Here is a 56,450-nt window from a genome sequence, read left to right on the forward strand (position 1 = left end):
CGGCCCTCCCAAGAAGGCCGACCCGCAGGGACGACGCCGTCCACGCTTCTCTTTCTCATATGAACTTGTCAAAGAGCCGATCGGGCCAGGGGCCAGATCTCGTACCGTAGAGAACAGACAACAGAGCCAGGTTTGACCGGCCTCTGCTTGCTCGTCTGTCGGGTAGTGCCTCGGGGCCGAGCCGTTCGTCTCGGCGCCCCGTCGGTGAGCGGTCGTTTAAGGGTAGCCGGCTCGCCTGTCAACACGCTCGGAAACCGAAGCTGCGACAGGAGGCGGGCAGGGGACCTGCCGAGCCTCCGCGGCTGGCCTGCGCCTTAGGTGGGGACGCGTGCGCCACGTTCAAGGGCTCGGCTGCCCCAGCGATCGCGAATTCGCCTGGCGGCCGCACCACTTGCGGACCGGCCGAGACCTGCGGGCCGGCTTCCCCTACATAGACGGGCGACGCAGGAGACCGACGGCGGATGCGCATGACCCTTCCTCCCATCGCGGTGATCGGCGCCGGCTTCAGCGGCACCATGGCGGCGCTCCACCTGAGCCGGCTCCTGCCGGAGCGCCCGGTCCTGCTATGCGAGAAGTCCGGTGCCTTCGCGCGGGGCCTGGCCTACGCCACCGCCTGTCCCGATCACCTGCTCAACGTGCGCGCCACCAACATGAGCGCGTTTCCGGACCGGCCGGATCACTTTTCGCGATGGCTCGAGAGCTGCCCTGTCGACGGGGTGGCCTGGACCCGTTCCACGCCGGCCGGGCTGTTCGCGGCCCGCGGGCTCTACGGCCGCTACCTCACCGACCTGCTGCTGGCGGCCCTGTCGGCGCCGGGCCAGGCACCGCGCCTGATGTTGGAGAACGACGAGGTGGTCGATCTCGCGCCGGCGGATGAGGGCTTCTGCCTGACGCTCGCGGCCGGGCGGAGGCGTATGGTCGCCGGCGCGATCCTGGCCTGCGGCAACCTGCGGGCGCCGCCCGGGCCGCGCAGCCGCTACGCCGTCGACCCATGGGACGGCTCGCCCCTCGACGACCTGCGTCCCGACCTGCCGCTGCTCATCGTGGGGACCGGGCTCACCATGGTCGATGCCGTGGCGGCCTTGCGTCAGCGCGGGTTCGCCGGGCCGATCCTCGCGGTGTCGCGCCGCGGGTTGCTGCCGCAGGTTCACGCCGCCACGGTACCGTGGCCGGCTCCGGACGTACCTGCAGCGGCGCGAGGCTCCCTGACGCGCCTGCTGCGCGTCGTGCGTGACGAGGTGCGCCGGGCCGCGGCGGCAGGCGTCGATTGGCGCAGCGTGATCGACGCCCTGCGGGGTGCGAGCATCGACCTCTGGCGCGGCCTGCCGCTCGCCGAGCAACGCCGCTTCCTCCGTCACGTCCGCGCGTTCTGGGACGTGCACCGCCACCGCATGGCGCCGCCGGCCGCCGAGATCATCGGCCGTGAGCTGGCCGGCGGCGGCCTGACCCTGATGCGCGCCCGCGTGGTCGCGGTCGAGGATCAGGCCGGGCAGGCCCGGGTCACGCTGCGCGCCAGGGGCGCCGCGGAGCTGCAGACGGTCGAGGTGCAGCGGATCATCGACGCATCCGGGGTCGCGCGGGTGGCCGATACCGAGGACCTGCTGCTGCGCCGCCTGATGGGTCGCGGCCTGATCCGCCCGGACGTCCTCGGGCTCGGCCTCTCAGTGGCGGACGATCTCGCGGTGGTGGATCAGCGAGGCGACGCGAGTCGGCCGCTCTGGACGCTCGGCCCGCTGCTGCGCGGGACCTTGTGGGAATGCACCGCCGTGCCGGACATCCGGGGCCAGGCCGCCGACCTGGCCCGGCGGGTGGCGACACGGCTACAGGAGGCAGCGCCTGGTGCGGAGCGGGTTCTGGACGAAACCGCGTGAGTCACCGAGAATGGCCGTCCGTTCAACGGCTTGGCTCGACCACCGACCGCTCCGAATGTCATTCCATAACATACCTTATGCGAATCGTGTCTACAGGCGCCGGATTGAAAAAGGCCCACTCTGGCTGATTGGAAATGGCGCACTCTCCCGTTTCGCGGGCCTGCGGCCCGCATGACAACCGACCGCCGCTCTGACAAGGTTGGCACGGCGTCAGCCAGGCGGTTCGGCCGAGCTGTGCAGCCACGCGGTCCGACGGAGGCGGCTCCGTCCGCCGGAAGGCTCGCCCGGCCGCCTCGGTCCTTCCCGGCGACGCCGCGCTCTGCCGAGCCGAAAGCGGGAATCTCGTTCGTGAACCAGCAGACGACCAGGCTCGACCGGATCGACATGAGGATCCTCGTCGAGCTGCAGAAGAACGGGCGGATGACCAACGTGACGCTGGCGGACGCCGTCGGCCTGTCGGCGAGCCCGTGCCTGCTCAGGGTCAAGCGCATGGAGCAGGCCGGCTACATCACGGGCTACGGCGCCCACATCGCCCTGCCGAAGCTCGGCGAGACCGTGACGGTGTTCACCGAGATCACGCTGAGCGGCCACGCCCCGGAATATTTCCAGCGCTTCGAGCAGTCCCTGCGCAAGGTCGACGAGGCGATGGAGGCCCACCTCGTCAGCGGCGGCTACGACTACCTGGTGAAGTTCGTCACCCGCGGCCTGTCGCATTACCAGGACGTGATCGAGGCGCTGCTCGAGCGCAACGTCGGCATCGCCAAGTACTTCAGCTACATCGTGCTGCGCACGCCGATCGTGAAGACCGAACTTCCGCTCGCCACCCTGTTCGGCGACGCGCGCTGAGACGCGGCGGGGCGAGCGCCCCGACGGTCGCGGCCTAACCGAGGGCCTGGTTGGTGAGGGTGAAGACGCGGGCCGGCCCGGTCGCGGGCGGCGTGCCGCGGGTCATCGTCAGGCCCCGGTCGACATTGCCGAGGCCGCTTGCCTCCGCGAAGGCGACGAGCGGGCCGTCACGCTCCGGCGTGTCGAGGCGCAGGAAGGTGCCGGCATGGGTCCGCACGTGCGGGCTCGCCAGCGCCACCGCGGCCTCGGGCTCCGTCGCGATGAGCGGGCCGACGACGTGGCCGCGGCCGAAGGGCCGGCAGACCGAGAAACCGGCGATCCGGCCGCCCTCCTCCAGCACGAAGGTCCGGCCGACCCGGCGCAGGGCCGCGAGCAGGCGGGTCCGGTCGCCCCCGAACGCCGCGCGGTCGAGAGCCGCGATGGCGGGCCAGTCGGCCTCGGCCGCCGCGCGCACCCGCGGGTCGTCGATGGCGGCCGCCGCGTCCGCTGTGCCCTGGTACTGCGTGACCGTGCCGGTCGGGCGAAACCCTTCCGCCTCGTAGAGGCGCTGGCCGGCCGCGGTGGCGGTGAGCCGGATCGTGCGGTCGCCGGCGGCGGAAAAAATCTCGCGCATCATGCGCCGGCCGGTGCCCTTCGCCTGCATCCGGGGCGAGACGATCACCATGCCGATCGTGGCCAGGCCCTCGCCGAAGGGCCACCACATCGCCGAGCCCATCACCCGGCCGGCATCGTCGCAGGCGACGACGCCGTGGCCGAGTTCCAGCACCAGGCGCCAGTCGTCGGGCCGGTGCGGCCAGCGCACCTCGACCGAGAGGCCGTGCACCGCCTCGATATCGGCCTCGCTCATCGGGCGGATCGTCGTCAGGGCGATGGTCGTCGGACTGGTCATCGCGTCGGGTCTCCGTGCGGGGCCGTGATCACAGGCCGCCCAAGTTACAGCCCACCCATATGGAAGGACTTCAGTTCCAGGTACTCGTCGATGCCGTAGCCCGAGCCCTCGCGGCCGAGGCCCGACTGCTTGACGCCGCCGAAGGGTGCGGCCTCCAGCGACACCGTGCCGGTGTTGAGCCCGACCATGCCGAATTCGAGCGCCTCGCCGACCCGCCAGGCCCGGCGGATGTCGGAGGTGTAGAAGTACGAGGCGAGGCCGAACGGCGTCGCGTTGGCGATGGCGATCGCCTCCTCCTCGCGGGAGAAGCGCATCAGCGGCGCCAGCGGGCCGAAGGTCTCCTCGTTCGCCAGCCGCATGCCGGTCTCGGCCCCGGTCAGGACCAGGGGCGGCACGAAGCGGCCGCTGATCGCGTCGGGGTCGCCCGCCGCCAGCCGGGCGCCGCGGGCGAGGGCGTCCTCGAGATGCGCCGTCACCTTGGCAACCGCCGCATCGGTGATGAGCGGCCCGATCGTGACGCCCGGCGTGAAGCCGTTGCCGAGGGTGAGTTTTTCAGCGGCCTCGGCGAGGCGCGCGGCGAAGCGGTCGTGGATGCCGTCCTGCACCAGGATCCGGTTGGCGCAGACGCAGGTCTGGCCGGCATTCCTGAACTTCGAGGCCATCGCGCCCGCGACCGCGAGGTCGAGGTCCGCGTCGTCGAAGACGATGAACGGCGCGTTGCCGCCGAGCTCGAGGCTCAGCCGCTTGATGGTCGGGGCCGACTGCGCCATCAGCAGACGCCCGACCGCGGTCGAGCCGGTGAAGGAGAGCTTGCGCACCGTCTCGCTGCCGGTCATCTCGGCGCCGATCGGCTGAGGGTGGCCGGTGACGACGCTGAACACCCCCTTCGGCACCCCTGCCCGCTCGGCCAGCACCGCCAGCGCCAGGGCCGAGAACGGCGTGAGGTCCGCGGGCTTGACCACGATCGGGCAGCCGGCCGCGAAGGCCGGCGCCACCTTGCGGGTGATCATCGCGATCGGAAAGTTCCACGGCGTGATCGCCGCACAGACGCCGACCGGCTCCTTCAGCACCAGCACCCGGCGGTCGCCGGACGGTGCGGTGAAGACGTCGCCGGTGATACGGCGCGCCTCCTCCGCGAACCACTTCACGAAGCTCGCCCCGTAGGCGACCTCGCCGCGGGCCTCCGCCAGCGGCTTGCCCTGCTCGGCCGTCATGATCGCCGCCAGATCCTCGGCGTGGTCGAGGATCAGGGCGTTCCAGCGCTCGAGGATCGCGGCCCGCTCCGCCGGCTTCGTGCGGCGCCAGGCCGGAAAGGCGGATTCGGCCGAAGCGATCGCCGTGCGGGTCTCGGCGCCGCCGCAATCCGGCACCGTACCGATCGTCTCGCCCGTCGCCGGGTCGGTCACCGGCAGGCTGGCGCCGGACTCCGCGTCGCGCCAGGCGCCGGCGATGAAGGCCTGGAACCGCAGGAGCGCAGGGTCGCGCAGGGTGTCCTTGGTAACCATGGAGGCCTCCGGGGCTCTCAGAACGCGATCAGGACGCTCTTGTGGCGCAGATTCGCCTCGACCGCCTGGCGGCCGAGATCCTTCCCAATGCCCGAACGCTTGAAGCCGCCGGTCGGGACCACGAAGTCGGCGGTGCGGCCGTAGCGGTTGATCCAGACCGTGCCGGCCTGGATCCGGCGCATCGCCCGCATCGCCTTGCCGATATCACCGGTATGGACGCCCGCGGCGAGGCCGTAATCCGGATGGTCGGCGAGCGCGATGCCCTGTTCCTCGCCGCTGAAGGTCTGCACGGTCAGGACGGGCCCGAAGATCTCCTCGCGGGCGGCCGGCATGTCGGGCGTGACGTTCGTCAGGATGGTCGGCGCGTACCAGGCGCCCGCGTTGCGCCCGGGCATCGGCCCGCCGCCGCACAGGACCGTGGCGCCGGCCGCGATCGTGCGGCGCACGATGTCGTCGATGCGGTCGAGCTGGCGGCGCGACACGATCGGCGCGAAGCCGGTCCCGGCCTCCCAGGTCGGGCCAGGCCGCACGGCCGAGAAGCACGCCACGAGCGCGTCGAGCATCGCGTCGGCGACCGGCTCCTCGACGATCAGCCGCGAGCCGGCGACGCAGACCTGGCCGGCATTGTACAGGATCGAGCCGGCGACGTCGCCGGCGGTCTTGGCGAGGTCCGGCACGTCCGCGAAGACGAGCTGCGGGCTCTTGCCGCCGAGCTCCAGGGTCACCGGCTTGACGCCGCTCGCCGCGCTCGCGGCCATGATCGCGGCGCCGGTCAGGGTCGAGCCGGTGAACGAGATCTTGCCCACTCGCGGGTGGCGGCAGAGCGCGTCGCCGGTGGTGCGTCCGTCGCCCTGGATCACGGTCAGGAGGCCTGGCGGCAGCCCGGCCTCGACCGCGATCTCGGCGAGGCGCAAGGTCGAGAACGGCGTCAGCTCGGACGGCTTGACCACGACGGCGTTGCCGGCGGCGAGCGCCGCGCCGGCCTTCCACGACACCATCGAGAGCGGAAAATTCCACGGCGTGATCGCCGCGACGACGCCGTAGGGCTCGGACACGACGAGGCCGAGATGGTCCGAGCGGGTCGCCGCCACCTCGCCGCCGAGCTTGTCGGCGTATTCGGCGAAGAACCGGAAGGCTTCCGCCGTCGCCGGCACGTCGTAGGCCATCGCGTCGGTGATCGGGCGGGTCGAGGACAAGGCCTCCAGTTGCCCGAGCGCGCACCCGTCGGCCTCGATCAGGTCGGCGAAGCGGCGCAGCACCCTCGCCCGCTCCCGCGGCGCGCAGGCGCCCCAGCCGCTCTGCGCCTGCGCCGCCGCCGCGTCCGTCACGGCCCGGTCGACCGTGGCGGCGTCGGCCACCGGCAGTTCGGCGATGACCTGCCCGTCGGACGGGCGGATCACGGGCAAGCCGGGACCGCCGGTCTCGAGCCGGCCGGCGATGAAATGACCGTTCGGGATCCGGATCGAGGCCGGATCGAAGGAGAGCGTGTCGCAGCTCGGCATGGCTTTGTCGTCGCTTCTCGCAGGACGGGCAGGCGGGAGGGGCGGATGAGTCGCGTCAGGCCGGCCGGTGGATGGCGTAGACCTTGGCGACGTCCTCGCGGCTCTCCCAAGAGCAGGAGGCGCCGGCCTCGACCAGGAAGACGTCGCCCTTCACGAAGGTCGCCTCGCGGCCGGTCTCGTCCACCACAGTGACCGCACCGGCGAGCAGGTGCATCAGCTCGTGATGGCGGTAGCGCATCGGCCGGCGGTGATAGGGCGTCGAATCCCACACCCCGCACAGGAAGGTGCCATCCGCCGAGGTGAAGTCGGTGTGGTTGCGGCAGGACGGCGTCTCGCCGACGAGGAGGTCCGCCGTCGGCGGGTTCGAGCGGGCGAGTGCCGCGCCGCGGTCGATCCGCACCGGGCCCCGCCCGGTCTCGGCCTCCGCGGCGTACGCCATCACGATCACCCGCGCCCCGGCCGCGCTCGCCCAGGTAAAGCCCGCGCCCATCGGCAGGACGACGCTGTCGTCGGCCGCGAGACGCTCGACCCGGCCGTCGGCGCCGGTGATCGCGACGTCGCCCTCGAGGACGATCGCGAAGGCGTCCGCCCGGCAGGCCGCGACCGCGCCGGTCCCGGCCGGCAGCAGGAGCGCGACGAGGCGCAGGCGCGGATCGGCGAGCGGCAGCTGATGTGCGCCCGCGAGCCAGTCGTCGCCGGAGGCCGGGGCGGCCTCGGCCGCGAAGGCGCGCAGGTCGTGGAAGCTCCGCACGGCGGCGGGCATGGCGAGGGCGGCGCTCACAGGCCGAGCAGCCCCGGCAGGCCGCTTACGTCCTTGATCTCGTGGTAGCCGTAAGCGGGATTGGCCGGCTCGTGGCCGCGGTTGACCCAGACCTTGTTGGTGATGCGCAGGTCGTGCGCGGTCATCAGGTCGTAGCGGAAGCTCGACGAGCAGTGCAGGATGTCCTGCGGGCCGCAGCCGAGCTGGTCGAGCATGTACTCGAAGGCCTGCATCCGCGGCTTGTAGGCCTGGGCCTCCTGCGCCGTATAGGCGGCGTGGAACGGCGCGCCGAGCTTGGCGATCGCGTGCGGGATCAGGTCGGTCATCGAGTTCGACAGGACCACCAGGGGGAATTCCCTGGCGACCTTCGAGAGCCCCTCGACCACGTCCGGATGGGGGCCCCAGGTCGGCACCGCGGCATAGACCGCGTCCGCGTCGCTGTCGCGGTACGCAACCCCGTTGAGCCGGCAGGTGCGGATCAGCGCGTTGGCGACCACGTCCCGGTAGGGCTTCCACGGGCCCAGCACCTCGTCGAGGCGGTAGGCGGAGAAGTCGTCCACGAAGGCGTCCATGCGCTCTGCCGGGACCCGGTCGGCGTAGAGCCGGCGGGCGACGGGCGCCATCTCGAAATCAATCAGCGTGCCGTAGCAGTCGAAGGTGATGTACTTGGGCGACAGGCGGGCCATCGGGGGTCTCCCTGCGGGGTCAAGCCGTGCCGGAACCCTAAGGCGGGTCGACGGTCTCCGGACTCCGTTGTGCCGGCCCCGGCGGTGGCGTTCCTGCGCTTTCGGCCCGCCCGCACGGCAGGTCCTGCCGGACGGGCGGATCGCCCACCCGCCGGCCGCCCCCGGTAATGCGCCTCGCGGCAGCCTCTGCCGCCGTGGGCTCGCCCCTCGCGCCGATTCCGCTTGCCGGCGGCGCCGGATTCGGCGTCTCCCGCGCGCCGCGCGCGCCTATCGTTGGATCATCCGCGGGAAACGTCCCCATCGAGCCGAGGCCTCATGATCCCTCCTCTCATCGCCTACAAGTCGGATCCGGTCCGCGGCGCCGTCTGGCACGACATCTTCGCGCGCGAGGCGCCGGACCTGCGCCTCGTCGACTGGACGCCGGACGGCGAGGCCGCCGAGGCCCGCTTCCTCGTCGCCTGGACGCCGCCGCCGGACCTGCCCCGCGCGATGCCGCGGCTGGAGGCTCTGTTCTGCATCGGGGCCGGCATCGACCACCTGCCCGTCCGCGAGCTGCCGCCGGCCGTGCAGGTGGTTCGGATGGTCGACCCGAACCTCACCGCCTCGATGGTCGAGTACGTCGTGATGGCGGTGCTGGCGCTCCACCGCGACCTGCCGTTCTACCGCATCGAGCAGGCCGGAGGGCGCTGGACCCCGCGGCCGGTCAAGCCGGCCGCGGAGCGCCGGGTCGGCATCATGGGTCTCGGGGTGCTCGGCCAGGCGGCGGCGCGGGCGGTCGCCGGGTTCGGCTTCCCGGTCCGCGGGTGGAGCGCCTCGCCCAAGGCCCTCGACGGGGTCGAGACCTTCGCGGGCGACGACGCCCTGGGCGCGTTCCTGTCCGGCACCGACATCCTGGTCTGCCTGCTGCCGCTCACCGCGGCGACGCGGGGCCTCCTCGACGGCGACCTGTTCGCCCGCCTGAGCCCCGGCGCCGGGCTGGTGAATGCCGGCCGCGGCGGGCACGTCGTCGAGGCCGATCTCGTCGCCGCGCTCGAGGGCGGCCGGCTCTCGGGCGCCGTCCTCGACGTGCTGGCGACGGAACCGCCCCCGGCCGGCCACCCCCTCCTCGCCCATCCCCGGGTGATCGCGACCCCGCACGTGGCGAGCGCCACGCAGCCGGCCGGCGCCGCCCGGCAGGTGATCCAGGGCGTGCGCGCCCATCTGCGCGGCGAGCCGATCCCGCACGCCGTCGACCGCTCGCAGGGATACTGAGACGGTCGCCAGTCTCAGGTCGGATCGCGGGAAGGACCGGCGGCCCGCGCGGGCCCCCGGCCCCACCCTTGCGGGCACCTCGCGCCCTCCCGATCTCAGGGTGCGCCGATGGCCCCGTTCGCCGCCCCTCCCCGTTCCCGCTCGCCCGACGCCCTCGCCGGGTCGATCGAGCGCGTCACCTTCCACAACGCCGAGAGCGGGTTCTGCGTCCTGAAGGTCAAGGCGCGGGGCCGGCGCGATCTCGTGGCGGTGATCGGCCACGCGCCGGCGGTGGCGGCGGGCGAGTGGGTGACCGCCACCGGCGCCTGGGTCAGCGACCGCGAGCACGGGCTGCAGTTTCGCGCCGACACGATGGCGGCGACGCCGCCGACCGGCGTCGAGGGCATCGCGCGCTACCTCGCCTCTGGCCAGATGCGCGGCATCGGGCCGGAGATGGCCAAGCGCATCGTCAGGGCCTTCGGGGCCGACACCTTCGCGGTGATCGAGGCGGCGCCTGAGCGCCTGACCGAGGTCTCGGGGATCGGCCCGACCCGGGCCGCGCGGATCACCGCGGCCTGGGCCGAGCACAAGGTGGTGCGCGAGATCATGGTGTTCCTGCACGCCCACGGCGTCGGTACCGCCCGGGCGGTCCGGATCTTCAAGACCTACGGCACCGAGGCGGTCGCGGTGATGACCGAGGACCCCTACCGCCTCGCCCGGGATGTGAAGGGCATCGGCTTTCGCACGGCGGACGCCATCGCGGCCCGGCTCGGCCTGCCGCCGACCGCGCCCGAACGCCTGCGCGCGGGCCTCGCCTACGCGCTCCAGGCCGCCATGGATGACGGCCACTGCGCCCTGCCGGTACCGGACCTGATCGCCCGCGCAGCCGAGCTGCTCGCCGTCGATGCGGGCCTCCTGCGCACCGCCCTCGTCGACGAGATCGGCGGCAAGTCAGTGGTGATGGACACGATCGGCGAGATTCCTCACCTCTTCCTGCGCGGCCTGCACGCGGCCGAATCCGCCATCGCCGAGCGGGTGATCGCCCTCGACGACGCCCCCCTGCCCTGGGACGAGATCGACACGGGCGCGGCCTTGGCCAGGGTCGAGGCCGAGACCGGTCGGCCGCTCTCGCCCTCGCAGCGCGCCGCCGCCGCGACGCTGCTCCACGCCAAGGTCGCGGTGATGACCGGCGGCCCCGGCGTCGGCAAGACCAGCACCCTCGACGCGCTGCTGCGGGTGCTGGCGGATTCGCAGGCCGAGGTGCTGCTCGCCGCCCCGACCGGCCGGGCCGCCAAGCGGATGAGCGAGCAGACCGGCCGCGAGGCAAAAACCATCCACCGCCTGCTCGAGATCGACCCGCGCCACGGCGGCTTCCAGAGGGACGAGCACAGCCCCTTGGCTTGCGACCTCCTGGTGCTGGACGAGGCCTCGATGATCGACGTGCCGCTGATGAACGCCCTCACCCGGGCGATTCCGCGCCACGCCGCGCTCTGGCTTGTCGGCGACGTCGACCAGCTCCCCTCGGTCGGCCCCGGGAGGGTGCTGGCCGACGTGATCGATTCGGGCCGCGTCGCGGTGGCGCGCCTGACGGAGGTGTTTCGCCAGGCGGCCGAGAGCCGGATCGTCACGGGCGCCCACCGGATCAATGCCGGGCGGGTGCCGGAAGGCGCGGAGACGCCGGACGGCGACTTCTTCGTGGTGAGGATCGACGATCCCGAAATCGGGGCCGAGAAGCTCGTCGAGATCGTCACCCGCCGCATCCCGCGCCGCTTCGGCCTCGACCCGGTCAAGGACGTGCAGGTGCTCTGCCCGATGACCCGCGGGGCCTTGGGCAGCCGCCACCTCAACCAGGCGCTCCAGCGGGTCCTGAATCCGGACCCGCCGGTCTCGGTCGAGCGCTTCGGCTGGGTCTTCGCCCCCGGCGACCGGGTGATGGTGGGCCAGAACGACTACGACCGCGAGGTCTTCAACGGCGACCTCGGGGTGGTGCTGCGGGTCGATCCGGAAGAAGGATCGCTGGTCGCGGGCTTCGACGGGCGCGAGGTGACCTGGCCGTTCGAGGAGCTCGATGCCTTGAGCCCGGCCTACGCCATCACCATCCACAAGTCGCAAGGATCGGAATACCCCGCCGTGGTGATCCCGGTGGCCATGCAGCACTACACGATGCTCGCCCGCAACCTGCTCTACACGGGCGTGACCCGCGGCAAGCGGCTGGTGGTGCTGGTGGCCCAACCGAAGGCCGTGGCGATCGCGGTGAGGGGCGGGGCCAAGCCGCGCTTCACGAAGCTGGCGGAGTGGTTGCAGCGGCCGGTGAGAAAACAGGCAGGACGGCGGAGTCCCGGCGTGTCCATCTCCTCGCCCTCCCCTTTCCCGGAAGGCTGGAGCAAAGCGGAAGGAGATCCGGGAAAGGGGAGCACTTCATGAAAGTGGTGGGTCAATATCCCTTCTTCACCTCGGCCAGGGCCCGGGTCAGCCCCTCCGCCACGGTCTGCCGCTCCACCGGCGACGCATCGCGGGCGACGAGCACCCGCTGGCCGCGCGACACGAAGGCCAGCGACAACAGCCCGTACTCCTCGTCCTCGACCTTGTGCAGCCGCGTCCAGAGCGGGTTGAAGCGCCACTCGGCGCGCTCGCCGCGATGGCTGACGCGGGCGACCAGCACCTCGATCTGGCTGATCACCACCTCCTCGAAGGAGCGGCCGCGCCGGGCGTTGAGGGTGAGGGCGAACCACAGGGCCGCGACGTCGAGGCCGAAGAAGCCCGTGACCGGCCACATCCCCATCTGCAGGAAGGCGATGCCCGTCACCAGGGCGACGGCGCCGAAGAACCCCATGACCACCCGGAAGCCGAGGCGCGACAGCGAGCGATGCGGCCGGATGGTCGCGGAATAGACGGGACGCTCGATCGCGTCGGGGTCCCGCCCGTAGGGGTGCCGCGCGCCTGCGTCGTCCGGTTCCTTGCCGCTCGCCATGCCCGCAATATAAGGCGCGCATGACTCGCCGGAAGCAGGCCGCCCCCGACAAAATCACCGCACCTGCCGAGGTGGGGCTTGCGAAGGCAGGGCCCGCGAAGGCGGGGCTTGTGAAGCCCCTGACCGCCCGCGCGACCACGCCGGAGCCGGTCGACGCCGCGACCCTCGCCGAGATCTTCGCGCGGTTGAGCGCCGCCAACCCGGAGCCGCGCTCCGATCTCGACTACCTCAACCCCTACACGCTCCTCGTCGCGGTGGTGCTCTCCGCCCAGGCAACCGACAGGAGCGTCAACCTCGCCACCGCGCCGCTCTTCGCGCGCGCCGACAACCCGGCCGCGATGCTGGCCCTCGGCGAGGAGACGGTGCGCCACCACATCCGGACGATCGGGCTGTTCAACACCAAGGCCAAGAACGTCATCGCGCTCTCGCGCATCCTGATCGAGGAGCATGGCGGCGCGGTGCCGCGTATCCGGGAGCACCTGGAGGTGCTTCCCGGCGTCGGCAGGAAGACCGCGAGCGTGGTGCTCAACGTCGCCTTCGGCGAGCCGACCATCGCGGTCGACACCCACATCTTCCGGGTCTCGAACCGCGTGCCGCTGGCGCCCGGCAGCACCACCGACAAGGTCCAGGCGGGGCTGGAAGCGATCGTGCCCGAGCCCTACCGCCTCAACGCCCATCACTGGCTGATCCTGCACGGGCGCTACGTCTGCAAGGCGCGCAAGCCCGAATGCTGGCGCTGCCCGATCGCCGACCTGTGCCGGTACCCGGACAAGACGCCCGGGACAGGTTGAGGGCCGGCTTGCCCGCGTCTCCGAATCTGGTATCCTTGCGTCATGATGATGCCCCGCCCTCTCGCAAGGCTGCTCGCCGCGGTGATCGTGATGATCGCCGCAGGCGTCGGCGCGTCGGTGGTCGGGGCGTCGTCGGCCCAGGCCCATCAGGGCCATGCGCATCAGGGGCACGCCCACCACGCGACCTCCGTCGACGCGCCAGCCGCGACGGCACCGGTCCTCGCCGAGGCGCGCATCGCCGCGGAGGGTCCGCGCCGCATCCTGGCCGCTTCGGACGAGGCACCGGCTGCGCGTCCCTGCAACGGGCTGTGCTGCCTCATGAGCGCCTCCTGTTGCGTGCCCGGGCTGTTGCCGGACGGTCTGGCGGCGATTCCAGCCCTCACCGTCGCCCGGCGCCTGATGGCCGGCGAGGACGCGTTGCCCGCCGGCATCGTGCCGGATTCCCCCGCCCGACCCCCAAGACCCTTCGCCTGACGCCCGCGTCCCGCGCCGACGCGCCGCCCTGACGGGTGGGGTCGCCCGCGGGCGCGCAAAGCTGTACGCTCGCGAAGGTTCCCTCCCCGATGTCTCCGTTCCGGTTGACGGCCGCGCCGCGTGCGTGGGCCGTGGCGCTCGCCCTGTCGGCGCTGCCGTTCCTCTCGCCCCTCGCCCGCGCCCACGAGGGCCACGACGACGGCGCCCCGAAGGCGCCGATCTCGAAGACCATCGCGCCGCGGGGCGCGGCGGCCTCCGCGGCCTTCGAACTCGTGGCGATTCCGAAGGGCGAGGCGATCGTCTTCTATCTCGACCGCTTCGCCACCGGCGAGCCGATCACCGACGCCACTCTGGAGGTCGAGACGCCGGCCGGCCCCGCCACGGCCGAGGCCGCCGCGGACGGCAGCTACCGCCTTCCCGCGCCCTGGCTGGTCAAGCGGGACCCGAAGGACGACCATCTCGACCTCGTCGTCACGGTGACAGCCGGCGCCGACGTGGACGTGCTGCCTCTCACGGTCGCGCTGCCGGCGGCCGGCGCACCGGCCGCCGAGGCCGGGCACGCCGAGGAGGGCTGGCTCCACCGGCTCACCGAGCTCCTGACCGACCGGCTCGCCGCGCGCGACCCGGGCGCCGGCCTCGCCGCGGCCGGGGGCTTTTTGCTGGGCCTCGCCGCCATGGGGCTGATGCGGGCCGGGCGCCGGGTGCCCGTCCTCGCCGTGCTGGTGCTCGCCGCCACGCTCGTGCTCGGCGCCGCGGCCTTTGCCCACGAGGGCGATCATCCGGAGAGCCGCATGGCCTTCGCACCGCCGCCCGCCGACCTCGCCCAGCGCCTGCCCGACGGGGCGGTGTTCGTGCCCAAACCGACCCAGCGCCTGCTGTCCCTGCGCACCGTGATCGCGGCCGAGGACAGCTACCGCCGTACCGTCTCGCTCCCCGGCCGCATCATCCCGGACCCGAATGCCAGCGGCGTGGTGCAATCCTCCGTCGGCGGGCGCCTGGCGCCGCCGCCTTCCGGCACCTTCCCGCGCCTCGGCACGAAGGTGAGCCCGGGCGAGGTGCTGGCCCTCGTCACCCCGCCGGTGCAGCGGGTCGACCAGTCGGACATGCGCCAGCGCCAGGGCGAGCTGGACCAGCAGATCGCCATCGTGCAGCGCCGGGTCGACCGCTTCCTCAAGCTCGCGCCGAGCGGCGCGGTCTCGCAGGTGCAGCTCGAGGAGGCGCAGGACGAGCTGAAGGGCCTGAAGGATCGCCGCACCGCCCTCGACCGCATCCGCCAGGAGCCCGAGGTGCTGGTCGCTCCCGTGGGCGGCGTGATCGCCGAGGCCGCGGCGGTGGCCGGCCAGATGGCCGCTTCCGGCCAGATGGTCTTTCAGATCGTCGACCCCGGAAAGCTCTGGGTCGAGGCGCTGAGCTTCGACGCCCTGACGCCGGCGTCGGATGCCACCGCGCGGCTTGCCGACGGGCGCAGCCTGCCGCTGGCCTACCAGGGCGCGGGGCTCGCCGACCGCAACCAGGCGATCCCGGTCCAGTTCGGGATCCGGGGTGGGTCCGAGGGCCTGCGGGTCGGGCAGTTCGTCACCGTGCTCGCCGCGACCGATACCGAGCAGCGCGGCCTTGCTGTGCCGCGGGCGAGCGTGGTGCGCACCGCCAACGGCCAGGACGTCGTCTACGCCCACACGGCCGCCGAGCGCTACGAGGCCAGGCCCGTGCGGGTCGCGCCCCTCGACGGGACCCGGGTCCTGGTCGAGGCCGGGGTGAAGCCCGGCACCCGCGTGGTGGTCCAGGGCGCCGAGCTGCTGGACCAGGTCCGGTAGGGAGAGACCCCGATGTTCTCCGTCCTGGTCACGCAGTCGCTGCGCAATCGCCTCCTGGTGCTGGCGCTGGCCCTCGTGCTGGTGCTCTACGGCGCCGTCAGCCTCACCCGGCTCCCGGTCGACGTCTTTCCCGACCTCAACCGCCCGACCGTCACCATCATGACCGAGGCCGAGGGCTACGCGCCCCCGGAGGTCGAGCAGATGGTGACCTATCCGATCGAGACTCGGCTCAACGGCCTGCCGGGCGTGACCCGGGTGCGCTCGGTCTCGGGCGTCGGCCTGTCGGTGGTCTACGTCGAGTTCGCCTGGGGCACCGACATCTACCGCAACCGCCAGCAGGTCGCCGAGCGCCTGAGCCTGGTGCAGGACCAGCTCCCCCGCGGGGTGACGCCCCAGATGGGGCCGGTCTCCTCGATCATGGGCCAGGTGCTGCTGATCGCGGTCACGGGCGAGACCCTGTCGTCGATGGAGCTGCGCGAGACCGCCGACTTCGTGCTCCGCCCCCGCCTCCTCAACCTGCCGGGCGTCGCCCAGGTGATCCCGATCGGCGGCGAGGTGCGCCAGTTCCGGGTCGCCCCGAACCCGGCGGCAATGCGGGCGCTCGGCGTCACCAACGCCCAGCTCGAGGCGGCGCTCCAGCAATTCGGCACCAATGCCGGCGGCGGCTTCACCGACCAGTATTCCCGCGAGTACCTGATCCGGAACATCGCCCGCACGATGAGCCTGGAGGACTTGGCGGACCTGGTGGTGGGCGCCGCCAGCAGCGCCCCGGTACGCCTGCGGCAGGTGGCGGAGGTCTCCTTCGCCCCCAAGGCCAAGCGCGGCGAGGGCGGCTACCAGGGCCGGCCGGCGGTGCTCGTCTCGGTCGAGAAGCAACCGGACGTCGACACCGTGGCGCTGACCCGCACCATCGAGGCGGCGCTCAAGAACATCGCGCCCTCCCTCCCCGCCGGCATCGTGGCCGACCGGATCCTGTTCCGCCAGGCCGACTTCATCGAGACCTCGATCGGCAACGTCGAGCGGGTGCTCGTCGAGGCGATCGCCGTTGTGGCGCTCGTGCTGTTCGCGTTCCTCTTGAACGTCCGCACCACCCTGATCTCGCTGACGGCGATCCCGGTCTCGATCCTGACCACCGCGCTGGTCTTCCACCTGCTCGGGCTGTCGATCAACACCATGACGCTGGGCGGGCTCGCCATCGCCATCGGCGAGCTCGTCGACGACGCGGTGGTCGACGTCGAGAACATCTTTCGGCGGCTTCGCGAGAACCGGGCCGCCGGGAACCCGCGCTCGGTCTTCGACGTGGTGGTGGCGGCCTCGAACGAGGTGCGCTCCGGCATCGTCTACGCCACGGCGATCATCGTCCTGGTCTTCGTGCCGCTCTTCGCCCTGTCGGGCATCGAGGGGCGGCTCTTCGCGCCGCTGGGCCAGGCCTACATCGTGTCGATCCTGGCGAGCCTCGTCGTCTCGATCACCGTGACGCCGGTCCTCGCCTCCTGGCTCCTGCCCGGCCTGAAGAGCCTGGAGGAGCACGAGAGCCGCTTCATCCGCTGGCTCAAGCGCGGCAACGAGGCGGCCCTGCGGGCGGCGTTTCGCCACCAGCGCCTCCTCGCCGGCGCGGTCGCCGGCCTGGTCGTGGCGGCGGGGCTCGCCGCCTCGCAATTGCCGCGGGCCTTCCTGCCGCCCTTCAACGAGGGCTCGTTCACCGTGACCATCGCCTTCACCCCCGGCATCTCGCTCACCGAGAGCAGCCGGGTGGGCGCCGTCGCCGAGCGGCTGCTGATGGAGATTCCCGAGGTTGCGGCGGTCGGCCGCCGCACCGGCCGGGCCGAGCTCGACGAGCATGCGGAAGGCGTCCACTCCTCCGACCTGGAGGTGGCGTTGAAGGGCGGCGGGCGGCCGAAGGCGGAACTCGTGGCGGAGATCCGCCGGCGCCTCGCGGCGCTGCCGGTCTCGGTCAATGTCGGCCAGCCGATCTCGCACCGGCTCGACCACATGCTGTCCGGCGTCCGGGCCGAGATCGCCCTGAAGATCTTCGGCGAGGATCTCGATGCCCTGCGGCGGGTGGCGGCCTCGTTGCAGGAGCGGATGCGGACGATCCCCGGCCTCGCCGACCTGCAGGTCGAGAAGCAGACCCGGATCCCGCAGCTCGAGATCCGGGTCGATTACGGGCGGGCGGCGCTCTACGGGGTGCAGCCGGCGGCGCTCGTCGAGCAGATCAGCCGGCTCTCCAACGGGCGCCTGGTCTCGACGGTGGTCGACGGCACCCGCCGCTTCGACGTGGTGCTGCGCCTCCCCGAGGCGCAACGCACCACCACGGGTCTCGGCGACCTCCTGGTCGAGACGCCGTCCGGCTGGGTGCCGGCGCGCCAGCTCGCCGACATCCGCGAGACCGACGGGCCGAACCAGATCCTGCGCGAGGACGGCCGCCGGCGCCTCGTCGTGATGGCGAACACGACGGCAGAGGCCGACATGGGAGCGATCGTCGCGGGCATCCGCCGGGCTGTCGACGCCGAGACCCTGCCGCCCGGGGCGTTCACCAGCCTCGAGGGCACCTTCCAGGCGCAGGAAGAGGCGAGCCGCACCATCGGGGCCCTGTCGCTGGTCTCGCTCGGGCTGATCTTCGCGCTCCTCGCCAGCCGCTACCGCTCCGCCGTGCTGGCGCTGATCATCCTGGGCAGCGTGCCCCTCGCGCTGATCGGCTCGGTGGCGGCGCTCTGGCTCGCCGGGCAGCCGCTCTCGGTCGCCTCGATGATCGGCTTCATCACGCTCACCGGCATCGCGGCCCGCAACGGCATCCTGAAGGTCAGCCACTGCCTGAACCTGGCGCTGCACGAGGGCGTGCCGTTCGGGCCGGACCTCGTGGTTCGGGGCAGCCTCGAGCGGCTGACCCCGGTGCTGATGACGGCGCTTTCGGCCGGCGTCGCCCTGGTGCCGCTGCTGACCGATGGGGCGAGCCCCGGCAAGGAGATCCTGCACCCGGTCGCGGTGACGATCTTCGGCGGGCTCGTCAGCGCCACCCTCCTCGACGCGGTGCTGACGCCGGTGCTGTTCCTGCGCTTCGGCCGCCGCGCCCTGGAGCGCCTCCAGGCTTCGCGCGAGACCGCCAAGGCCGGCGGCGCGCCGGTCTCCGCGGAGGCGTTCTGATCTCCCCCCCTCAACCAAGGAGAACCTGATGCTGATCCAGAGATGTCTCACCGCTGGCGCCGTGCTGGCACTGCTGCCGGTCTGGGCGACCGGCGTCTATGCCCATGACGGCACCGGTCATCGCGGCGGGCGCGTCGCGGATGCCGGCCCCTACCACATCGAGCTGGTGACGAAGGACCGCACCGTCGAGGTGTACGTCTATGACGCCAAGGAGAAGGCGGTGGCGCCGGCCGGGTTCAAGGGCACGGCGATCCTCGTCGTCGGCGGCAAGCCCGCCCGCGTGACCCTGACGCCGGCCGAGGCGCGGCTCACCGGCGAGGCGGAGGTGCCGGTCGGGACGAGCCCGAAGGGCTTGGTGCAGATCACGGGGCCGGACGGCGCGGCGGCGAGCGGGAGGTTCAACTGATGGCTGGCGTCACTGCTCGGGCGTTCGCCGCCCTGCTCCTCCTTGCCGCGACGGGTGCCGCGGCGCACGACCATTCCCACCCCGTCACCGGCCCCGCCGCCGGCGACAGTCCCGCCACCAAGGCCTACCGCGCGGTCGACGCCCGGATGCACCGCGACATGGCGATCCGCTACACCGGCGACGCCGACATCGACTTCGTGCGCGGCATGATTCCCCACCACGAGGGGGCGATCGGCATGGCGAAGATCGTGCTGGAGCACGGGACGGATCCGGAGGTCCGGGCGCTCGCGGAGACGATCGTCCGGGCGCAGGAGGCGGAGATCGCCCAGATGCGGGCGATCCTGGTGCGGAAGGGCGCGAAGTAGCGCGGGCCTTCGGAAAAGACGCGCCTCTCCCCTCTCCGAAACGCGAGCGGGGAGTCCGGCGCCTGTCTTGTCCGACGCTTTCGCCGGACAGCGGGCACGTCGTCTGCGGCGAGCGGAACACCCTCCGGAGTTCACGCCCGCCGCGACTCCTCCCCCAGCCGGCGCAGATCCGCCACCACCGCCGGGGTGCCGGCGTAGAGCAGGCCGCCGGTGAGCATGTCGTCGGACCCGGTATACTCGGCAACGCCGCCGGCCTCGCGGACCAGCAGCAGGCCGGCATAGCAGTCCCAGGCATTGATCGACGGATCGTAATAGCCGGCGAGGCGGCCCGCGGCGACGTAGGCGAGCATCACGGCGCCGGAGCCGTTGCGGAACATCACGCCGCCCTCGCGGTAGAGGCCGTGCACGAAGGCGGCGGCTTGCGCCGCCGGCGTCTTCTGGGTGGCCCCGAAGGCGACGTTGGACGAGGTGAGCACCGTTGCGGGATCGAGGCGCAGGGGCTTGCCGTTCAGGGTCGCGCCGTGGCCGCGAAGGGCCGCGTAGGTCTCGCGCAGCACCGGCGCCTCGATCACGCCGGCCACGAGCCCGTCCGGCCCCCGCACGCCGATCGACACGCACCAGTTCGGCTGGCCGTTGAGGAACGGGCTGGTGCCGTCGATCGGATCGACCACCCAGGTATAGCCGGACCGGCTCGGGACCGGGTCGTGCTCCTCGCCGATCACCCCGTCCTCGGGAAAGGCCTCCGCGATGCGCGCGCGGATCAGGAGCTCCACCTCCCGGTCGGCCTGGGAGACGAGGTCCTGGGCCCCGGTCTTCTGCTCGATCACCAGCGCGTCGCGGGAGGAGAAGAAACGGAGCGCCGTCTCGCCGGCCGCGCGCGCGATCGCGAGGGCGGCGTCGTGGCGCGCGGCGGCGGCCCGGGCGGTGTCGGTGGTCATGCGGAAAAGTCCTCGTGATCGGGCAGAAAACCGGCTTCCTACACGGCCGGTCGTCTCAGTTGCGCGACGATGCGTCCGGAGTGCCGCCCGTGACCTCGGCCAGCGCCGCCGCGATCGCCGCGCGCGCCTCCGGCGAGGCCGGGCTCTGGGGCGGAACGGGATCGCCGACGGCGTAGCCCTGCATCGCGAGCGCCGCCTTGACGCAGGCGGCGAGGTTGTAGCGGGCGAAGACCTCGTTGAAGGTCCAGACCCGCTTCTGCAACGCCACCGCCTCGCGCCAGCTCTCCTGGCGGCAGAGGCGGTAGAGCGCCAGGCACTCCCGCGGGATGACGCAGGCCGGGCCGGCGAACCAGCCCTTGCCGCCCAGCATCATCACGCTCGCGGCGATGTGCGAGGAGGCGGCGAAGACGTCAAGGTCGTCACCGACGCGGTTGAGGATCGAGAGCAGGCGCCCGGTATTGGTCGAGGCGTCCTTGATGCCGACGATGTTCGGATGGCGGGCGAGCCGCGCGATGGATGCCACCGACAAATCGGCGCGCTGGAAGTTCGGGTTGGTGTAGAGGATGATCGGCAGGTCGGTGGCGTCGGCCACGCTCAGGAAGTAGCGCTCGACCTCCGGCTCGGTGAGCGGGAAGTAGGCGTCGAGGATCAGCACGATCCCGTCCGCCCCCGCCGCCCGGCAGGCCTTCGCCTGCGCGACCGCGCCGCGGATCGCCGTGGAGGCGACGCCGGGCAGCACCGGCACCCGGCCCGAGGCGGCCGCCACCACCGCCGCCACGGTCTCGCGCTTCTGCCCCTCGTCGAGATAGGCGAACTCGCCGGTGCTGCCGAGCGGCGTCAGGCCGTGGACGCCGCCGGCGATCAGGTCGTCGCAGAGCGAGGTCATCACCCCGGTCTCGACGCGGCCCTCCGCGTCGAGCGGCGTGACGAGGTACGGGATGATGCCGTGAAACCGCGCCATCCCCTCACCCCTCCGCGAAGGTGCGCACCAGGGCGTTGGCGATCGCCATCGGGGGCGGGGTCATCAGGCCGTCCGGATGGGTGCGGGCGAGCATCTGCCGGACCTCGTCGCGGGTGAACCAGCGGGCATCCTCGAGCTCGGTCCGGTCAAGCACCAGGGCGTCGCCGTCCGCCTCGCCCTCGCAGCCGATCATCAGCGAGGACGGGAACGGCCAGGGCTGCGAGAAGTGGTAGCGCACCGCGCCGACCCGCACGCCGGCCTCCTCGAAGGTCTCGCGCCGCACGGCGTCCTCGATGGTCTCGCCGGGCTCGAGGAAGCCGGCGAGGCACGAATAGACCCCCGGCAGGAACCGGGCCTGGCGGCCGAGCAGGCAGCGTTCGCCGTGCGTGATCAGCATGATCACCACCGGGTCGGTGCGCGGGAAATGCTCGGTGCCGCACGATCCGCAATCGCGCCGGTAGCCGCCGCAGGACAGGGTGGTGGCGTTGCCGCAATTGGCGCAGAAGCCGTGCCGGGCGTGCCAGCCCAGCAGCGACTTGGCGGTGGCGAGCACCCCCATCTCGGGCGCCGGCACCGCTCCCTCGACCGCGACGGCACGGGCGTCGATCACCCGGTAGGCCGGATCCTCGCGGTAGAACGCCGCCGCATCCGCCGGCAGGGCGCCGGCGAAGGCCGGCCGGCCGCCGACCCGGCCGAGAAAGAGCTCGGGCGACGGCGCTCCGGCCCGCTCGGCGTCCCGAGATGACAGCAGGCAGGTCGCGCCCGCCTCCGTCACCCGCAGCACCGGCACGTCGCCGCAGAACAGCAGCAGGCTGGCATCCGGCGTGTCGGCCAGGCGCGGGGTCGGGCCGCTGCGCTCGGCGGAGTGGCGCTCGAGCAGGCTATGCGCGTAGCCGAGGCGATCGAGGGAGACGGGCAAGGCTTGGGTCCTCATGCAGCATCGTGCGGAGCCCGGCGCGGCCCCTCGCGTCGATGCCAGCATGGGCAGGCAAAATGATGCAAAAGCAAGGCGCTCCACGGGGGAGCGCCCTGCTCTGCGCGCATCCGGCGCCGGTGCGTCAGGCCGCCCGGATGGAGGCGAGGAAGCGGGTGACCTCGGCCGCGAGGTGCTCGGACTGGCGCGACAGCTCGGAGGCGGAGGTCAGCACCTCCCCGGCGGCGGTGCCGGTCGCCTCGGCGGCGCTCGCCACGCCCGCGATGTTGCTCGTGACCTCGCCCGCGCCCGTCGCCGCCTGGGCCACGTTGCGCACGATCTCCTGGGTCGCCGCGCCCTGCTCCTCGACCGCCGCCGCGATGGTCGTCGCCACGGCGTTGATCTCGCGGATCCGCCCGGCGATGCCCGCGATCGCCGTCACCGTCTGGCCGGTGGCCCCCTGGATGCGCGCGATCTGCTGCCCGATCTCCTCGGTGGCGCGCGCCGTCTGGGAGGCCAGCTCCTTCACCTCGGCGGCGACGACCGAGAAGCCGCGGCCCGCCTCGCCGGCCCGCGCCGCCTCGATGGTGGCGTTCAGCGCCAGAAGGTTGGTCTGGCCGGCGATCGACGAGATCAGGCTGACGACGTCGCCGATCTTCGCGACCGCGGCGCTCAGCTCCTGCACCAGGGCGGCGCTCCGGTCGGCCTCCCCCACCGCGACCTGGGCCATGCCGGCGGAGGCGCTGACCTGCCGGCCGATCTCCTGGACCGAGGCGCCGAGCTCCTCGGCCGCGGCCGCGACCGTGCCGACGTTGGAGGCGGCCTCCTCCGCCGCGGCCGCCACGGTGCTCGACTGGCCCGCGGTCTGGGTCGCCGTGACCGTCATCGCGCCGGCGGTCGCCTGGAGCTCGGTCGCCGAGGCCGAGACCCGCCCGACCACGTCGCCGACCGCGCGCTCGAACCCGTCGGCGAGCTCCATCATGGCGCGGCGGCGCGCGATGGCGGCGGCCTCGTCGGCGACGCGCCTGACCTCGGCCTGCTCGGCGGCCTTCTGCGCCACCATCGCCTTGATGCCCTCGACCGCCTTGCCGATCTTCCCGATCTCGTCCCCGCGCTTCGCCTCCGGGATGTCCGCCGCGATCTCGCCCTGAGCCATCCGCTCGAGCACCGTCACCAGCCGGCCCATCGGGCGGGTCACCCCCGCCACCGCGATGGCGCCGAGAAGGCCGAAGGCGATCGCGAGGCCGGCGGCGGCGAGGCCCGTCACGGTGTCGGAGGCGGAGGCGGCAAGCTCGCCCGCCCGCACCTTCGCCGCCTCGAGGTCGTGCATGTTCGCCTCGACCCGCTTCTCGACGGCCTCGACGGCCTTCGCGCGGGCAGGACGGACCTCCGTCGCGGAGAGCCGGGCGGCCTGCTCGTTCTGGTTCTTCAGGCCGAGGGCGATCGAGCGTTCGGCAAGGACGAAGAAGGAGGTCAGCTGACCCTTGATGCCCTCGTACGTCGCCCGCTGCGCGTCGGTATCGGCCAGGGCGATCAGGCGGTCGACGGCCGCGAGGGCCCTCTGCTTGGCGCGCTTGTAGAGCTCGTGCTGCGCGGCCATGGCCGCTTCCTCGGTCTCGATGATGATGTTCTTCTCGAAGATGACCGCCTCGTCCACGGCGAGCGCCATCTGCTGGGCGACGATGGCCCGGGTGGCCGTCACGTCCACGATCTGCTGCGTGTTCGTCGCGAGCAGGGCGAGCCTGTCGCGCGCGAGGACCACGATGCCGGCCGCGACCAACGCGACGAGCACAGCCGGAACGGCCAGTTTGACGAGCAGCCGGAGATTGGTGAACCACGCCATGACGCTTGAATCGCAGGGGGTCGATGCTGGATGTCCGTTGCAGGCCCCACAGCAACGACTGTAATCAAACTGTCATGGATAGCCTTAACGAGAAAATAATCCGCTCAAATTAACAGTAATCCCTCGCTTGATTGATTGCGGGGCTTGTCGGCGCCAGAACTGCGCGGGGATGCGCGGCGCCGCCGCCGGAGCCCGTCGCGCCGGCGCGCCCGGTCGGTGCCGCGGCCGCAGGGACCGGCGGCCTCTCACGCCGCCGCGAACAGGGCGCGGGCGCGCTCGACGAGCTGCGCCGCCGCATGCGCCGGATAGGGCTCGCGGGTGCCATGCCCCCAGACCGGCCCGGGCCAGGCCGGGTCGGACCGGAACCGCCCGATCACGTGGACGTGCATCTGCGCCACCACGTTGCCGAGCGCCCCGACATTCACCTTGTCGGGCCTGGCGAGCCCCTGCATCACCCCGACCGCGAGGCGGGTCTCCTCCATCAGGAGGGCGGCGTCCTCCCGCGACAGGTCGGTGAGTTCCGAGACGCCGTCGCGGCGCGGCACCAGGACGAGCCAGGGGAAGCGCTTGTCGTTGAGCAGCAGCACGCTCGACAGGGCGAGGTCGCCCAGCGCGATCGTGTCGGCGGCAAGCCGCGGGTCGAGGGCGAAGTCGGTCATCTGTGTCCGTCAATGCGCCATCAGCACCGGCATGGTGGCGTGGGCGAGGATGTGGCTGGTGGCGCCGCCGAAGATCATCTGGCGCAGGCGGCTCTGGGTGTAGGCGCCCTTGACCAGGAGGTCGCAGCCGATCGCCTCCGCCTCGGTGAGGAAGATCTCGCCGGCGGTACGGCGGCCCGCCGCCAGGGTGCGCCCCTGCGCCGACAGGCCCTCGCGGTTGAGGGCGGCGGCCAGCTCCTCGGCGCTCGGTCCCGGCACCATGCCGGCATCGACGCCGAGCACCTCGATCCGGGTGGCGGCGCGCAGGAACGGGGCCGCGAAGGCGACCGCGCGGGCGGTCTCGGTCGAGCCGTTCCAGGCGATCACCACGGTCTCGCCGATGCTCGCCGGCGCGGTCGGCGGGGCGATCACCAGGGGGCGGCCGCTCTCGAACAGCACCGCCTCGAGGGTGGTCATCCGGGGCGCGTTCTCGCCGCTGCCGGGCCGGCCGACCACGGTGGCGGCGAACAGGCGCGCGTGCTGGGCGAGGAAGCCGTCGCCGGGGGCCGCGTCCGGCAGCCAGCGCCAGCGCGGTCCGTTCTTTCCGATATCGGCGCTGTCGCGGGCGATGCCGTGCCGCTCCATCGCGGCGGCGAAGAGCCCGCCGCAATCGCGTGCCTCGACGAGGTCGGTCTCCTCGTCGCGCACCCAGGTCATGCCCCCGACCATGTCGACGGGAACGTACTCGGCGAGGGCCGGCCGCAGGCCGAACCCCTCGATGCTGGCCCCGAAGCGGCGGGCGGTGAGGACGGCGGTGTCGAGGACGGAATCGAGCAGGGTGTGGCGGGCGACCGGAACGAGGAGCGTCTTCATGGCGGCGCACTCAACTCAGAGGCCTCGGGGACGAGCGCCGCAATAGCATCACGCCCGCGTCCAGCCTGTCCAGGGGGGCGCGCCTTCGACGCTCGTCGCTCCCAAGGATCACGGCCCCGCCTGCGCCCCCACCGCCGCTTCCGCAGGCGTGTCCTCCGCAGGCTTGGCCTCCGGGGGGTTGGCCTCGCTGCAGGCCGCCCCCGCCCCGTCCTGGCCGCCCGGCGCGCAGGTCTCCTCGAGCCACAGGGCCATCATGAGGGCGAGCCCGGCGGGCAGCGCCAGGGCCAGGAAGGCCCAGGTCCAGCCGAGATGGAGCGCGAGCAGCCCCCCGACCCAGCCCGAGAGGGCGCCGCCCACCCCCTGCACCGCCGCGACGGTGCCGAGCGCCGTCTGGGTGCGGCCCGAGCCCCAGGTCAGGTCCGCCACCACCACCGGCACCGCGACGCCGATGACGCCGGAGGCGACGCCGTCCAGCACCTCGGCGAGCACCAGCCAGTACGGGTCGGTCAGGAAGGCCGAGAGCAGGGCGCGGGCCGGCAGCACCGCGCAGGCGACGAGGAGGAGCTGGCGCCGCCCGCGCCGGTCGGCGAGGGATCCGGCGAAGAGCGCGACCGGGATCATCACCGCCTGTGCGACGATGACGTAGCGGGCGGTCCAGCCGGTGCCGTCCTGGCCCGCCGCCACCAGCTTCTGGCCGAGCAGGCTCAGCATCGAGCCGTTGGCGAGATTGAACAGGGCGAGCGCCGCCGAGAGGATCAGGAGGCGCCGGTCGGCCAGGACCTTGAGGATGGCGGACCGCTCCGGGTTGTCGTCCGGGTCGTCCTCCTTCCAGCCGACGGCGCGCCGGCCGTTCCAGGATTTCTTCGGCGTCGTGACCGCCGCCACGATGGCGCAGGCCGAGAGGCCGCCCAGCACCCAGAAGGCGATGCTCGGGCCGGTATAGGGCGTGCCGAAGCTGATCGCGAGGGCGGCCCCCAGGATGCCGACGTGGTTCCAGGCCTGGTTGCGGCCCTGCTGTTTCGGGAAGGCCTGCTTGCCGACCATGCCGAGGGTCAAGGCCGTCACCGCCGGCACCACGAGCGTGCCGCCCGCCGCGGCGATGAACTGGGCCGCCAGCACCGTCAGGAAGGCGCGGGCCGGCAGCAGCAGCAGGGTGCCGACCAGGATCGCCGCGCAGGCGGCCGCGATCAGCAGCCGCGGCCGGCCGAGGCGGTCGACGAGGGCGCCGAGCGGGCCGCTCAGCCCCAAGGTGGCGAAGCCCACGATGGTGGTGACGAGCCCGACCTCGCCGGGGCCCCAATGCGCGGCCTGCGCCAGCCAGGTGCCGAGGAAGGGGCCGAGCCCGCCCTGGATGTCGCCGACGAAGACGTTGATCAGGGCGAGATGGGTGGTGGGGTTCATCAACGCGGAGGCGCTCCGGCTTGCCCGGTGGGGTTCTGGCCCGTCCGAGTCTCTCAGGGCCCAGACGGACTAACGCACCTGAACCGGAAATGATCGCATTGGGCCGATCCACCGCCGCGCGAGCGCGCACCGGGATCTGGCCCCGCCTCAGGGGCTCGGCACGAAGCAGGCGGCGGCGAGGCGGGCCAGCACCGGGTCGGGGATGCCCATGGCGACGAGCTGGTCGTGGGTGTGGCGGACGTAGTCCGGGTTGGCGCCGGAGCGCCCGAGTCCCTGCCGCACCAGCCGCACCAGCTCGGCCTCCGGCAGCCGCCCGGCATATTGCGGATGCCGGCGGTCGACGAGGTAGGTGACCGCCCGGATGCGGCGCCCGTCGTCGAGGGTCACGCCCAGCACCCGCTCGACATAGACCGCCGTGACCTGCTCGCGCTCGCGCAGGTAGGCGAGCGTGCCGGCGGCCTCAGGCCCCGCGACCCGGAACGCCATGCCGCGGCAGGAACCGCCGCGGTCGAGGCCGAGCACCAGGCCCGGCCGCTCCGGCGTGCCCCGGTGGACATGCGAGAGCACGCAGAGCGAGCGGTGATAGCCGCGCAGGCGGCCGGGCCCGCTCTCGACGAAGGGGAAGCCCGGCCGCCACATCAGCGAGCCGTAGCCGAACACCCAGAGATCCGACGGCTCCGCCGCCCCCATCGCCATCAGCCCCGCCCCCTTCCGGCAAAAGTCCCGGCGCCGCGGCCTCGCGAGCGCGCCTCGCTTTTGCGGTCTCTCCCCCGATCGCTCGCCCGATCTCTTGCCCGGTCGTCTTGCCCGGTCGTCTTGCCGGCACGATCTCTTGCCGGGCGCGGCCGGTAGCAGCTACGGGGACGCGGTTCAATCCGGACGGCCAGGTCAGGCCGCCGCAGAGCCGGGATCATGCCGATGAACCAAGCGCCGACGAACGCGACGCCGGGGACGGCCGAGGGACCCAGCCGCAGGCCCGGCCTGCGCCTCGGCCTGTTCGCGCCGTTCGTGCTCCTCGTGCTGCTGGCCCTCGCCTGGACGGCGGGCTGGTTCTGGCTGCGCGGCCGCGCCGAGGCCGAGATCGACGGCTGGTTCGCCCGCGAGGCGCAGGCCGGGCGGCAATGGACCTGCACGGACCGCTCGCTCGCCGGCTATCCCTTCCGGTTCGAGCTGCGCTGCGCCACGCTGGGCTTCGCCCGCTCCGACGTCCGCTTCACGGTCGGCCCGGTGGTGGCGGTGGCCCAGGTCTACCAGCCGCGCCACGTGATCGTGGAGGCGACCGGACCGTTCCGGGTGCAGCAGGACGCGCTCGCCGCCGACGTGACCTGGAGCGGGCTCGAGGCGAGCCTGCATGTCACAGGCGACGGGTTCCAGCGCGCCTCCCTGGTCGTGGACGGGCTGAAGGGCACGGTCAGTGGCGCCGACCCCTCGCCGATCGATTTCGCGACCGGCCATCTCGAGCTGCACGCCCGGCCGACCCCCGGCCGCTTCGCCACCGACGGCGCGGTCGACCTGAGCGCCCGGGTGATGCGGGCGAGCCTGCCGCTCCTCGACCCGGTCCTCGGCGGAACGGAGCCCGCCGACCTCGCCCTCGACGCCACGGTGACCCGGGCGGCGGGCTTCCGCACCCGCCCCCTGGCGCAGGAGCTGGAGCGCTGGCGGACGGCCGGCGGCACGGTCGAGATCGCCAGCCTCGCGGCCGAGAAGGGCAGCCGGCGGCTGCGGGCGCAAGGGGTGCTCGCCCTCGACGAGCAGCACCGGCCGGCGGGCCAGCTCGACGTGCGCACCGCCGGGCTCGAGCAGGTGATCGCCCCGCTGATCAGCGAGCAGCTCGGGGCGCGGCTCGGCGGCGACGGCGCGGCGCTCGTCGGCAACATCGTCGGCCAGTTCCTCGGCGGGCGCCGCAAGGAGCCGGCACCGGGTCCGGACGCGCAGGACCGCCCGGGCGATCCGCCGCTCAAGGTGCTGCCGACGGTGCGGCTCACCGGCGGCCGGGTCGTGGTCGGCCCCTTCGCCGTGCCGAACGTCCGCCTCGCGCCCCTCTACTGAGGCGCCGTGCGGCCGGCATCCCGGCCGCTGCCGCATCCCTCGCGTCGCCTTCGTGTTTCCGGCAAACCCGGCTTGTGGAACGGCGCGGACCCGTGCTAATGCCCCGCCTGCGCTGGCGACGGCGCGCCGCGGAGAGGTGGCAGAGCGGTTGAATGCACCGCACTCGAAATGCGGCATGGGCGCAAGTCCATCGGGGGTTCGAATCCCTCCCTCTCCGCCAGTCCGTTTCCAAGTCTCTGCCTCAGCAGGGTTTTTATGGAGCACTGGCTAACCGAAATGGTAGGTTAGCCACTCAGCGTTCACGCTTTCGTCCCAAGGCGTCCCATAGCTCGTTTTGCTAAGCCACGTCGGCCTGCCGCGCGGGTGTAGCGTTCTACCTCCTTGAGGGTCTGATGGCCCGTGACAGCCATAATCTCGTGAGGGCTGCAGCCCGCGTCGGCTAGTCTCGTGGCGGCTGCCTTTCGGAGTCCATGTGGTGAGCAGCCGGCGGGTAGCCCTACCTCACGAACGCACTCGTGGAACCAGTTGGTGAAACCAGGAGCGGTGAAAGGCTTGCCTTGCGCGGTGACCAGGAAGGCTAGGTGCTGCGTAGGCGTCGCATCTAAAACGCGCTGCAGTTCTGGGTGAATGGGGATTCCGACTTCCACGCCCGTCTTCTGCTGTCGAAGCGTCAGGACACCATCACTGATGTGCTGAGGACCCATCCGGACCACGTCTGAACGCCGCTGAGCCGTGTAGAGAAGTAGAGCGAAGGCAAGTCGAGCACGCGTGCCAATTCGAAAATGCATCTCGAACCGAGCGATGTCAGTTTCGGACCAGGTGTAGAAGCCATCAGTCTTGACCGGGATCTTCTTCACACCCTGAGTTGGATCATCTTGTCGCAGGCCCTCTTCCATCGCAAGCTGCATAAGTGCGCGTATGCGGTCGAGCAGGTTGTTCGCTGCGGAAGGCGTTTCTTGCATCGATCTGACGATGTGCCGGACGTGCTCGCGTTTGAGGGTTGCGGCGCTCTTGTCGCCATGTGCTTCGCGAAAGCGTTCGAGGATGCCGCGGTACGTATTCTGAGTTGAGGCAGCCAACGTCCTAAACGCCGGCGTAGTGTAGTAGAGCGCAATCAGCCCTGAGATGCTGCCAGGCGCCGACCGTGCGGTTCCAGTAGGCCTGTTGGCTGTTGTTGGCTTGCCCTCGAGAGCAGCCCGATAGGCTTCCATGTAGGCGTGCGAGCCTGGCAGACCCGGCAGTGGCGTCCGGGGCTGTTTACCCCGCCGGAAGTAGTGGCGTTGCGTACCGTGCCTATCAATGTAGGAGTGGATATATCGGAGCTTGATTCGGCTCATTGGAAAACTCCATTCCACTCGTTTTCGGCTTCGCGGTTAGAGCAGAGCCGGTCGAATGCTGCGTCGAGCTGACGAATGCACCAAAGGACACAGCCGTTGATGCGAGTCGGTTCCGGCATAATGCCCTGCTTAACCCAGCTCAGGAAAGTCGACTCGCTGACATCGAAGTAGGCAGCGGCTCGCTCAGCTCGCATGGCGCGCCGGTTTGACACATGTCCTACGCTCGAGCTTTTTTGCCGCGTCATAGAGACCGTACCACTTGCTTGACGTGGCCAACGTGTCCGCGGATGACAGTCTGTCGCTTGACCGAAAACAAGATGCACGACGTATTAGTGCACCATTTCACTACAACGCCTTGACACGCTGTTGAGAAAGATTCGTTTATAAGCGAATCTTGGGCCTGAACTGCGCCTGGCTTGGGATTTGAGTCATACGACATGACGATTTCCAGAAATGTTGACCATGAAAATGGCCGTTCAGAGACGAGCTAATTGTAAAAGCCCATCAAGCGCGTAATCAGTCACCACAATTGTGCCTAGTGACGCGCAGTTTCTTCTGCATAGATGGAAATTTCTCATCAATAATATGCAAAACAGTGTCGTTGGGCGCTACGTGAAGGGCTATCTATCATACTCGATAGCCTTGCTCGAGAATGATAGCGTCTCTGTCACTCAAATTCTTACCGCTGCATCCTTTGTGGTGCGGGCACGTAGAGGGAATCTTCCGTCAGATCTTTAACTCATATGGCGATTCAACGCGTCCCTTGATTCTCACACAATGGATCAGCGAGCCATACGCAGCAAGGAAGGGCTCAGAAGCACGTCCACCATGCCGTGCTGATGGACGGTAAGGTGGACCTAAAATCTACAGCAATCTCAGGGATTTGACAGCTCGCGTCCAGGTGGTCCAGATAGTCCAGACTTTTAGAGAAATTTAGATACCGACTCACAGAAGGCATCTCCTGCGATATCTACTCTCGCGCAGAGGAAGTGCACTAAGAACCTGGACCATCTGGACCTGCGGCCAAGAGCCTGAAGAAGTTAGGACTTTCTGGCCTCGCATTTCGAGTAGGTCCGGACGGGATCTGGACCCGACCGCGCCCAACCATGAAGGAGAGGCGCCCGCAGTACGTGCGGAGTGCCTCTGTACCCAACCTCGTCTATCTTTTGCCTTTGCGTCCTCACGCCGCGTCGCTGGCAGGAGCCTGGTCGTTTGCCGGCGAGGGTAGTGTGATCCCCTCAACAGGCTTGTCGTCGGACGTAGAAGGCTTCCGGGTTGCGAACAGACCGCGCGCCTCGAGGCACTCCGCCCAACAGAGAACTGGTTCAGGCTTCTCGGTGTCCTGCTCGAAGCTGATACCGTACCGTGCCTTGAACGCGCTCCTCAGCTCAGAGAGGGGTGGAAGCACGTAATGCCGCGCGCGCTCGCCGCCGTGCTTGGCGCCTGGGCGCGTTGGTGCGGGAAGCTGCGGTATCATCCGCCTGAGGAACTGCCCGAACACATTCGGCGTCACCTGGCCCCCCCGGTACTGAGGAACGAAATCGTTGAAGCTGTCGCGGAGAGTCGCCGCCGGCACCTCGAGCGGCTGGTTATCCTGCCATTCCAGGTCCTCTCGATCAGGGACGTGCCCGTCCATAAGCATGCTGTAGAACCAGCGCTCGTCGGGCCGGAGCCCCTCCTTGATTTGATCCACCAGCCCAGCCGTCCGCGGTGGCTTGCGCAGGACCGCCTCGTCGAAGTCGTACGAAAGCAGATCGTGAACCATGGCAGCTGCACCGCCGTCGCGCATCTGCTTGTCGAGCGCACCGAAGTAACTTGTGTCCTGAGCCTTACCAGACCCAACATCGAACACCATGAAGCGCCGCTCACCGTGCCCAGCCGGAACAACCCAGTCGTTGTTCGAGATGACGAGCAGACGCGAATAATTTTTCACCTCCTCAGCGTCGATACCCTTTCGCTCGAGCATTATGTCGTCGCTGGTGATGAAATCCTTAAGCATGCCTTCGACCGAGTGGTCTCCCGCCCAGTACGCTTCTTCCATAACGACGAGGATGGCCTCTCCAAAGTGCGAGTTGAACTGGCCTGTGAGATGGCGTGGGTTGGAGATCTTTCTTGCGTGCTTGTCGCCGATGATGCGGCGTAGCCAATCAGCGACGATTGACTTGCCGCAGCCCTTGACGCCGCGCAAAACGACCGCTGAGCCGAGCTTGCGGCCTGGCTGTTGTAGCAGTTGAGCGATCCAGCTCAGCAGTGCCCGGTATAGGATCAGGCTCCCATGGCAGATGTTATCGAACAAATGGGCCTGCATTAGCGACCAGTCACCAGGCATCGGGTTTATGCCTAGACCAGAATAGGTATTGAACACGGAAGCATCGTGACGAAGACTAGGGTCGAACGTCTTTTTCTCGTACTGTCGACGCCGATCTGACTCAATCCAGACATCAAATCCAGCCTTCACTTTCGTGTTCTTGTTGCCCTTCCGATCCGCTACCTCAACGGCATACTTGTAAGGAGCGAGCGCATTCCGCGCATCCTGCTGCCGTACGAAGCGCGTGTGGTCGTTCTCCTGTATCAGGAAGCGCATGGCATCGCCCACCCAAACGACGGCGGTGATTCGGTTGAGTGCGTCGATCAGCTCCTGATAATCGTCAAATATGAAGTTGCGCTCTTCATTGCCGGCAGATTCACTGTTGCAAATGTACTCGCGCGCCTGCTCGATTCTCCTGTCCAGGTACTCGTCTGAGAGATACCGCGCGTAGTTTTCACGCTCCCTTTTTACTGGGGCTCGCTCAACCGTAGACCGGAGCGTCGCCTTGAGCACGCCGGCCGGTGCTTCTGTGCCCTGAAAGCGGAAGTAAGCACAGGCCGCCTCGTTGATTGTCGAGTCGAAACCTCGCTGACCCTCACCGTCGCCAATTAGTGCGAGCTTCTCGGCGATTTCAGGGATGGTCGCAGCAGCGTCCACCATTTCCAGAACCGATACATTCTTATGAGACTTTTTTTCCTTGCTCCGACTTGGCGCCTCTACCGCAGCAGTGCGCGCCTTCGTGGCCGAAAAAGCGAGGTCCTGCAACCACTGCGGAGCACGAGCGATTTCGATCTCCGCCACTGATCGACCGCTCGCGAACATGTAGAGGTTACCTGACACTCCACGGCTTGGTGGTGCTACGACATATCCACCGTCCGCTCGCGTATCGAGCCCCTCACCTAGAGCACTTGCTGTATTCCTAAGATCGCATCCCTCGGGCCATCTGAAGTAATAGTGCTCACCACTGGAGTGCGTGATAACGTGAGCTGTGTCTGGCAGAGCACCGTACTTTGCGATCAGGTCATCAAGGCTTTTCTTACCCTTTGGACCATCGACATCCAAGACCCAGATTCCGCTGCGTGGGCCCGTAGCAATGCCGATGTTTGCACGCGGCCAGCCCCCGTGCTTCTTCGTGAACCATCGATGGATCTGTTCGGGACTGCTGGTCGCACCGTCCTTCCACTGCACCAGCGGCTCTTTACCTGGACTGGGACAGAGCCGCGGCTCCCTGCCGTCGCGGACAGCGCATTGGCGGTAATAACGGTTCCTTGATGACTCCCACGAGCCATCCTCGCCCTGGACTACAAAATCGACAGGGAAGATCTGGAATCCCAGCTCCGCGTACTTGAGGGCGAAGTCCAGGTTGCCCTTAGCTGTAGCAGCACTTTCCTTGAAAAAGAGATTGTTGGCGGTTGTCATTGTTGAGGCTTTCAGACCGACGGCAGCCATTTCAATTGAATTAGCTGGCTTTCCGTCAGGATTTTGTCTGAAGCGCGATAGGCCGCGCAAGTCTACAACAATTCGATCAGAACTGATCAAATGATGCGACAGAAGCAAAGACTTATAAGCGAGCGCGTCTCGGCTCTCGAAAGCGAGCAACCGTTATCACGCAACACTATGCATGCCACTCTTCGAATAGAGATGGCAAATTACTAATGCTTTGCAGGAAAACGAGACGGCATCTGCCGCGCCTCGTGGTGCAAGCTTCTACGTGCGAAATGAGTGTTGGTCAAGCGGTTTGTTCCCGAATGTTCCTGCCTCGGCGGGCTCGGCAACGCATGGCAACGAGCCTCCTGCAGCGCGTCCCTTGGCACCTATGCCTTCAGGTTCGTAGCGAACTAAATATCTTGGGGCGAGCGACCAACATTTTGGCCACCAGGCCACTCTGGGACCCCCCTCGGACTGAGGCGCCCCTTCGGCTTGGTCTAGGAGCATGACAAGACGCTGGTCGACCACTGGAATGCAGCCGGCTGCCCGCGGGATACCATCTGGCACCTCGGCATTTTCTGCCAGCGCTTCCCAAGGACCGGTCCCGCGCGATCTTCGCGCGCCTCAACCGGCACCAGCGCTACTTCGTCCGTGGCAACCGCGACAGGGCCTTTGCGCCCCTGCCGTGGGATGGCATCTCCGAAGTCCCGAGCCCATCGCCCTACTGACGGATGGATAGACCATCGAAGCCTGGTGTTCGCATAGCCCTTCCGCGAGTGGCCCCGCCAGCACCGGCGCGACACCCACCTCTACTGCCACTCGCAGGGCAGCCTGTCCGGCGCCGGGCCAGCACCGACATCGGGAGCGAATGCTCCAAATACCGCTTGGTCATCCTCGACAAGATCCACGTCCGCTTGGTCGAGAACGCCCGTCGATCCGGTGACGCCTTGCGACCACGACGGCACGCCGCCTGTGGGTGTGCGCATCGCCGCGGCGGTGATAGGCAGCGGTTCGCTTGACACTTCGCCGGCGATGACCCCTATTCGCGGGAGCAATCGCCGTGGGACAACGGACAGCCATGCCGCTCGCCCCGCTACCCAAATACGGGAGACCACCCGTCACGGAGGTGGTCTGCGGCGTCTACTTCCAGTCCCTCGACGACTTGCAGGTTGCTCATGTCGGCTCCCTGTGGGAGCGCCTGAGACGCGATTTCCCGCGCACGGAGACGCTGCCGCCCCTACCGCCGACGCTCATCGCGAACGGGCCAGCTGACTTCCAGATACAGTTCCAGTTCGGTCCGATCGAGGCAAGCCCGTTCCCGCGCGTCTGGTTCGTGTCCGCCGACGACGCGACCCTGTTGCAGCTCCAGCGTGACCGGCTCATCATCAACTGGCGGCGTCGCGCCGAGGACAGCCCCTATCCCAGCTACGACGTCATCGTTGCCAAGCTGCGTGACGTCCTTGGACTCCTAATCGGCTTCCTCGAAGAGCAGTCCCTCGGGGCGCCGGACCTCGTCGGTGTGGAATTGGCCTACGTGAACTCCCTCCATTTCGGCCGTGACCTCACTGGTCCGGGCGATGTTGCGTCGGTCGTCCCGTTCCTCACGTGGCGTCCCCCGGTCGGGTCCCCCGACCCCCTGGCGCTGTCCGGGCTAAGCTGGAACGCGCAGCTCGACCTCGCGGACGGCGAGGGGAACCTCCATATCGGGCTCAGAACGACCCAGCGCCCCAGCGACGGCCAGGGGCTGGTCCGCCTGGACCTTCTCGCGCGCAAATTCTCGCCGGCACTGGAAACTGATGCTATATGGAATTGGTTCGACCTTGCGCACGCGTCCATCGTGACGACCTTCTCGGACATCACGAGCCGGGACGTGCAGGACAGGGTCTGGGAGAGGCACACATGAACTTCGCCCGAGCGAGCTTCGCGGACGCGATGCCCGTCATGGTTACGGGCACACCGTTCGAGTCCTATTCAGACCTCGATTCGACCGCCGCGGGCGCATCCGAGCGGATGCGCCGCGCGCACCTCCTCGACGCCATCCGACAGTTGCCGGCCTACGCGGACGCCATGGGATACCCGAAAGTGACGCCGGCGAAGGTACGCCTCGCGCAGGACTTCGTCCTGCGGCTTCCGCACAACCGTGCGCTGCCTAAGGTCGCGGTCGACGACGAGGGCGATATACTGATGCGGTGGTCGGGCCCGGCCGGCAAGTGCGCGTTGACCTTCGAGGGGTCCGTGTTGCACATGACTGTCAACCCCGGCGCCACTTCGCAGCACGTCGAGCCTACCATATACAATGGCGGATACATCCCCCCAGGGCTCCTCGTCCATATCCCCACGCGCGGCTGACGACACGCCGCCGGCTGACGTGCCGACGATCCGCACCATCGACGATGCCGACACCGTTTCGCGGCACGTTTATGCACCGCGGATGCTCGGGGCAGCCGACGAGTTCGTCTGGCATGAGATCTTCCAGTTCCCTAGCGACCGCGGAATGGCCGAGAGTGTCGCCCTCCGCATGGTGGTGCCCAGTGATGCGGACGTGCATCGGCTGGGGTGCGAGAAGCAGGACAAGGACCGAGAGCGCGAACGCGCGAAGGGTCGGCCCGGCCCAACCTACCGCGGCTGTACCGATGCGCTCGCTGGCGGGATCCGCGGCCAGTCCTCGACCAGAGGGCACCGCTTCTCCGTCACCCACGAGCCGGCCGAGGGCGACTGGCACGGCCATGTCACCGTCCTCCTCGCCGCGGGCTGCGGCAAGCTCAGCAAGTCGGACAAGGACGACGTCCGCGAGCTGATGGCGGGGGTGTTCGGCCCGCTGAAGCCGCATGCATGTCCGTAAACGGCCACGCTTTGTTCATCGCCACGCCGTAGGCTAATCTCAGCTCGCAGGCTGACGTCCCCGGACCTGTCCCCGCGCCGGCGCAATGAGAGGCCATGACCCGACGCGATCTGCTACTGTCCATCCTGGCCGCGGCCAACGGGCAACCGTACGAGCCGGTGCAGATCCAGAAGGCGACTTTCCTCGTGCTCACGAACCTGCCCTGGCTGGTCGACGAGGGGCCGGCCTTCGCATTCGAGCCCTACGATTACGGCCCCTTCGACAGGGCCGTCTACGCCGAGGCCGAGCAGCTCGCGCGCGACGGCCTCGCCGTCGTCCGCCCCTCCCCGTCCGGCCGCTGGAAGACATACGCCGCCAGTGATGCCGGCGTAGCCCGCGGCCGAGAGGCCATGGCCGGCCTCGCCCCGGAGTTCGCACATTATGTCGACGACATCGCCCGCTGGGTCCGCGCGCAGGACTTCGGCACCCTCGTCCGCTCGATCTACGAGGCCTATCCGGGGATGAGGGCCAACAGCGTGTTCGTGGACCACCGCCGTTGACCGTCATCGTGGGAGCCCTGTGTTCCGACGGCATCGTCATCGGAGCCGATAGTATGTCGACCTCGGGCAACGGCCGGAGCCCACTCATCCAGGTCCGCTCCGACGACAAGATTCGGGTCATCGGCGGCAAAGTCATCGTGGTGGGCACCGGCAGCATCGGCCTTGCGCAGCGGTTCGAGGCGATCGTCGAGCAATCCTGGCGGGAAGAGGTGTTCGAGCGCGGCTGCCAGGAATGCGGCACGTCCATCGCGGCCCTCGCACGGCACGAGTTTACCACAAGCGGGGTCCACTTCTCGCCCGGCGCTGGTCTGGATTTCGGCGCGATGGTTGCCGCGCCCATCCGCGACGCCCCCGAGCTAATCGAGTTCAACACCTTCGACCTGCAGCCTGAGCGGAAGACGCGCCGTCGCCACTGGGTGGCCATGGGGGCTGGGCAGACCCTCGCCGACCCGTTCCTCGCCTTCGTCAGCCGCGTGCTATGGGACGGCCGGGAGCCCACTGTCGCGGCGGCGACCGTCGGCCTATGCTGGGCGATCGAGCACGCGATTCACTACGCCCCGGGCGGGGTCGGCCCTCCCGTTCGCCTCGCAGTCCTGCGTCGCGAGGCAGGCGAGTGGCGGGCCACACTGTTGGAGGACGACGCGCTGCAGGAGCCGAGGCAGCACATCGCGGAGATCGAGAAGCGCATCGGATTTTACGCCTCCGACGGCCTCGCAGCTGCGCCGCCCCCGCCCCCGCCCCCGCCCCCAAAGCCTGCCGTTTCCGAGTCCGACTAGGACTTCGCAAGCAGCCCCTCGTCCGTTAGGCCTCCGGGGCCTCATTGTTCCCGCTCCGGAGATAGCGAACATGAGCAAGACCTATATCATCTGTGGGTGACCGGTTGGGTCCGAAGAGCATGTCTTTCCCATCGCATTCGACGGCCGACGCACGAACCGATATATCTATCGCGGACCCCACGATAACAGATCTTCCCGACTCGCCAGAAACACCGCCAAGCAGCGAGGCGCCTCCCGGGCTTCTCGTGGTCGATTTCGCGTTGCACGGCGATGTGCAAGAGAACGATCAACACTCCGGCACACACGGGATACTGGCAGTAATTTACTCTCATTCTTTTCTCAATTACCTTCATGGCGGAGACGGCGTAGTGATAGGAAAAGCACTCAAGGCGCTCAACTCTGAACACAACCTCATACACCGTATCCACTCACACGAGTTCGCTCGGCGCATAACGTGACGCTGTGGCGACTTCTCGATGAACAGGTAAGATGGCGAGCAGGACGGGGCTTGCAGTCCGCAGAGTTTTGTCGAATGAGATGTTGGGTCCAGACCCCGAAGGATTTACCCACGACACTGTCCCAGCAAGTGTCTCGGACGAGGCCCCCGGGTGTACTCCCTGCCATGGGTCCCCCTACCCTTTTTTTGGTTGAAAATCACGGATTGCCAGCGCGACCTATCGCACGCCCCACCGGGCGAGCGCAGCCTCAGCGTCAGCCGGATCCTCCTGAATGCGATAGATCGCGCCACGGCTCAAACCAGTATCCCTGGCGATGGCAGAGACGCCTACGCCCTGGACTAGCTGAGCGCGCACAATGTCGAGCTGAGCGCGGCTGTAGGAGGGTTTCCGGCCTCGGTACGCGTCATCCCGGGCTTTTGCGTGGGCGATGCCGGCTCGCTGCGCTTCCTTGGTCGCTTCGGTCTGCGCCTGTGCCGTGGCACTCATGAATGCGATGAGCGCATCACGCACAGCCTGTTGCATCGGGTCCTTGGTAGCACCGTCGAATACCAGCCCGTTGATGACCGTGCGGACGATCACACCGCGGCGCATCAGCTCCCGAATGGTGTCGGTCACGTCTTGGTAGTCGCGGCCGAGCCGATCGACCCACCGGACCACGAGCACGTCACCGCGCCGGAGCATGTCGAACAGGCGCCGGCCCTGCGGCCGATCGGCAATCCGGGTGCTGACGCCGCTCACGCCCTCGTCCGCCACGACCGCATCAATCGCGAAGCCCGCGGCCTCGGCCTGTGTGCGCTGGTGAGCGGCGGTCTGCTCCGTGGTGCTCACGCGGGCGTAGAGGATGACCTGGGACATGCGGCGAAAGCGTCTGTTGAAGTGACGTCCGCATAAAGGCTTGTCCGTTGGTTAAAATCAACCCTAGTGGACACAGTTTCGGACGGCCGCAGCGCTGTTCGCTACGGTATAGCCCTACGGACGATACAGCGAGGAGACACTCCCGACGCTACTTTGTCGGCAGTCCGCCTTGGGCGATCGCGATTTCTACCGCCTCCTGCGCGTGCGAACCAACAGGATGGTTATGCTGTTCCAGGAACGTCTTGGCGGCGGATAGCTGATCGAGGGCTCGGCTTGGCTGGCGATACTGCTCAGCCAGGAGATCACTGGTCAGTGCAAATGCAAGCTCCTCAGCCAAAGCCGCTACCAGCGGCAGGGCATCGGACAGCGGATTGGCAGCGCTCATGATGGCTCCTAGCTGCCCCCCAGCCCGATTTTATTTAGCACAATTTTTCCGAACATGAGAGGCAGGGGAACGACCCGGCAAACGCAGCACATCACACCAAATGTTCGAAGTCGAACAGGGAACGATTCCTAAACGGTACCTGAAGCCTCCATCGCCGCCTGCGTGGCGAAGCGAACTTCGTCCACGCTACCGATCATAGCGCCCGGGCGGTCAATCCTTTCATCAGGATCTGCCCTGTCGGCCGCCCGGTAGGAGAGCCACCTACCGGCTCCAGCGTGATTTCGAACAGCTGATCGGGCACCGCCCTCGGCAAGTCTTCGACCTTCAGGTCCAGGCGTTGCGCTCGCTGCGAGAGCCCCACCGAGACCGGCCCTCGAGCCCGGTCCCATAGCGTCCACACTTCGAGCACCCGGTCGCTCGGCACTGGTAGAGCGGCCAAAGGAATGAGGTTCGCTCGTCCATCGGCACCAATGTTGACGATCGCCGCGACCCGATTGTCGTCGGTGAGAAGCGCGGCCACCAGTGCGGGCGCGGGCTGCCGTGCTGCGAGCACTGCTAGGCCAGCAGCCAAGGCCAGACACGCGGCGCCCGCAGCGAGACCGGCGCCGCGCCAGAAGCCGAGGCTGTTCCAAACGGCGAGCAAGCGCTCGGTAAGCCCAGGGCTGGGACCAACGACATGTACCTCACTGCCAAGACGCTCCTCAATCCGGTGCCAGAGTGCGTCCCCGGCTGGCACGGCAGTCGCCGTCTCGTCGATCTCAGCCAGGCGCGCGCGCCAAGCCTCGACGCTCGCGGCAAAGTCCGTGTCCGTCTTCGCGAGGTGAGCAGCCTGGGTGGCCTCAGCCCCTTCGAGAAGGCCGAGCGCGTACTCGGCGGCCAGCGCGTCGCGCTCAGCTGGCGTCACGACATGCACTCCCGGAGGGCGAGGAGCGATCGGCGCAGCCACGACTTCACGGTCCCGAGCGGCAGACCAAGTCGGCCGGCAAGCTCGCCGTGGCTAAGGCCGTGCGCGTAGGCGAGCACGATAGCATTGCGGCGATGCGGTTCGAGCCCGTCGAGGCAGCGCCGCAACGCCCTGGCTTCGGAGAGGCGGGCCACCACCGCTTCCGGTCCCTCCTCCTCACTCGCGACGTCATAGTCGAGTTCGTCCGTAAGATCGGTGCGGGCTTCGCCGCGCAGGATGTTGAGGGCGCGGTAGCGCAGGACAGCGTAGAGGAAGGCGCGACCCGTACCCCGAGCGGGGTCGAATGACCCCGCATTCCGCCAAACTTGGACAAAGGCGTCCTGCACAGCCTCTTCGGCCAGCGCGCGACGGCGCAGGATGCGCAGGGCTACGCCGAGCATGCGCGGCGCTTCCGCTTCATAGAGTGCGCGCAAGGCGCCGCGGTCCCCGCCGGCCACATGGCGCAAGGTCTCCTCGACCGACAGCGCGGCCCGCGCCGTGTTCGATACGCCGTGCACCCGTGATCCATCCTGACCGTATCCATGCCCAGGGTACACGGCCCGACCGCCTCTGGATGCAGGATCGAATTTTTTTCGTGTTCCGTGCATCCACCGGCTCAGCCGTCGTGTACCCGCGCCGCCGGTTCTGATCCCGGCGGGAACGGGAGACACCCATGAAACGAGTCATCCTCGCGTCCGCGCTCTTCGCCTCGGTCGCCTTCGTGGGCGGCGCCCAGGCCCAGACCGTCGCGGCCCTCGTCGGCGACGACACGCTCGCCATGGTCGACGTGGCCGCCAAAAAAGTGACAAAGACGGTGAAGGTCACGGGCGCGCCGGGTCGGATCATCGGCATCGACGTGCGCCCTGCCGATGGCATGCTCTACGCGCTCGCCGCCGATGGCACGGTGCTAACCGTCGACACCGCGTCCGGCAAGGCGACGACCAAGTCGAAGCTCGAGACCATGCTGCCGACAGGCGTGGCGGCGACTGTCGACTTCAACCCGGTCGCCGACAGGCTGCGGGTGATCGGCTCGGACGGCACCAGCCTGCGCGCCAACGTCGACGACGGCAAGGTCGTGAAGGACGGATCGCTGAAGTTCGCGGAGAACGACACGATGAAGGGCAAGACGCCCAAGGTCGTGGCTGGCGCCTACACCAACTCGATGAAGGGTGCAAAGGAGACGACGCTGTTCGACATCGACGCTTCAGGCGCGCTCCTGCGCCAGGCACCACCGAACGACGGCATCCTCAACACGGTGGGCATGCTCGGCGTTACCGCGGAGGTTGCGGCCTTCGACATCACCACCGATGCCGCCGGCAAGAGCCAGGGCTGGCTGATGTCGGGCGACACGCTGCACGCCGTCGACCTTGCCACCGGCAAAGCGACCATGCTGACCAAGATCGCCGGTACCACCGGGACGGTGCGCGACATCGCAGCCCTACCCGGCATGTAGCTGCTGGCTGCATCACGACCGGAACGGAGGTTCGCTGCTGATATCGCAGCGAACCTGCAGGCAGTCGACCAGACGAGAACCGAAGTGCGTCTCTGAGGCCACACCTAGAATCAAAGGGTCACGCACGGCCTGTTTTTGGTCCAAAAGATTGGACCATTGCGATTAAGCTCAGCGTTATGCTCGAAGCCACGGTTCAGGCCGGCGGTGGGATCAGCCCGAACTCAGGTGGTACCGATGTTGAAGAAGCTTCTTCTGGCCAGTGCGACCATCGCCACCTCCGGCGCGGCCCTGGCTGCTGACCTCCCCCGTCGCGCCGCACCTCCGGTGTTTACCCCGGTAGCCCCGGTATTCACCTGGACCGGCGCCTACTTCGGCATCAACGCTGGCTACGTCTTCGACAGCGACACACGCTTCGATCGCACAACCGGCGACCTCGCCAACAATAATGCCGCGCTCGCCGTTGGCCTGCGCCCGACCGCAGCTCGCGTGCGCAATGACGGGTTCACCGGCGGCGGCCAGATCGGCTACAACTACCAGTTCACGCCGGGCTCAGGCTTCGTAATCGGTATCGAGGCGGACGCCGCCTACACCGACCTCGACCGTATCCGTACGCTGAGCAACACCACGAACTTCGGCCCACTCGTCACGCCTGGCGCAGTCGCCACCACACGGGTCAACACCTACCAAGGCGGCCTCGACTTCCTCGGCACCGTCCGCGGACGCGTCGGCTACGCCTTCGACCGCTTCATGGTCTATGGCACGGGCGGCTTCGCCTATGGCGGAGTCAACAACCGCGTGACCTTCTTCGCTCCGAACGGCACGATCCCGTTCTTCGATGGGCGGCAGAACGATATCCAGACCGGCTACGCCTACGGCGGCGGCGTTGAGTACGCGCTGCCTACCGACTCGTTCTTCAACTTTTTCCGCTCGAGCGCGGTGACGCTGAAGGTCGAGTACCTGCACTACAACCTTGGCGGCGAACGCTTCGCCATTCCCGGTGTCAACGGAGGGCCAGGTAATTACAGCGCTCGAGTTCGCAATGATGGCGATCTCGTTCGCGCAGGTCTGAACTACAAGTTTGGCACGTTCTAGTCGCCAAATATCTTCTGAAGGCAATTTTTATTTTTGCAATTTGATCCCGTCGTTCTCGCGGCGGGATCTTAATATATTGCTGGATCAGCTGCCAATCTACTATTGGCATGGAGTCATGTCAGTATATCGGACAATGCCCTAATGGGCCTGTAACGGAACAGGCGATCCAGCGGCCTCCTTGGGAGGATGGTAACCACACCCCGCCATCCTGCCCGGGAGCAGCGTCGCGTATCAGCTCCCCGTCGTGTGGACACGACATACCCCGCCAAGCCCCTAGGCTGGCGGAGGTTCTTCGTGTTCTTCACCCGGTACCGCCGGTTAGGCTAGGTCATTCTCTTCCGGGTCGAAGGGCTTGGCACTCTCGTTGTCAGGCGATTGCCCGCCAGGATCAGGGCATCATCACTGTGTCGATGACATGGATGACGCCGTTCGACTGCATCACGTTGCCGATCGTCACCCGGGCGGTGTTGCCCTTGTCGTCGGCCACGAACAGCCGCTTGCCCTTCTGCATCACCGTCAGGGTCCCGCCCGCGGCGGTCTTCAGCTCGGCCTGGCCGCCGCCCTGCTTGACCAGCCCCATCAGGTCCTTGGCCGTGTAGGTGCCGGGCACGACGTGGTAGGTCAGGATCTTGGTCAGCGTGGGCTTGTTCTGCGGCTGGACCAGGGACTCGACCGTGCCGGCCGGCAGTTTGGCGAAGGCGGCGTTGGTGGGGGCGAACACCGTGAACGGGCCGGGGCCGGCCAGGGTGTCGACGAGGCCAGCGGCCTTCACGGCAGCGACCAGGGTGGTGTGGTCCTTCGAGTTGACCGCGTTCTCGACGATCGACTTCGAGGCATACATCGGCGCGCCGCCCACCATCGGGTTCTTGGCCTGCGCGGCACCGCCGGCCGTCGCCAGCGCCAGGGCGAAGATCAGGATGCGGGCATGGTTCCGGATCGTCATGGGGTTGGTTCCGTCTCTCGTACCGGCCCCGCTCTTGTCGGGGTCGAGGGCCGGTACGGAGCGCTGAACGGGAAGGTTTCAACCGAGCGCGATTTTTTCGCGCCGCCGCGATCTATTTCGTCCCGCCTACTCGCGTACCAAGCGGCCGCTGTAGACCGCCGGCCCTGTCGGGGCGCCCGAGGGCGAGCCGCCCGGTGGCTCCAGGGTGACAGCCAGGCTCGCACCGTCGAGGAGCGCGCGGTCCCTGGCTGGCAGGGACAGCCGCGTACCGGCCTCATCGCGAACGAGGCCGAGCGAGCGCGGCGTACCGGAGGCCGGCACGACCCAAAGTTCGAGGCTGCGGTCGCGGGGCACCTCGGCGGCGAGCGCCCGGACCTCTACGGTGCCGGCCCCCGGATCGACCCGCACCACAAGGGCCGGCAGCTCGCCGCCCCGGTTCACCACGGCGAGATAGCGCGCCGCGTCGGGCCGCGGCGCCAGGCGCTCCACGGCGATGAACAGGGCGAGGCCCGCGGCCAGCGCCCCTGCCGCGAGAGCAGTGCGGCGCCAGCGCCGGAGCGCAGGGCGCAGATCGACGGGAGCCGCAGGCCGGGGCGAGTCGGCCGGCAGCCGGGCGGCGATGTGGTCCCAGGCGTCTGGCGGCGGCGCCACCTCGGGCACGGCCCCGGCCAGGGGGGCGAGGCGGGCCTCCCAAGCGCGCTCGGCGGCGGCGAGCGCCGGGGAACCGGCGCGCTCGCGCCGGTAAGCCTCGCGCTCGTCGGCGTTCAGGGTACCGAGCACGTATTCGGCGGCGCGCAGGTCGGTCTCGTCGGGCGTGCTCATGCGGCGGCATCCAGGCAGTCCCGCAGCGCCGCGAGCCCGCGATGCAGCCAGGTCTTCACGGTGTTGACCGGCCGGTCGTAGCGCAGGGCCAGTTCCTCGCGCGACAGGCCCTCGCAATAAGCCATGACCACGCAGTCGCGCTGCGCCGGCTCGAGGCGCCCGAGGCAGGAAAGCAGCGCGTCGCGGTTCAGGAACGCGGCCTCGCTGTCCCGCGGATCGGCAATGCGGGACAGCCAGTCCTCCTCGTCGTCCCCGGTCACCGGCATCGGCACTTCACCCTTCCGGCGCATCAGGTCGATGGCGCGGTGGCGCGCGATCGCCACGAGCCAAGCCATCGGCTGTCCCGCTTCCGGGGCGTAGCCCGCCGCGCTCTGCCAGATCCGCAGATAGGCATCCTGCAGCACGTCCTCGGCCATGGCCCGGTCGCGGACGATACGCAGGGTCAGGGCGAAAAGTTTCGGGGCCGTGCGCTCGTAGAGCACGCGCAGGGCTGCCTCATCGCGGCGAGCGACCTGTGCGATCAGGACCGCGAGGTTTGTCTCTGCGATCTCCGGCCGTCGCCCCAGACGCATCATCCCCAAGGTGCTCCACCACTTGCGCCGGTGTTGTGCGGCACGACCGTATTCCACTGGTGCCGGAGCACCACGGGAAGCGCAAGCCATAGCCTTGGGGCGTCTGCTGCCGGGTCGAGTGGTGATGTCCTCCACGGGGACTTCCGAGGGTGCCCCCTGGCCTCATCGGAATTACGTTGCTGGATACGGTCCCTGGAACAGGTCGCCCATCGCCTTGCGCCGAAACACGGTGCGCCAGCGGCGGCGCTGATGCTCATCGCGGTCGTGCAGTATGTGGCAGCGCTGGCAGAACGCCGCCAGGTTGGCGTCCTCATTGTTGGCGGTGTCGTGGTCGCGGTGGGCTGCCGCCAGCACCACCTTCGTGACGCGAACCCGGGCAAGCAGATCCTCGTCGCGCAGGCGCTGCCGGAGCCGGCGGCCCTGGCCGTCGCGCCAGCCCGAGATCTCGGCATCCCACCACCGGCCGTCGCCGAGGTGGAAGACCCGCTGCAGGTGCGGACGGGCGCATTCCTCGCACCGCCCCCGCGCCCGACGGAAGCGGATCGCGTCGGAGAGCTGGGGCCAGTCGATGGGATAGAAGAAGCGGTGCTCCGGCCGGATCGGCATTCCTGCTCCCCAGCTGGGCGGGTCTCACGTAGCGTGGGGAGCCTATCACGCTGTAAGGTTAAGCCTACCTTGTCGCACGACGCTCGACGTTTGGCTCCCAGTCGGGTCATCAAAGGGACGAGAGGCGCAAGGCCCATCAACAGAAGTCTGTTTTGGGCATGCGGATGAAGACCGGCACCGCCGGTTCGCTATGGGTGCACTTTTAACGAACTGGTCCTGATCGCGGCTTCCGACCCGCTGCCGACCCTCGGAACGTCCGCTTCATGGCAGATGGTGGATACAGACGTACGATCGGGCTAGACGGTAGGCTGCCAGCCCGCTTCGAGCTGTCTGGACGCGAGACCTCCTTGGCGTCACCTCATCGCGTCGACTCCGCGGTGGAGCGACCGGCGGTGAATTTCCCGGTTCGGCCTGAAACTTTTCTCGGCACGCCTCCGTACAGGTCGGCGTACGCCCGGTCCGGGCGCGGCGCGAGGTCTTGCCTCGGCGTCCGATCTGTTGCGTTCCAACGTCATCGGAGTTAGGTTTTTATTCGCAATATCAGGAACTTGGAGGTCGGTTGATCTCTTCACTCCCTGTGCGAAAGGGGATCCCATCCCCGTACAGGAGACGTTGAATGAAGATCACCACCCTTGCCTTCGCCGCCTCGGTCCTCGGCAGCCTCGCTTTCGGAGCCGGCGCCGCTTCCGCTGGCCCGATGGGCCCGAACGGTCTCCAGGCCGGCTCCCCGACCGTCACCCAGGTCCGGATGACCAGCAGCGAGCGCATGATGATGAAGAAGCGCATGATGCGGAAGAAGATGATGAAGCGCCGGATGATGAAGCAGCGCATGATGAACCGCATGTAGGCGGTCATCCGAACGCGGCGGCTCGGCCCTCGGGCCGGTCGCCGCGCCCCGAGGTCCCCAGGATACGCCGACATCGTGCCACGCACCTACCTGACGCGCTCTGCCCCCGATCTTGGCGAGGTCGAGCGCCGACGCTGGATGTTCCGCCATCCCGTCGTTATCCGGGTCACCCACTGGGTGAACGCGCTGTGCCTCCTCGTGCTGCTTATGAGCGGCCTGCAGATCTTCAACGCCCACCCAGCCCTGTACTGGGGCAAGGTCTCGACCTTTGACACGCCGTTGCTGGCGATGTCCGCAACCGAGGACGAGCCGCCGAAGGGCACGACGATGGTCCTAGGGCGGACCTTCGACACCACCGGCTATCTCGGCTCCTCAACCGGCGCCGACGGCGAGCCGGCCGACCGCGGCTTCCCGGCCTGGGCGACGCTGCCGAGCGACCAGGACCTCACCGGCGGTCGCAGCTGGCACTTCTTCTTCGCCTGGGCCTTCGTCCTGAACGGCGCCCTCTACCTGATCTACGGCCTGCTCAGCGGGCAATTGCGCTTCCGTGTCGTCCCGCAGCGTGACCAGATCCAGCGTTTCGGTGCGTCGATTTGGGAACATCTGACCCTGCGCTTTCCGCAAGGCGACGAGGCCAAGCGCTACAATGTCATCCAGAAGCTGACCTACGCCATCGTCCTGTTCGTGCTCCTGCCGGTGCAGGTGCTGGCGGGCTTGGCGATGTCACCGGCCATGGACGCCGCCTTCCCCTTCCTGCTGACGCTGTTCGACGGACGCCAGTCGGCCCGCACGGTCCACTTCGTCGTGGCGGCCCTGCTCGTCCTGTTCGTGGTCGTGCACGTCGCCCTGGTCCTGCTGTCGGGCTTCTGGAACAACATGCGCGGCATGCTCACCGGCTGGTTCGTGATCGAGCGCAAGGTCGAGCCAGCCGCCTCCATCGAAGGGGACCCCCGGTCATGAAGGGCTCGCCCAATCGTCGGTCCCTCCTGCTCGGAGCTTCCGCCACGGCCGCGGCGGCCATGCTCGTGGGCTGCGACCGCCTCGGCAACGCCGAGTGGTTCCGACGCACGCTGAAGACCGGCGAGGACGCCAACATGTTCGTCCAGCGCCTGCTCCTGGGCGAGGTGACGTTGGCACCGGAATACGCCGAGGCCGACATCTCGCCATGGTTCAAGCCGAACGGGACCGAGGACCCGCCGGACAAGGACTACAAGGCCCTGGCGAAGGGCAAGTTCGCCAAGTACCACTTGGAGGTCGGCGGCCACGTGGAGGAGCCCTTCAAGCTGTCTTTGGCCGACCTCCGCAAGCTCCCGGCCCGAACCCAGATCACGCGGCACGATTGCGTCGAGGGCTGGAGCGCCATCGGCAAATGGACCGGGGTGCCACTCGCCGAACTGCTCAATCGCGCCCGGCTCAAGCCGCAGGCGCGCTACGTGGTGTTTCACTGCGCCGACACTATGGACCAGGGTAACCCGCTCGAAGGCGGGGGAGACGATGAGGAGACCGACGAGGTCCCTGCCGGCAACGCTAACCCGAGCATGACCAAGCAGTCGGGCGGCGACGAGAACAGGAAGGATTACGGCGGTCAACAGGCGACGGTTGGCACCGCGGTAAGCGGCGGAACGCCGGTTCGGTTCTACGAGAGCATTGATCTGGTCGACGCGTTCCATCCTCAAACCATCCTCGCCTACAACATGAACGGAGAGGCCCTTCCTGTATCGAACGGCGCGCCATTACGCCTACGCGTTGAGCGAAGCCTCGGATACAAGCAGGCAAAGTACGTGATGCGCATCGAGGTGGTCGAGAGCTTCGCCCATATCGGCGAGGGCAAGGGCGGTTACTGGGAGGACCAGGGCTACGCTTGGTATGCCGGGATCTGACCTGCCTCTCGTCAGGGTTCCGCCGGCATCTGTGCGGGAAAGCCCTTGTTGATCGTGTCGATGACCGCGCCTCAAGGGGAGTCCAAGTTGCCGGAGTGTTGACGAACACTTGCTTCGAGGAGGCGCCGACGGCGATCCGGGCGATTAGCATGCGTTACAGGCTGAACGTCCGTTCTCGGGCCGCGAGTTAGGGTCCGTTCCCCACCCGTTGCAGACGGACCGTCTGGTTCGATTTGGGCATACCCCTGGTGAACCCGCCTCAGAGCGGCCTGGGGACACCTACCAGACCGGCCAAACTGAACCGGCAACAGGTGAACCATCCCAACTGGATCAGTAGCCACTCGCCGCATCGCGTTTTGTCCGCATGAGCATGCCCCTGCGGACATGGTGCAACGCACAATGCTAATCTCATCCCTTGACCGCCGGGGTCCATTCGCCTCCGGCCTCGACCCATGCGAGCGCCGCGCTCGCCTACGATCCCTGCGCGCAGTCTCCCGCCTCCACGTTGGCCCGTGAGGCGCAGCCCTCGACGCCGCGCTCAACGCGGCCGAGAACGATGAAGGGCAGCTCGCCAAGGCACTGACGGCCCTCAACTGGCTCGCCTCCCTCGACCCGCGGCGCGTGCTTGCGTCCTATGCCGCGTTCACCGCACCAGCGGCAGCGTGAGGGGGGCGCGGTCCGCGCCTCACGACTCCCCAAATCGCAGGTAACCGAAACCGGGTGGCAAAGCCGAACGTCGCCGTTACAAGCGGGATGCAGACGGGTGCGAAGGGCTCGCCGTGCGTGTGAGCTGCTGTGACGCAAATCGACCCCACTAGCCATTCCCTTGCCAATCTGGCCCGACTCGCGGCTCTCGATGCTTTGGCGGTGCTCGACACCCCGACCGAGCAGGGCTTCGATGATGTTGTGCGCCTCGCTTCTCGCCTCTGTGTGGCGCCCGTCGCTCTTGTCAGCCTCGTTGCCGCCGATCGACAGTGGTTCAAGGCCAATGTCGGCTTCCCGCGCTGCGAAACCGACCTTGAGCGCTCGGTCTGCAAGTTCGCACTCTCCGAGCCCGATCTGCTCGTCATTCCGGATCTCACCGCTGACCCGCGTACGGCACCAAACCCCCTTGTCACGGGGGAGCCGCATATTCGCTTCTACGCCGGAGCACCGTTGCGCCTGACGAACGGCGCGTTCGTCGGCTCGCTGTGTGTCATTGATACCGTTGCCCGGCCCGCGGGGCTGACCCCGGAACAGGGGGACGACCTGCGCGCCCTGGGCCGCCAGGTTGTCCTCCTGCTTGAGGCGCGACGATCGATGGTCCGCGACAGGGCCGAAGCTATCGAGAAGGGGGAAGCACAAGCCTCCGCGCTCGCGCGCGCCGCGGTGAGCGAGGCGCAGAACGTCTCCCTCCGCATCAGCGACCAACGCTCGCGCTCCGCCCAAGAAGCTGGGGGCGTCGGCACGTTCGAGCTGATCGTCGCTTCCGACATGATGCAGGTTTCGGCCGAGTTCTGTCGCCTCTACGGCGTGCCAGTCGCTCCCGTCTACTCGGCCGCGATCTTCGAGGCGCTGGTGCTGCCCGAGGACGCCAGCGTGCGCTCCAGCGACGCGAGCCGCGAGGATGGCAGCGCAACGCTCGATGTCGAGTACCGCATCCACCGTGCGGACGACGGCGAGCTGCGTTGGATCGCACGTCGGGCGAGCTTCACCCGCGACGAGCATGGGACCGTCGTCGGCATGTTCGGTACCGTCCGGGACGTCACCGAGCGCCGCAAGGTGCAGGACGCCCTACACGCCAGCGAGGCACTGGCTCGGCAGAACGTCCAGCGCGTCCAGCTGGCGCTGGCGGCCGGGGCGATCATTGGCACCTGGAATTGGGACATTCCCTCAGACCGCTTCACCATCGACGAAGCCTTTGCCCAGACCTTCGGGCTTGATCCAGCCCTCGGACGTGAAGGCATCCCGCTCGCTCAGATCGTCGCCACCGTGCATCCCGACGACAAGCTTGGGTTATCGGCCGCCATCACCACCGCTATTTTGCGGGGCGGTGCCTACGCTCATCAGTACCGGGTGCGCCGAACGGACGGGCGCTACTACTGGATCGAGGCCAACGGTCGGGTTGACAGGGCGGAGGATGGTACACCGCTGAGCTTCCCTGGCGTCCTGCTCGATATTGAGGAGCGACGCGCTGCCCAGGCCGCGCTGACCGCGAGCGAGAGCCGATTGAGGGCGCTCGTGACTGCGGGCGCACAGTCCGTCTACCGAATGAGCCCCGACTGGCAGGAAATGCGCCAGCTCGACGGACGTGGCTTCCTCGCCGACACGGTAGTGCCAAGCGTGCACTGGCTCGACCTCTACATCGATCCCGCCGACCGCCCGGAGGTGATGGCAGCGATCGAGGATGCGATCCGGCGCAAGGGCACGTTCGAGCTTGAGCATCGGGTGCGGCGGGCCGATGGAAGCTTTGGCTGGATGCTCTCACGCGCCGTTCCTCTCTTCGAGGAGCATGGCGAGATCGCGGAGTGGTTCGGGGCGGCGAGCGACGTGACCGCCCGTCGAACCGCCGAGGCGCGGCAGGCAGCATTGGTCGAGATGGGCGATCAGTTGCGCGACCTTGGCACGGTGCCTACCATCGTACACGCAGCGGCCGGGATCGTCGCGCGGGTACTCGGTGCAACACGTGCCGGTTATGGCTTGGTCGATGTCGCACGCGAGACGGTAGAGATCCCATCCGATTGGTGCGCACCGGGGGTTTCCTCAGTCGCGGGTCTGCACGACTTCCGCGACTACGGCTCATACATTGAGGACCTACGGCGCGGCGCAGCCGTCCTGATCGGTGATGTAGAGCGCGACCCGCGCACTCAGAAGAGCGCGGTGATGCTGCTCGCGATCGGTGTGCGGACGCTGATCAACGTGCCCGTGATGGAGCGCGGGCGCCTCGTCGGGATTGGCTTCATCCACTCCGATCGACCTCACGCCCTCTCAGCCGAGGAATTGGCCTTTGTGCGGGCCGTGGCGGATCGGATCCAGGTCGCTGTGGCGCGTGTGCAGGCGGAGGCGCAGCAAGTACTGCTGAACGGCGAGCTGTCGCACCGGCTCAAGAACACCCTGTCGATGGTGCAGGGTATCGCCAGCCAGACGCTACGCAGCGTGCCGGACCAGGCCCCCGTCCAGGCTTTCACGCAGCGGCTGGTAGCCCTATCGCAGGCGCACGATGTGCTCTTGCAGGACAGCTGGACAGCCGCGCCGATGCGCGCCGTCGTCGACCGTGTGCTGGCCGTGCAAGCGCCCCTGGAGCGCTTCCAGATCAATGGCCCCAACCTCTCGCTGGCCCCTCAGGCGACACTGTCGCTCTCGATGCTGCTGCACGAGCTGACCACGAACGCCGTAAAGTACGGCGCGCTCTCGACAGAAGCGGGGATGGTCAATGTTGCCTGGTGGGTCGAGGATGACGACGATCGAACGGCCGTGCTGACCTGGCAGGAGCATGGTGGTCCGCCAGCGCAAGCGCCAACGCGCCGTGGTTTCGGAACGCGGTTGATTCAGCTTGGGCTGGTGGGAACCCGTGACACTCGGCTGAGTTATAACCAGTTGGGCTTCGGTGCTGAATTTCGAGCGCCTAGCTCAGAAATGGTAGCGTCGTGATCCGGGCGGTGACGGGTTCTCACGAGGGGAGCCCATGACGACGCAGCGCGACGAGCGCCGACCGATCGTACTTCTGATTGAAGACGACCCGATCCTGATGATGACCCTGTCGGACCTGATCGAGGATGCCGACTGTGACGTTGTCGAGGCAACGACGACCGCCAAGGCGATCCGTATCCTTGAGGAGCGCACGGACATCCGCGTGGTGATGGCGGACCTGGATGTGCGCGGATCGGTGATGGGGCTGAAGCTAGCCGCCCTGATCCGAGATCGCTGGCCGCCAATTGAGCTTATCCTGACGGGTGCGGTGAAGCCGGATCTGTCGAGCATTCCGACCCGTGGTGTGTTCCACGACAAGCCATTCGACCATGCGGGCATCATCCAAAGCGTTCGCTCGCTCGCATCAGCCAACAGTTGATTAAAGTCCGTAATGGTTCGAAAGCGGCCCGAAGCGACGCCTAAAGACCGTTAGGGTATACCCATGCGGACATGCCACGGACGCATGACCGGTTAAGATGGATCTGTGACGTCCACCAACGACGCGGTCCGATTTGGGATGCCGCTCATGTGGACCTGAGCTGGAGCCGGTCCGATGAAGCAGGACCTAACGGACTGATCAAGGCGGTGCGTCTGATGCATGGATAGGTGTCGAGCGCGCTGCAAACGCACTCGCTGCCTCGTTTGGTCGCCGTCCTTGGCCTAACCAATTGTCCTCATTCCGAATTTGCTCAGCGGACACGTTCGAGGATCAATACAAATAGATACAGCTCCTATATTGCTTCCGTATCAGCCTGTTTATGGACTACTCAAGGCGCAATATTAGAATCTAACTGATACAGCACCAGTAAATCGGCGTGGAGATCCGGGATAAACTCGAAATACGTTCAGCGAACTCTCGTAGTAAGTGGTGTCAAACACGTTCTCGATATTCAGAGAGAAGCGGATGTTCTCCCAGCGGTAGTAGGCGAGCGCGTCCACCGCGATGTACGCGGGCAGCGTGAAGCCGGTGCCGGCGGCGTCGCCCGCACGTGCACCGACAGCGCGCACACCGCCGCCGATCCCGAACCCCTTCCACTCCCCGCCTTGCGCCTCGTAAACCGCGAGCAGGCTGCCGCTGTGGCGCGGCACGTTGACCAACGGGGCGCCGACCGGCAGCACGTTGTCCTTCGTCACCATGGCGTCGGCGAAGACGTAGCCGGCCAGGATCTTCAGCTCCGGCGAGAGCTGGCCAGCGGCGGTAAACTCGAAGCCCTGGCTGCGCACACCGCCCGCCGCGATCGAGAAGCCGCTATTGTTGGGGTCGGGCGTGAGCACGTTCTGCCGCTCGACCCGGAAGGCGGCTGCCGTCAGTCCGAGCGCCCCGCCGAACAGGTCGAGCTTCGCGCCAATTTCGTAGCCGAGTCCGGTCTCGGGCTCGACCGGCTTGCCGGGCGACACGGCGGCTGCGTCTGGGCCGATGTTCGGCCGGAAGCTGGTGCCGACGTTGGTGTAGAGCGCAAGCTCCGGCAGCGGCTGGTAGACCAGGCCGGCCCGTGGCGAGGCCGCCGCTCGGGTCTGGTCGGCTTGGCTGCGCGGGATGCGCTCCCTGAATGAGTCCTCGAAGAAGTCGAACCGCACGCCGACGAGTGCCTTCCACTCCGGCGAGAGCACGATCTGATCCTGGGCGTAGAGCGCAGTGTTCGTTACCCGCTCGAGGTTGTTGCGCGGGATGGTGAGCGGCGGCAGCGCTTGGCCGTAGCGCGGATCGTAGATGTCGATCGCGTAGGGGTTGGTGCGGAAGTTCGAGCGCAGGTAGAGCGTGCGGCTGTCGGTGCTCTCGCGCTCGAAGCCGAGGAGCAGGGTGTGGCCGAGCCCGGCGGTGTCGAAGCGCCCGACCACCTCGGCTTGGCCGATCGCCACGTCCCAACGGTAGTCGCGGACGTTGCGGTCGCGTGAAACGGTGCGGTTGTCGGCCGCGATGGCGCGGATCTCCGCCGACTCGCCTTCCAGGGTACCGGTGCTGAAGTGGGTGGCGAGCCGCATCTGCCAGTCGGCGTTAAAGCGGTGGTCGATCCGGACCTGCAGCGTATCGGACGACTGATAGGTGCTCTGCCCCGGCTCGCCGAGGAAGCGCGAGATCGGCAGGAAGCCGAGCTGCTTGTTGATCGCGATGACACCGCGATCGAAGATGATCCGGTTGCGCTGGATGTCGGCCTCGACCGTGATCCGCGTGTCGGGCGTGACCTGCCAGCTCACGACTGGGGCGACGAGCAGCCGATCGCTGTCGACGAAATCGCGGAAGCTGCCAGCACCCTGCGCCGCGAAGTTGAAGCGGTAGAGAACCGTGCCGTCCTCGGTGAGAGGCCCGCCCGCGTCGATGGTGCCCCGAGCCAGACCATACGAGTCGACCTGGTTACCGAACTCGACGAAGCGTTGGGCGGTAGGTTGCTTGGTGATGATATTGATGAGGCCGCCCGGGTCGCTACGTCCGAACAGGCCGGCACCCGGTCCCTTCAGAACCTCGATACGCTCGATGTTCTGCGCATCGGGCGGCGGGGGCGTGCCGCGATTGAGCGGGAAGCCGTTCTGGTAGATCTCCGAGGTGGTGACGCCGCGGATGGCGTAGCTGAAGATGCTCAGGCCGCCGAAGTTGTTCTGCTGCGTCACCCCCGGCAGGTAGTTGAAGGCGCGGTCGACGCGGGTGGCGGCGATGTCGGTGATGACCTCACGCGGCGCGACGGTGACGACCTGTGGCACATCACGTTGAGGCGTGTCGGTCTTCGTGCTGCTGACGGCACGGTCGCCGCGAAAGCCAGGGGTCGGACCGATCAAGCCGATCGTACCAGCGGCCGTCGTGGTGGGCACGGGCGCCGTCGGCCGGCTGCCCTGCACCTCGATCTCGTCGAGCGCGATGGTGTCCTGCGCCCGCGTGTCGTTGATCGGCAGGACAGCCGAGAGAATGAGCGCCCACGTGAGCGGGCGGGCGTGGGCGGGTGGAGCTGCAGCCATGGTTCACGTCCGGATGTGTTCGTGGGGGTGCGGATCCGGCCCGTGGCAATGGTCGCCGACCTCGATCCGCGCCGGAATGATCGAGAGACTGTCGTGGCGAACGCCGCGCTGGGTCGCGACCTCGTCGGCGAAGGCGAGGATGTCGCGCACCCGGCCGCGGACGAGGAGCGTATGGAGGCTGGCGTCGTGGTCGAGGGGAACCTGGACTTGAGCGATCACCAGGTCGTGCCGCCGCTGCTGCACCTCGGCCAGGCGCTGCCCCAGATCGCGCACGCCGGCCTCGGCCACGAAGGTGAAGGTCGCGACGCAGGACAGGTCGGGGTCGCACTGACGGCGCGTCTCGGCGAGGCCGCGGCGCAGGAGGTCGCGCATTGCCTCCGAGCGGCCGGCATAGCCGCGCTGCTCGACGGTCCGGTCGACCTCCGCGACGAGGTCGGGGTCCAGTGTGACGGTGATCCGCTGCATCAGCTCGCATCCCCAGGAGAGACCGGCAGCACGGCATCGATCAGCTCGCGCGCAGCTGGATGCGACAGCGCGAGGCTGGGCCGGCACGGCGAGGTATCGACGATCCGGCCCTCGCTCAGCACCACGACACGGTCCGCGAAGCGGCGCGCCAGGCGAACGTCATGGGTGATGAGGAGAAAGGCGGTCCCCCGTTCGCGCCGCAGGGTCGCGAGGCGGTCGAGAATGTCGACTTGGCGCGGCGCGTCGAGGTTCGAGACTGCCTCGTCGAGGACGACGAGGGCGGGCCGGGTGGCCAGTGCCCGGGCGAGCCCGATCCGCTGCACCTGGCCGCCGGAGAGCTGGCCCGGCAATCGGCCCGCCGCCTCGGGATCGAGGCCGACCAGTTCGAGAAGCTCGCCGACGCGCCCGGTG

50 protein-coding genes and 1 tRNA gene (1 of these 51 running past the window's edge) are annotated in these 56,450 nt (G+C 68.6%); 24 read left to right on the forward strand and 27 right to left on the reverse strand.

Annotated features, from left to right (window positions below; translation table 11 throughout):
• Positions 1-467 precede the first annotated feature (467 nt).
• The gene (locus tag EU555_RS25855) at positions 468-1,871 is read left to right on the forward strand and encodes an FAD/NAD(P)-binding protein (protein WP_135418220.1); all 1,404 of its coding nucleotides are present in this window, start codon (positions 468-470) and stop codon (positions 1,869-1,871) included.
• Between the two features lie 348 nt (positions 1,872-2,219).
• Positions 2,220-2,717, forward strand: coding sequence for an Lrp/AsnC family transcriptional regulator (locus EU555_RS25860; RefSeq protein ID WP_281041317.1), 498 nt, complete (start codon positions 2,220-2,222; stop codon positions 2,715-2,717).
• Between the two features lie 34 nt (positions 2,718-2,751).
• Here EU555_RS25860 and EU555_RS25865 read toward each other — a convergent pair whose 3' ends face one another.
• The 5 genes from EU555_RS25865 to EU555_RS25885 are packed head-to-tail and all read right to left on the reverse strand — an operon-like array spanning position 2,752 to position 8,059.
• Positions 2,752-3,606: a GNAT family N-acetyltransferase gene (locus EU555_RS25865; RefSeq protein WP_135418221.1), complete on the reverse strand. Its 855-nt coding sequence runs from the start codon at positions 3,604-3,606 to the stop codon at positions 2,752-2,754.
• A 44-nt stretch (positions 3,607-3,650) separates the two neighbouring features.
• The gene (locus EU555_RS25870) at positions 3,651-5,111 is read right to left on the reverse strand and encodes an NAD-dependent succinate-semialdehyde dehydrogenase (RefSeq protein ID WP_135418223.1); all 1,461 of its coding nucleotides are present in this window, start codon (positions 5,109-5,111) and stop codon (positions 3,651-3,653) included.
• Positions 5,112-5,128: 17 nt separating this feature from the next.
• Positions 5,129-6,613, reverse strand: coding sequence for an aldehyde dehydrogenase family protein (locus EU555_RS25875; RefSeq protein ID WP_135418224.1), 1,485 nt, complete (start codon positions 6,611-6,613; stop codon positions 5,129-5,131).
• Between the two features lie 55 nt (positions 6,614-6,668).
• Entirely contained in the window at positions 6,669-7,394 is a 726-nt protein-coding gene (locus EU555_RS25880) for a cupin domain-containing protein (protein WP_205820992.1), read from the reverse strand.
• Entirely contained in the window at positions 7,391-8,059 is a 669-nt protein-coding gene (locus EU555_RS25885; protein WP_135418226.1) for a haloacid dehalogenase type II, read from the reverse strand. Before EU555_RS25885 ends, EU555_RS25880 begins: the two co-directional genes overlap by 4 nt.
• A gap of 315 nt (positions 8,060-8,374) precedes the next feature.
• Between EU555_RS25885 and EU555_RS25890 the strand changes: the two genes are divergently transcribed.
• Both EU555_RS25890 and recD2 read left to right on the forward strand, forming a co-directional pair.
• Positions 8,375-9,310, forward strand: a complete 936-nt coding sequence (locus EU555_RS25890; protein WP_135418228.1) for a 2-hydroxyacid dehydrogenase — start codon at positions 8,375-8,377, stop codon at positions 9,308-9,310.
• A gap of 108 nt (positions 9,311-9,418) precedes the next feature.
• Entirely contained in the window at positions 9,419-11,713 is a 2,295-nt protein-coding gene (gene recD2, locus EU555_RS25895; protein WP_135418230.1) for an SF1B family DNA helicase RecD2, read from the forward strand.
• 10 nt (positions 11,714-11,723) lie between these two features.
• Here the strand turns inward: recD2 and EU555_RS25900 are convergent, their stop codons facing one another.
• Positions 11,724-12,260, reverse strand: a complete 537-nt coding sequence (locus EU555_RS25900; RefSeq protein ID WP_135418232.1) for a DUF2244 domain-containing protein — start codon at positions 12,258-12,260, stop codon at positions 11,724-11,726.
• Positions 12,261-12,280: 20 nt separating this feature from the next.
• Between EU555_RS25900 and nth the strand changes: the two genes are divergently transcribed.
• The 6 genes from nth (at position 12,281) to copM (ending at position 19,254) form a co-directional block, all read left to right on the forward strand.
• A complete protein-coding gene (gene nth / locus EU555_RS25905; protein WP_245524498.1) occupies positions 12,281-13,051 on the forward strand; it encodes an endonuclease III in 771 nt (256 codons plus the stop codon).
• A gap of 42 nt (positions 13,052-13,093) precedes the next feature.
• Complete coding sequence (locus tag EU555_RS25910; protein WP_135418236.1) at positions 13,094-13,525, forward strand: hypothetical protein; 432 nt, start codon at positions 13,094-13,096, stop codon at positions 13,523-13,525.
• An 89-nt stretch (positions 13,526-13,614) separates the two neighbouring features.
• Positions 13,615-15,339, forward strand: a complete 1,725-nt coding sequence (locus EU555_RS25915) for an efflux RND transporter periplasmic adaptor subunit (RefSeq protein WP_135418238.1) — start codon at positions 13,615-13,617, stop codon at positions 15,337-15,339.
• A 12-nt stretch (positions 15,340-15,351) separates the two neighbouring features.
• Positions 15,352-18,483 (forward strand): efflux RND transporter permease subunit, encoded by a 3,132-nt coding sequence (locus tag EU555_RS25920; protein ID WP_135418240.1) that lies wholly within the window; start codon positions 15,352-15,354, stop codon positions 18,481-18,483.
• Positions 18,484-18,511: 28 nt separating this feature from the next.
• Positions 18,512-18,889: a hypothetical protein gene (locus EU555_RS25925; protein ID WP_135418242.1), complete on the forward strand. Its 378-nt coding sequence runs from the start codon at positions 18,512-18,514 to the stop codon at positions 18,887-18,889.
• Positions 18,889-19,254 (forward strand): CopM family metallochaperone, encoded by a 366-nt coding sequence (gene copM, locus EU555_RS25930; RefSeq protein WP_135418244.1) that lies wholly within the window; start codon positions 18,889-18,891, stop codon positions 19,252-19,254. Before EU555_RS25925 ends, copM begins: the two co-directional genes overlap by 1 nt.
• Before the next feature lie 131 nt (positions 19,255-19,385).
• Here the strand turns inward: copM and EU555_RS25935 are convergent, their stop codons facing one another.
• The 8 genes from EU555_RS25935 to EU555_RS25970 form a co-directional block, all read right to left on the reverse strand.
• Positions 19,386-20,192: an inositol monophosphatase family protein gene (locus tag EU555_RS25935; protein WP_135418246.1), complete on the reverse strand. Its 807-nt coding sequence runs from the start codon at positions 20,190-20,192 to the stop codon at positions 19,386-19,388.
• Positions 20,193-20,247: 55 nt separating this feature from the next.
• Complete coding sequence (locus tag EU555_RS25940; RefSeq protein ID WP_135418248.1) at positions 20,248-21,153, reverse strand: dihydrodipicolinate synthase family protein; 906 nt, start codon at positions 21,151-21,153, stop codon at positions 20,248-20,250.
• 4 nt (positions 21,154-21,157) lie between these two features.
• On the reverse strand, positions 21,158-22,087 hold the full coding sequence (nudC, locus tag EU555_RS25945; RefSeq protein ID WP_205820993.1) for an NAD(+) diphosphatase: 930 nt from the start codon (positions 22,085-22,087) through the stop codon (positions 21,158-21,160).
• A 124-nt stretch (positions 22,088-22,211) separates the two neighbouring features.
• Positions 22,212-23,909 carry a methyl-accepting chemotaxis protein gene (locus EU555_RS25950; protein ID WP_135418250.1) on the reverse strand — a complete coding sequence of 566 codons (1,698 nt, stop codon included), beginning with the start codon at positions 23,907-23,909 and terminating at the stop codon, positions 22,212-22,214.
• A 245-nt stretch (positions 23,910-24,154) separates the two neighbouring features.
• The gene (locus EU555_RS25955; RefSeq protein ID WP_135418252.1) at positions 24,155-24,568 is read right to left on the reverse strand and encodes an HIT domain-containing protein; all 414 of its coding nucleotides are present in this window, start codon (positions 24,566-24,568) and stop codon (positions 24,155-24,157) included.
• 9 nt (positions 24,569-24,577) lie between these two features.
• Positions 24,578-25,420 carry a universal stress protein gene (locus EU555_RS25960; protein ID WP_135418254.1) on the reverse strand — a complete coding sequence of 281 codons (843 nt, stop codon included), beginning with the start codon at positions 25,418-25,420 and terminating at the stop codon, positions 24,578-24,580.
• Between the two features lie 108 nt (positions 25,421-25,528).
• A complete protein-coding gene (locus EU555_RS25965) occupies positions 25,529-26,821 on the reverse strand; it encodes an MFS transporter (protein WP_135418256.1) in 1,293 nt (430 codons plus the stop codon).
• Between the two features lie 147 nt (positions 26,822-26,968).
• Positions 26,969-27,511, reverse strand: coding sequence for a gamma-glutamylcyclotransferase (locus tag EU555_RS25970; RefSeq protein ID WP_135418337.1), 543 nt, complete (start codon positions 27,509-27,511; stop codon positions 26,969-26,971).
• A gap of 222 nt (positions 27,512-27,733) precedes the next feature.
• Between EU555_RS25970 and EU555_RS25975 the strand changes: the two genes are divergently transcribed.
• Entirely contained in the window at positions 27,734-28,870 is a 1,137-nt protein-coding gene (locus tag EU555_RS25975) for a DUF2125 domain-containing protein (RefSeq protein ID WP_425375154.1), read from the forward strand.
• A gap of 130 nt (positions 28,871-29,000) precedes the next feature.
• A tRNA-Ser gene (locus EU555_RS25980) sits at positions 29,001-29,090 on the forward strand.
• Positions 29,091-29,169: 79 nt separating this feature from the next.
• Here the strand turns inward: EU555_RS25980 and EU555_RS25985 are convergent.
• The gene (locus tag EU555_RS25985) at positions 29,170-30,081 is read right to left on the reverse strand and encodes a tyrosine-type recombinase/integrase (protein WP_167858665.1); all 912 of its coding nucleotides are present in this window, start codon (positions 30,079-30,081) and stop codon (positions 29,170-29,172) included.
• A 1,306-nt stretch (positions 30,082-31,387) separates the two neighbouring features.
• Entirely contained in the window at positions 31,388-34,114 is a 2,727-nt protein-coding gene (locus tag EU555_RS25995) for a bifunctional DNA primase/polymerase (protein ID WP_135418263.1), read from the reverse strand.
• Positions 34,115-35,021: 907 nt separating this feature from the next.
• Between EU555_RS25995 and EU555_RS26000 the strand changes: the two genes are divergently transcribed.
• The 5 genes from EU555_RS26000 to EU555_RS26020 all read left to right on the forward strand — a co-directional run bounded on the left by EU555_RS26000 (position 35,022) and on the right by EU555_RS26020 (position 38,100).
• Positions 35,022-35,846: a TIGR04255 family protein gene (locus EU555_RS26000; protein ID WP_135418265.1), complete on the forward strand. Its 825-nt coding sequence runs from the start codon at positions 35,022-35,024 to the stop codon at positions 35,844-35,846.
• Positions 35,843-36,292 (forward strand): hypothetical protein, encoded by a 450-nt coding sequence (locus tag EU555_RS26005; RefSeq protein WP_135418267.1) that lies wholly within the window; start codon positions 35,843-35,845, stop codon positions 36,290-36,292. The genes EU555_RS26000 and EU555_RS26005 overlap by 4 nt, the downstream gene beginning before the upstream one ends.
• 19 nt (positions 36,293-36,311) lie before the next feature.
• Entirely contained in the window at positions 36,312-36,785 is a 474-nt protein-coding gene (locus tag EU555_RS26010; RefSeq protein WP_135418269.1) for a hypothetical protein, read from the forward strand.
• Positions 36,786-36,880: 95 nt separating this feature from the next.
• On the forward strand, positions 36,881-37,324 hold the full coding sequence (locus EU555_RS26015; protein WP_135418271.1) for a hypothetical protein: 444 nt from the start codon (positions 36,881-36,883) through the stop codon (positions 37,322-37,324).
• Positions 37,321-38,100 carry a hypothetical protein gene (locus EU555_RS26020; protein ID WP_135418273.1) on the forward strand — a complete coding sequence of 260 codons (780 nt, stop codon included), beginning with the start codon at positions 37,321-37,323 and terminating at the stop codon, positions 38,098-38,100. Before EU555_RS26015 ends, EU555_RS26020 begins: the two co-directional genes overlap by 4 nt.
• Before the next feature lie 674 nt (positions 38,101-38,774).
• On the opposite strand, the gene EU555_RS26025 is transcribed toward EU555_RS26020, so the two are convergent.
• The 4 genes from EU555_RS26025 to EU555_RS26040 all read right to left on the reverse strand — a co-directional run bounded on the left by EU555_RS26025 (position 38,775) and on the right by EU555_RS26040 (position 41,259).
• Positions 38,775-39,413, reverse strand: a complete 639-nt coding sequence (locus EU555_RS26025; RefSeq protein ID WP_135418274.1) for a recombinase family protein — start codon at positions 39,411-39,413, stop codon at positions 38,775-38,777.
• A 148-nt stretch (positions 39,414-39,561) separates the two neighbouring features.
• Positions 39,562-39,798 (reverse strand): hypothetical protein, encoded by a 237-nt coding sequence (locus tag EU555_RS26030; protein WP_135418276.1) that lies wholly within the window; start codon positions 39,796-39,798, stop codon positions 39,562-39,564.
• Between the two features lie 193 nt (positions 39,799-39,991).
• Positions 39,992-40,702 (reverse strand): anti-sigma factor, encoded by a 711-nt coding sequence (locus EU555_RS26035; RefSeq protein WP_135418278.1) that lies wholly within the window; start codon positions 40,700-40,702, stop codon positions 39,992-39,994.
• A complete protein-coding gene (locus EU555_RS26040) occupies positions 40,699-41,259 on the reverse strand; it encodes a sigma-70 family RNA polymerase sigma factor (RefSeq protein WP_245524499.1) in 561 nt (186 codons plus the stop codon). Before EU555_RS26040 ends, EU555_RS26035 begins: the two co-directional genes overlap by 4 nt.
• A gap of 203 nt (positions 41,260-41,462) precedes the next feature.
• Between EU555_RS26040 and EU555_RS26045 the strand changes: the two genes are divergently transcribed.
• Positions 41,463-42,194, forward strand: a complete 732-nt coding sequence (locus EU555_RS26045) for a DUF4394 domain-containing protein (protein ID WP_245524500.1) — start codon at positions 41,463-41,465, stop codon at positions 42,192-42,194.
• A 234-nt stretch (positions 42,195-42,428) separates the two neighbouring features.
• Complete coding sequence (locus EU555_RS26050) at positions 42,429-43,286, forward strand: outer membrane protein (protein WP_135418284.1); 858 nt, start codon at positions 42,429-42,431, stop codon at positions 43,284-43,286.
• A gap of 388 nt (positions 43,287-43,674) precedes the next feature.
• Here EU555_RS26050 and EU555_RS26055 read toward each other — a convergent pair whose 3' ends face one another.
• The 4 genes from EU555_RS26055 to EU555_RS26070 all read right to left on the reverse strand — a co-directional run bounded on the left by EU555_RS26055 (position 43,675) and on the right by EU555_RS26070 (position 46,229).
• Entirely contained in the window at positions 43,675-44,229 is a 555-nt protein-coding gene (locus EU555_RS26055; RefSeq protein WP_135418286.1) for a fasciclin domain-containing protein, read from the reverse strand.
• 126 nt (positions 44,230-44,355) lie between these two features.
• Complete coding sequence (locus EU555_RS26060; RefSeq protein WP_135418288.1) at positions 44,356-45,051, reverse strand: anti-sigma factor; 696 nt, start codon at positions 45,049-45,051, stop codon at positions 44,356-44,358.
• Entirely contained in the window at positions 45,048-45,623 is a 576-nt protein-coding gene (locus EU555_RS26065) for a sigma-70 family RNA polymerase sigma factor (RefSeq protein WP_135418338.1), read from the reverse strand. The genes EU555_RS26060 and EU555_RS26065 overlap by 4 nt, the downstream gene beginning before the upstream one ends.
• Before the next feature lie 171 nt (positions 45,624-45,794).
• Positions 45,795-46,229 (reverse strand): hypothetical protein, encoded by a 435-nt coding sequence (locus EU555_RS26070; RefSeq protein WP_135418289.1) that lies wholly within the window; start codon positions 46,227-46,229, stop codon positions 45,795-45,797.
• A gap of 616 nt (positions 46,230-46,845) precedes the next feature.
• On the opposite strand from EU555_RS26070, the gene EU555_RS26075 reads away from it, so the two are divergent.
• The 5 genes from EU555_RS26075 (at position 46,846) to EU555_RS26095 (ending at position 53,004) form a co-directional block, all read left to right on the forward strand.
• Positions 46,846-47,076, forward strand: a complete 231-nt coding sequence (locus EU555_RS26075) for a hypothetical protein (RefSeq protein WP_135418291.1) — start codon at positions 46,846-46,848, stop codon at positions 47,074-47,076.
• 75 nt (positions 47,077-47,151) lie between these two features.
• The gene (locus EU555_RS26080; RefSeq protein WP_245524501.1) at positions 47,152-48,036 is read left to right on the forward strand and encodes a cytochrome b/b6 domain-containing protein; all 885 of its coding nucleotides are present in this window, start codon (positions 47,152-47,154) and stop codon (positions 48,034-48,036) included.
• Positions 48,033-48,956 carry a molybdopterin-dependent oxidoreductase gene (locus EU555_RS26085; protein ID WP_135418293.1) on the forward strand — a complete coding sequence of 308 codons (924 nt, stop codon included), beginning with the start codon at positions 48,033-48,035 and terminating at the stop codon, positions 48,954-48,956. The genes EU555_RS26080 and EU555_RS26085 overlap by 4 nt, the downstream gene beginning before the upstream one ends.
• An 867-nt stretch (positions 48,957-49,823) precedes the next feature.
• A complete protein-coding gene (locus EU555_RS26090) occupies positions 49,824-52,586 on the forward strand; it encodes a PAS domain-containing protein (protein ID WP_167858666.1) in 2,763 nt (920 codons plus the stop codon).
• A 34-nt stretch (positions 52,587-52,620) separates the two neighbouring features.
• Positions 52,621-53,004: a response regulator gene (locus EU555_RS26095; RefSeq protein WP_135418296.1), complete on the forward strand. Its 384-nt coding sequence runs from the start codon at positions 52,621-52,623 to the stop codon at positions 53,002-53,004.
• A gap of 401 nt (positions 53,005-53,405) precedes the next feature.
• On the opposite strand, the gene EU555_RS26100 is transcribed toward EU555_RS26095, so the two are convergent.
• The 3 genes in view from EU555_RS26100 to EU555_RS26110 are tightly spaced (at most 3 nt apart) and all read right to left on the reverse strand, a layout consistent with a single transcriptional unit that may run on beyond the window.
• Positions 53,406-55,574 carry a TonB-dependent siderophore receptor gene (locus tag EU555_RS26100; protein WP_135418298.1) on the reverse strand — a complete coding sequence of 723 codons (2,169 nt, stop codon included), beginning with the start codon at positions 55,572-55,574 and terminating at the stop codon, positions 53,406-53,408.
• 3 nt (positions 55,575-55,577) lie between these two features.
• Positions 55,578-56,039: a nickel-responsive transcriptional regulator NikR gene (gene nikR, locus EU555_RS26105; RefSeq protein WP_135418300.1), complete on the reverse strand. Its 462-nt coding sequence runs from the start codon at positions 56,037-56,039 to the stop codon at positions 55,578-55,580.
• On the reverse strand, positions 56,039-56,450 hold the 3' portion of the coding sequence (locus EU555_RS26110) for an ATP-binding cassette domain-containing protein (protein WP_135418302.1). It continues 380 nt past the right edge of the window; the window shows 412 of its 792 coding nt (coding positions 381-792); the start codon falls outside the window, past its right edge — the gene reads right to left on this strand; its stop codon occupies positions 56,039-56,041. Before EU555_RS26110 ends, nikR begins: the two co-directional genes overlap by 1 nt.

Origin of the sequence: Methylobacterium nonmethylotrophicum (genome assembly GCF_004745635.1) — a bacterium.
Classification (GTDB): Bacteria; Pseudomonadota; Alphaproteobacteria; order Rhizobiales; family Beijerinckiaceae; genus Methylobacterium; species Methylobacterium nonmethylotrophicum.

Bases quoted from the DNA above. Each gene is read 5' to 3' on its own strand.
- EU555_RS25890 (WP_135418228.1), top strand. From the start codon at position 8,375: ATGATCCCTCCTCTCATCGCCTACAAGTCGGATCCGGTCCGCGGCGCC.
- EU555_RS26065 (WP_135418338.1), bottom strand. From the start codon at position 45,623: ATGCGTCTGGGGCGACGGCCGGAGATCGCAGAGACAAACCTCGCGGTC.
- EU555_RS26095 (WP_135418296.1), top strand. From the start codon at position 52,621: ATGACGACGCAGCGCGACGAGCGCCGACCGATCGTACTTCTGATTGAA.
- EU555_RS25950 (WP_135418250.1), bottom strand. From the start codon at position 23,909: ATGGCGTGGTTCACCAATCTCCGGCTGCTCGTCAAACTGGCCGTTCCG.
- EU555_RS25855 (WP_135418220.1), top strand. From the start codon at position 468: ATGACCCTTCCTCCCATCGCGGTGATCGGCGCCGGCTTCAGCGGCACC.
- EU555_RS25960 (WP_135418254.1), bottom strand. From the start codon at position 25,420: ATGAAGACGCTCCTCGTTCCGGTCGCCCGCCACACCCTGCTCGATTCC.
- EU555_RS25915 (WP_135418238.1), top strand. From the start codon at position 13,615: ATGTCTCCGTTCCGGTTGACGGCCGCGCCGCGTGCGTGGGCCGTGGCG.
- EU555_RS25885 (WP_135418226.1), bottom strand. From the start codon at position 8,059: ATGGCCCGCCTGTCGCCCAAGTACATCACCTTCGACTGCTACGGCACG.
- EU555_RS25910 (WP_135418236.1), top strand. From the start codon at position 13,094: ATGATGATGCCCCGCCCTCTCGCAAGGCTGCTCGCCGCGGTGATCGTG.
- EU555_RS26055 (WP_135418286.1), bottom strand. From the start codon at position 44,229: ATGACGATCCGGAACCATGCCCGCATCCTGATCTTCGCCCTGGCGCTG.
- EU555_RS26050 (WP_135418284.1), top strand. From the start codon at position 42,429: ATGTTGAAGAAGCTTCTTCTGGCCAGTGCGACCATCGCCACCTCCGGC.
- EU555_RS26030 (WP_135418276.1), bottom strand. From the start codon at position 39,798: ATGAGCGCTGCCAATCCGCTGTCCGATGCCCTGCCGCTGGTAGCGGCT.
- EU555_RS26085 (WP_135418293.1), top strand. From the start codon at position 48,033: ATGAAGGGCTCGCCCAATCGTCGGTCCCTCCTGCTCGGAGCTTCCGCC.
- copM (WP_135418244.1), top strand. From the start codon at position 18,889: ATGGCTGGCGTCACTGCTCGGGCGTTCGCCGCCCTGCTCCTCCTTGCC.
- EU555_RS26000 (WP_135418265.1), top strand. From the start codon at position 35,022: ATGCCGCTCGCCCCGCTACCCAAATACGGGAGACCACCCGTCACGGAG.
- EU555_RS25935 (WP_135418246.1), bottom strand. From the start codon at position 20,192: ATGACCACCGACACCGCCCGGGCCGCCGCCGCGCGCCACGACGCCGCC.
- nth (WP_245524498.1), top strand. From the start codon at position 12,281: ATGACTCGCCGGAAGCAGGCCGCCCCCGACAAAATCACCGCACCTGCC.
- EU555_RS25955 (WP_135418252.1), bottom strand. From the start codon at position 24,568: ATGACCGACTTCGCCCTCGACCCGCGGCTTGCCGCCGACACGATCGCG.
- recD2 (WP_135418230.1), top strand. From the start codon at position 9,419: ATGGCCCCGTTCGCCGCCCCTCCCCGTTCCCGCTCGCCCGACGCCCTC.
- EU555_RS26005 (WP_135418267.1), top strand. From the start codon at position 35,843: ATGAACTTCGCCCGAGCGAGCTTCGCGGACGCGATGCCCGTCATGGTT.
- EU555_RS25940 (WP_135418248.1), bottom strand. From the start codon at position 21,153: ATGGCGCGGTTTCACGGCATCATCCCGTACCTCGTCACGCCGCTCGAC.
- EU555_RS25900 (WP_135418232.1), bottom strand. From the start codon at position 12,260: ATGGCGAGCGGCAAGGAACCGGACGACGCAGGCGCGCGGCACCCCTAC.
- EU555_RS25875 (WP_135418224.1), bottom strand. From the start codon at position 6,613: ATGCCGAGCTGCGACACGCTCTCCTTCGATCCGGCCTCGATCCGGATC.
- nudC (WP_205820993.1), bottom strand. From the start codon at position 22,087: ATGAGGACCCAAGCCTTGCCCGTCTCCCTCGATCGCCTCGGCTACGCG.
- EU555_RS25920 (WP_135418240.1), top strand. From the start codon at position 15,352: ATGTTCTCCGTCCTGGTCACGCAGTCGCTGCGCAATCGCCTCCTGGTG.
- EU555_RS26100 (WP_135418298.1), bottom strand. From the start codon at position 55,574: ATGGCTGCAGCTCCACCCGCCCACGCCCGCCCGCTCACGTGGGCGCTC.
- EU555_RS25975 (WP_425375154.1), top strand. From the start codon at position 27,734: ATGCCGATGAACCAAGCGCCGACGAACGCGACGCCGGGGACGGCCGAG.
- EU555_RS25865 (WP_135418221.1), bottom strand. From the start codon at position 3,606: ATGACCAGTCCGACGACCATCGCCCTGACGACGATCCGCCCGATGAGC.
- EU555_RS26075 (WP_135418291.1), top strand. From the start codon at position 46,846: ATGAAGATCACCACCCTTGCCTTCGCCGCCTCGGTCCTCGGCAGCCTC.
- EU555_RS26025 (WP_135418274.1), bottom strand. From the start codon at position 39,413: ATGTCCCAGGTCATCCTCTACGCCCGCGTGAGCACCACGGAGCAGACC.
- EU555_RS25925 (WP_135418242.1), top strand. From the start codon at position 18,512: ATGCTGATCCAGAGATGTCTCACCGCTGGCGCCGTGCTGGCACTGCTG.
- nikR (WP_135418300.1), bottom strand. From the start codon at position 56,039: ATGCAGCGGATCACCGTCACACTGGACCCCGACCTCGTCGCGGAGGTC.
- EU555_RS25965 (WP_135418256.1), bottom strand. From the start codon at position 26,821: ATGAACCCCACCACCCATCTCGCCCTGATCAACGTCTTCGTCGGCGAC.
- EU555_RS25970 (WP_135418337.1), bottom strand. From the start codon at position 27,511: ATGGGGGCGGCGGAGCCGTCGGATCTCTGGGTGTTCGGCTACGGCTCG.
- EU555_RS26070 (WP_135418289.1), bottom strand. From the start codon at position 46,229: ATGCCGATCCGGCCGGAGCACCGCTTCTTCTATCCCATCGACTGGCCC.
- EU555_RS26015 (WP_135418271.1), top strand. From the start codon at position 36,881: ATGACCCGACGCGATCTGCTACTGTCCATCCTGGCCGCGGCCAACGGG.
- EU555_RS25985 (WP_167858665.1), bottom strand. From the start codon at position 30,081: ATGGAAGCCTATCGGGCTGCTCTCGAGGGCAAGCCAACAACAGCCAAC.
- EU555_RS26060 (WP_135418288.1), bottom strand. From the start codon at position 45,051: ATGAGCACGCCCGACGAGACCGACCTGCGCGCCGCCGAATACGTGCTC.
- EU555_RS25870 (WP_135418223.1), bottom strand. From the start codon at position 5,111: ATGGTTACCAAGGACACCCTGCGCGACCCTGCGCTCCTGCGGTTCCAG.